Raw genomic sequence first — 57429 nt, 5'->3', positions numbered from 1 at the left:
TCGGCGGTCTCCGAAGCCCGCTCGACGTCGTCCGTCCACTCGGGAATCTTCGCGACGCGCGTGGCGAGCGCCTCCAGACCGCGAGCCCGCTCCCCCGCCCCGGCCGACGCCGTGCGCAGCTCGGGAACGCGCTCCCGCAACCCGGTCGCCTTCTCACCGAGGCGCTGGAACTCCTTTTCCGCCTGGTCCAACGCGGTCCGCGCGGTCTCGTGCGCGGTGCGCGCGTTCTGCGACTGCTCGGCCAGCGTCGCGATGCTGCCGGGCGGGTAGTCCTCGCGCCAGGTCTTGAGTTTCCAGGACAGCGCGCTGTCGTCGGCCAGCGACGTCGCCAGCGCTTCCAGGCGGCGCTGCCGTTCCGCGTGGCGGAGCGCGATGGCCTCGCGCTCGGCGTCGGCGGCTTCCTCGTCGTACATCGCCGGGTTGGGCGGGACGAGGAATTCGATGCCCGCCTCGCCCGGCAGACGGTCGGTCGTGGTGGCCCCGGTGGTGGCGACCGGAATGATCGTGGTGGGCAGCAAGCGCCGCTCCGCCAGCACCTTCTCGGCGAGCCGGACCTGATCCGGTTCGTTGAGCAGGATCCCCGAGACCAGCTGGGGCGCGCGGGCCAGCACGGCCGCCCGCCGCTTCTTGTCCAAAGTGGACAGGTACCGCCAGCCGGACCACGCGTTCATCCCGGCGGCTTCCAGCGCGTCCAACGCGGCCTGGACCTCTTCGGTGGCGGGCAGGAGACCGCCGGAGCCGAGCGCGTTCAGCGCGCGCTCGTCGACGGATTCCTCCATCCGCAACGCGGTCTGTTCCTTCTCCGCGGTCGAACCCGCCTCGCGAAGCCGCTCCAGCAGCACCGGCAGATCCGTCTCCAGCGCGACGTCGTCCGCGCCGAGGAGTTCGGTCAGCCGGGGTTCGACGGCGAGCGCGTCGGTGCGCCGGTTGGCCCGGTCCAGTTCCTCGGCGGCGCGTTCCAGCCGGTCCTTCGTGGACCCGGCGAGCCGGTGCGCGTCGTTGACGGTGGCCTGCGCGGACCGCAGATCCTCGGCCACGCGCTCGAGTTCCTGTTCCCGGCGAACGAGTTCGGCGGAGGTCGTCTCGGCCTCGGTCCGGGCCGCGCGCGCCGCTTCGGCGACGTCGGCACCGGCCTTGAGCACACCGGCGCGGACGGTTTCCGCGATCTCCTCACGGATCTCCGCGATCCTTGCGCCCAGTCCACGGGCTTCCGCGCGGCGCGAAGCGGCGAGGTTGGCCGATTCGTCACGTTCGGATTGGGCTTTTTCCGCTTCGGCGCGGAGGGCACCGACATGCGCTTCGGCCTTCGCGGCCTGCTCGGTCGCGTTCTTGGCCAGCGCCAGCAGTCCCCTGGCGAGCGCGGCCGCGGCGGTGTTGCGCGCCTGCAGCGCGGGTTGCGCCTTCTGCTCGCGATTCCCCACCAGTTCGCGGAAATCGCGCGCCTTGCGGGCGGCGTTGAGGTGGTTGAGCACGGTGGCGCATTCACGCCAGGCCTCGGCCGCGGTCTTGGCCTCGGCCAGTTCGCCGTCGACCCGCTTCTTGCTCTCCTGGGCCTCGTCCAGTCGCAGTTTCCCGACCAGGCGCCGGAGTTCGGTGACGCCGGCGGTGAGACGGCGGTGGTCGCCCTCGGCCAGTTTCTCCGCGGACTTCACCTCGTCGACGTGCTGATCGAGCCCGCTCAGCCGCTCGTTCTCCAGTTTGTCGCGAGCGGCGACCTGACCGGCCAGCGTGCGCATCTCGGCGCGGGCCGCGTCGGCGAGCTTCCGCGACGCGGCGGCGACGCCTTCCTCCTCGGCCAGCGGTGCGAGCAGTTCGAGCGCTCCGGCGACGAAGTCCCGCTCCGACAGCAGATCCCCGCGCTGCGCGAGGTTGTGCGCGTAGGTCGCGACGACCTCGGCGAGGTCCTTCGGCTCGTCCTCCGAAAGCACCGCGCGCAGCAGGAACTCGACGAACGCCTCGTCGGTGCTGAACGCGAAGGCGTCCGCCGCCTCGCCCTCACCGGCGTTCATCGCGCGCTGGTACCGGAAAAGCTCGGTGTCGAGGCCGAGGCCGTCCAGCCGGGACGTCCACTCGTGGTGGCGCCGGGTCCAGAACAGCTCCAGTTCCGGCTCGCCGCCGTGCACCTTGTCGAGCTGGTCGTGGAAGCCGGACATCGTCAGCAGCCTGCCGTCCGAGGTCAGCGGCAGCGAGTCCAGATCGAGCGAAGGCGTCGGTCGGAAGCAGTACCAGGAGTCGACGAGGTTCTCCGAATCCGCCGACACCACGTGCCCGCGCCATTCCGACACCTTGCCGGTGATCACCCTGTGGCCGGTCTCGACCTGTAGCCACTCCAAGGCCACGTGCGAGACGTCCTTGGCCGCGACGAACTTCTCCAGCACCTTGGTGTTCGTCGTGCCGACGACCTGGCGGCGGCCGGGCAGCATGACCGAGAAGATCAGCTTGATCAGGACGGACTTGCCGCCGCCGTTCTCCAGGAACAGCACGCTCGCCGGCGACGGGCGCCGCGGCGGCCCCTCCCCCGCCAGATGGATCCCGGCGCTGAACAGCGCGTCCTGCTTGGGCGCGGTGATGGCCGCGCCGACGCCGCTGAAGTCCAGCACGACGTCCTGGTACCGCGCGCCCGACGGGCCCACCGAGTGCAGGCGAACCCGCGAAAGCTCGTACATCTTCTCCCCTTTAGAGCGTGTCCGACGCGGCCGCGCGCAACGTCCCGCCGCCGTTGGCGACCGAGACGACGTTCAGCGCGAGCAGATCGTCGAAGGCCGCGTCGGCGGCGAGTTCGCGCACCTGCACCTGGTAGCGCGGTGTCGTGCGGTAGGTCCCGCCCTGTTCCCCGCTGACCTGGACGAGAAAACCCTGATCGGCGAGGAAGCGCAGAGCGCGCGCGACCATGCCGCGGGTGGTGTCCGACGCCAGCCTGCCGTCCTTGGTCGCCGCGGCCGCGGGGCGCCGGGCGTAGGCACGCCAGGCCTGTTCGAGTTCGGGCGCGTCGGCCAGCGGGTCGTTGTTCGACTCGGCTTCGGCCGCGCGCTCGTCGAGGATCCGGCACGCCTCGCGCACCATCGCGTCCACCTGCTCGACACTGACGCGGCCGATGTAGGTGTCGTTGGCGAGGTCGTCCGGGCGCGGGTAGCCGAGCGCGGCGGTGGCCAGGTGGATGAGCCCGTGCAGGACCTTTTCGGTCTCACGGCGTTCGCGGATCTTGCTCTGCCGTGCGTAGCTGTCCATCTTGATCTCGAAGACGGACTCGTCGGTCGCCGCCAGCACGGCGCCGGCCTGGAGATTGACCTCCAGCACCATCAACCCGAGCCCGGCCGCGACGGCATGCGTGAGCTGTTTGAACGCCCTGTCCTCGCCGTAGCGCCGGACGAGATCGCCGTAGACGACGTCCCGTGACGGCAACTGCTTCGGGCGCATGCCGAACGAGACGAGCCGGGCCGCGTTTTCGACGTCCCCTGTAGAAAACCCCGTCGTCACGCGACCTCCTCCTCTTCCTGGTCTTCACGATCGACCCTGGCCGACGAAAGCAGCAGATCCGCTCCGCCGAACTCGGGGTCTTCGAGCAAAGTGCCGTCGTCGACGGCCAGCAACACCTGGCGCTCCCCCAGCCGGAGCGCGGCGCCGACCTCGGGACTGTAGGCGTGCACCGCCCGCAACGCGACCAGGGCGGGCAGCCTCGGATCGATCAGGCGGGCCTCTTCGAGCAGTCCGGACAGTCTTCGCGGCACCTCGGGCAGGTCGAGCAGGTCGTCGGCGAGGCGCCACTGCTCGTCGCCGAACTTGTCGGTGACGTCGGCGGGCATCAGCTCGGGTTCGGGGATCTCGCCGACGAGCTGGTCGCGTTCCGGTGCCGGCCGCAGCAGCAGCGACACCAGCGAGGACAGCGACGGCACGGTCGGCGGGGAGATCCCGGCCCCGGCGTGGAAGAACGACTCGGCGGGCGCGACGGCGTCGGCGATCGGCAGGCCCAGTGTCGGCATCAGGAGCTGGCCGAACAGGTCGATCGTCGCGCGCTGCGGCGGCCCGGAGAACTGCTGGCGGTCCTGTTCGGCGCGGAACACCGCCCCGGCGTCGGCGAGCCTCGACTGCAACCGGGTGTGGCGGCGGATGCAGTCGCTCACGATGTCGACGAGTTCGGCGGCGCGGCGTTTGCGGTCGAGGTCCTCGGTCTCGTCACGGGACGCGGTGATGTTCTTGAGGATCGCGTTCTCGGCGCGGAAGCGGGACTCGATATGGGACAACGCCTGGTCGAGCAGGTCCGGGACCTCACGCTCCCAGTCGACCGCGCGCACGTCGCGCCGGGTGGCGTCGAGCTTGGCGCGCAGCGTCTCGCCGTACTGGACGGTGCGGTAGCGGGCCTGTTCGGCGGCGAGCTTCGCGTCGGCGAGGCGACCGCGGTTGATCAGGTTCTCGAGTTTGACCTCGGCCGCGATCTGCGCGGATTCGACATCGGTGTCCAGCGCGCCGACGAGCACGTTGATCGCCTCGTCGGTGGCGCGCAGGTAGACCTCGCCGTCGGGCGCGGCCAGCTCGACGAGCAGTTTGAAGTCGAACTGCCGCCGCTGGTAGCCGCCGCCCGGGCCGATGGAGCCGTAGACCCGGCGGAACCCGCGATCGGTGGTGCCGATGTTGATCAGGTTGTCGAGCACCCAGCGCGCGACCTTGGCGTGCTCGTCCGGCGTCCGGCCCGGCGCCTGGAGCGCGACGAACGGCAGGAGCCGCACGATCACCTGTTCGTGGTCGGCGCCGGTGTCGAAGTCCATCGACACGGTGACCTGGTCGATCGTGTGCAGCGCGATCTCGGCCATCTGGTAGATCGTGGCGTCCGCCCAGTCCAGCTTCGCCTTGCGCGCGTCGAGGTCGTGCAAGGGCGCGGTGCAGGCCAGCGCCTTGAGGCGGCGGGTCAGCCCCTCGTCGGCCAGCCCCATCCCGGTCAGCTCGTCGTCTCGCACAGCAGGCCAGGTTAGTCGCCGCCCCCGGCACCCCGCTCGGGTGACCGGGGTGCCCGTCGCTCCGGGCGGCGGTAGCGTCTGGTTCATGCGTGAAATGAGCCGGGACGAATGGTGGGACTTCGCGAGCAAGGACACCCGCACGGGCATGCTCGGCCTGGTCCGCGCCAACGGGGCGCCGATCGTGACGCCGGTGTGGTTCCTGCTCAACGAGGGGCCCGACGGGGACGAACTGATCTTCACCACCGGCACGGACACCCTCAAGGGGAAGGCGCTGCGGCGCGACCCTCGGCTCTCGCTGGCCGTCGACGACCAGAAGCCGCCGTACTCTTATGTGCAGTTCACCGCCGAGGCGGTCTTGCACCACGACTACGACGAGATGCTCGAATGGGCGACCAGGCTCGGTGGCCGGTACATGGGCCAGGACCAGGCCGAGGCCTACGGCAAGCGCAACGCGGTGCCCGAAGAGTCCTTGGTGCGGGCCAGAATCGTGAAGGTGATCGCGCGGGCGGACATCGCAGGCTGACGCCCCTTCTCTTCTCCGCGTTTAGTCCTCTGGATGCGGTAGTTGCGTCACACAAGTACCGCATCCAGAGGACTAAACGCTTTCAAAGGGTGTCGCCGTCCCGCTGACCGCGACGCCGGGCATCACGTTCCGTGAGTGTCTTCGTCGACTATTGACACGAAGCACCCGCTGGTGTGTGATCTGAACCATAGATAGGAAAGTTTCCTAACTAAAACTCCCACTCCCCCACCGGGTCCGCCCGGTCCGCCGTTGCACCCTCCCGACCCCGACTTCACGCATGGAGGCTCCAGTGGCACCCCGACCACCGTGGCGCGCGCTTCTCACGTGTGCCGCCGCGACGGCGATGACCTTCGCCGTCCTGCCGGCTCTGCCCGCCGGCGCGGCACCGACCGAGCACGAATCCGAACTCGCGACCATCTCCCAGGGCGCCGTCGAAGCGAACCACGCTGGCTATTCCGGCACCGGGTTCGTGAACTTCGACAACGTCGCAGGCAGCTATGTCGAGTACACGGTGAACGCCGCGCAGGCCGGAACCCAGACGCTGACTTTCCGCTATGCCAACGGAACCACGGTCGACAGGCCGGTCTCGCTGAGTGTCAACGGCACCGCTTCCGGGACGCTTTCCTTCCCCGGCACCGGCGCGTGGACCACCTGGAAGACCGTCACGAAGGACGTCGCGCTGGCCGCCGGGGCCAACAAGATCCGCACTACCTCGACGACCGCGAACGGCGGGCCCAACGCGGACAAGCTCACCGCGAGCGGAGTGCTCGACGCGGAAGCGCCGACCCCGCCGAAGAACCTGGCCGCCAAGGACGTCAAGGCCCGCAGCGCCACCTTCACCTGGGAAGCCGCGACCGACAACGTCGGCGTGGTCCGCTACGACGTCATGCGCGGCGGCAACGTCCTCAAGACCGTCGACGGGAACACGCTCACCACGACCGTCGACAACCTGCAGCCGAACACGGCCTACGACATCTCGGTCGGCGCCTTCGACGCGGCCGGGAACCCTTCGCAGCAAAGCAATGTCGTGCAGTTCACGACACCGTCCAGCGGGGACACCACACCGCCGACCGTGCCGGGAAACCTGCGCTCGACGTCGGTGACCGCGAACAGTGTCTCCTTGGCGTGGAACGCTTCCACCGACAACAGCGGCACGATCGCGGGCTACGACGTCTACCAGGGCACGACGAAGGTCGCGACGACACCTTCTCTGGAGGCCACGATCACCGGGCTGACGGCGAACACGTCGTACACGTTCACGGTGAAGGCGCGTGACCTCGACGGCAACGCCTCCGCCGCGAGCAACGCGCTGACCGCCAAGACGAGCGGCAACGCGGGCGGCGGGATTCCCGAGTACGACAAGGACATCACGAAGGCCGACCTCGCCTGGTCCGTCGACTTCCTGCCGGACGGCACGGCGCTGGCGACCGAACGGGACCGGTTCGAGATCCTGCGGATCACGCCGTCGGGCCAGAAGACCACGGTGGGCAAGGTTCCCGGCGCTGTCGGCACCAACGGCGAGGGCGGGCTGCTCGGCATCGCGATCTCGCCGAACTACGCCATCGATCACGCGATCTACCTGTACCACACGGCTTCCGGCGACAACCGGATCGTGAAGATGACCTACGACAACGGGACGCTGTCCTCGACGTCGACGCCGGTGCTCACCGGGATCGCGAAGAACCGTTACCACAACGGCGGACGGATCCGTTTCGGCCCGGACGGCAAGCTCTACGTCACCGCGGGCGACGGGCAGAACAAGGACACCGCGCAGAACAAGGGCTCGCTCAACGGGAAGATCCTGCGGGTCAACCCCGACGGTTCGGCGCCAAGCGACAACCCGTTCTTCTCCACCGGCGGCAACGCCCGGTACGTCTGGAGCTTCGGGCACCGCAACCCGCAGGGCCTCGCCTGGGATTCCCGCGGTCAGCTGTGGGCCTCGGAATTCGGTGACGGCAAGCTGGACGAGCTCAACCTGATCCAGAAGGGCGGCAACTTCGGCTGGCCCCAGTGCGAAGGCACCGACGGCTCCTGCGGAGGCACTGTCGCGCCGAAGAAGACCTGGCCGACCAGTTCCGGCGGGCCGAGCGGGATCGAGATCGTCAACGACTGGGTCTACGTCGCCGCTGTCACCAGCGAGCAGCTCTTCGCCACCCAGATCAACGCGGCGGGCAACGGCGTCGGCTCGGTGCAGTCGCTGTTCTCCGGCCGCTGGGGCAGGCTCCGCTCGGTCACCAAGACCCCGGACGGTGGCTTGTGGGTCACCTCGACCAACGCGGACAAGAACGGCGGCACGCCGAGCGGAATCGACAACGTGGTGGTGCGGTTGAAGTTCCCGGGCAGTGGACAGCCGGGAGCGTTCAAGCTGGCCAGTTCCGCGTTCGCCGACAACGCGTCCATCCCGGCCAAGTACACCTGCGCCGGTGACGGCACCGCGGGGCAGGACACCTCGCCGCCGCTGGCGTGGGGTGCCGGGACCACCGGCGCCAAGGGATACGCCGTCGTTTTCGCCGACGTGGCCAACAACGGCAACAAACTGCACTGGGCGATCTGGGACGTCCCGGCGTCGGCCGCGTCGCTCCCGGAAGGACTGGGCTCGGGCTTCACCGTGCCGAACCAGAACGGCGCCAAGCAGAAGGCCATGGGCAGCGGGGCGAACGCGCAGAAGTACTTCGGCCCCTGCCCCGGCGGCTCCAGCCATCCCTACACGTTCACGCTCTACGCGCTGAACACGGCGACGGTGCCGGGCCTCACCTCGTCCTCGACGATGGCGCAGATCGAGACGGCGATCAAGAACGCCTCGACGGCCAACGTCAAACTGCGCGGCAATTCCAACGCCGCGTCCTGAATCGCGGGCGGGGTGTCCGGAGCGGCGCCGGACACCCCGCCCGTATCCATCAACGCCGGGGATCGCCACCTCGTCCGGGATTTCCCGGCGGGGTGGCGTTTTCGTGGGAAACAACCTCGTTGACGCGGCGTCAGCGGACCGGCAGGATCATGGTCAAGCAGGCTGTCCTGGTCGGGGCCCAGTGGAGACACCTGCGGCGAACTGGGGAGAAGAATGCGTAACCTGAAGCGATTCCTCGTGTCCATGACCGTCCTCGCCGGATTCTCGGCGCTGTTCAGCGCGCCCGCCGCCCAGGCGGACGAGCGCGTCGACCTCGGTCAGCTGTCGCTGCGTCCCGCGAACGTCCGCGGTGCCGGTTTCAGCGCGCAGCAGCAGGCGTACCTGCTCGGCCCGGCTTCCGACGAGAGCCGCTGCCTGGACGCGGATCTGGGCACCATCAACGGCAACGGCACCAAGGTCCAGCTCTGGACCTGCATCATCAACCCGGACAACACCATTCCGGCCAACCAGGCGTGGTACATCGCCCAGAACCCCGAGGGGCGCTACCGCTTTCAGAACGTCCACAACGGACGCTACCTGGACGCCGACCTCGGCTCGATCAACCGCAACGGCACCAAGATCCAGCTCTGGGACTACGTGGCGGGCGGATCGAACCAGTGGTTCACCGTCACCGAGAACCCCGAGGGCTTCCTGCGCCTGCAGAACGTGCGCAGCGGCCGTTACCTCGACTCCGACCTCGGCACCGCGGGCCGTGACGGCGGCGTCGTGCAGTTGTGGGACTACGTCGCGGGCGCCAAGAACCAGTGGTGGTTCTGATCTGTTCACCGAACCCGTGAGTTCCTGATGTCCGGGTCCTTCACCGGCCGCTAGGCTTCGGCCGGTGAAGGACTGGACGTTCTGCCCTCGCTGCGGCGAGCGGACGCGGCTCGCCGGGCACGGCGAGGAGAACCACGTCGAATGCCCCGCCTGCGGCTTCACCAGATACGACAACCCGCTGCCGACCACGGTCGGCCTTATCCTCGACGGCGACCGGATCCTGTTGCTGCGCCGGGAACATGAGCCCGAGAGGGGCAGCTGGGACACTGTCGGAGGCTTCCTCTCCGGCGCCGAGAGCGCCGAACAGAACCTGGTCCGCGAAGGACTCGAAGAGATCGGCTGCGAACTCGTGAACCTCCGGTTCGCCGGGTCGTACCCGTCGGTCTACGGCGACACCGGATGGCGGACCATCGGGCTCGCCTTCACCTGCGAACTCCCGCCGGACGCGGAAATCGTGTTGTCGGAGGAGAACTCCGAGTACGCCTGGTTCCCGCTGACCGACCGCCCGCAGCTCGCCTTCGCCGACTGCGAGGCCGCGGTGTCGGCGCTCACCAGCCGAACAGATTCCGCATGATCCGCGAACACCGCTCGGTCATCGCCGCGGCGTCCTGATCCGGCTGCTCGATCCACCAGCTGATCAGCGAATCGACCACCCCGGTCCACACCTGGGCGATCGCCTCGATGTCACGATCGTCGTCCAGCCCGCGCGAGCGCATCAGCTGGGCCGCGCCGATCAGGGCGAATCCGTCGAGCCGGTAGCGGTAGTCGACCGCGACCCCGGCGATCTCCCCGGTCGAGGGCACCGTCGGGTCGCGGAGCAGCTTCCACGCGTAGCGGTCGTTGTCGAACGTCTCGAAGATGGCCGAGAGCACCGCGAGCGGCATCCGCTCCGGTGGCTCCCCCTCCGCCGCCATCGTCTCGGCGACCCCTTCGGTCAGCCTGTCCCCAGCCCGGTGCAGGCAGGCGAGATACAGCCCGTCCTTCGAGCCGAAGTACTGGTACAGCAAGGGTTTCGTGACACCGACCCGCCGGGCGATCTCCACCATCGACGCCCCGGCGTACCCGTTCTTGCCGAACTCCTCCGTACCGGCGCGCACGATCTGCGTCTCCCGCTCTTCGCGGGGCATGCCCTTCGTGCCGACGGCCCTTGCTTCTGTCACGGCGCTTATCTTACCCTGAGGTAAATGACCCTAGGGTAAGTTACCTGAGGGTCAGATCTCGGCGGTGAGACTGAAAGAGGGTGCGGTGCGGTGGCGGATTTTCTGGCCCATCTGAGTGACCCGGTGCTGATGGCGACACCGGTGTTCCTGCTGTTCGTCGCGATCGAGATCCTCGCGCTGCACGTGCTGGGCCACGACGACAACGTCATCGGCTACAGCGTCAAAGACACCCGGACCAGCATGTCCATGGGCGCGGTGGCGGTCGTGATCAACGGCGTCTTCCGCATCGCGATGCTGTTCGTGTTCGCCGCGCTCTACGAACTGGCGCCGGTGAAGTTCAGCCCGCACGACTGGTGGACCTGGGTCTTGATGCTGCTGGGCCAGGAGATCGTCTTCTACGCCTACCACCGGGCGAGCCACCGCGTCCGGATCATGTGGGCGGGCCACCAGGTGCACCATTCGAGTGAGCACTACAACTTCTCGACGGCGCTGCGGCAGAAGTGGACCCCGTACTTCCAGCTGCCGTTCTGGTCGATCCTGGCCCTCGCCGGCATCCCGCCCTGGATGATCCTCACCGGCCTGTCGATCGACCTCGTCTACCAGTTCTTCGTGCACACCGAGAAGATCCGGAAGCTGCCGCGCTGGTTCGAGTACGTGTTCAACACTCCTTCACACCATCGTGTGCACCACGGCAGCGACAAGGAGTACCTGGACGCGAACTACGGCGGCATCCTGATCATCTGGGACCGGATGTTCGGCAGCTTCGTCCCCGAGGGCAGGCGGCCGACCTACGGGCTGACCAAGAACGTCGAGTCCCACAACCTGCTCAAGGTCGGCTTCCACGAGTACGGCTCGATCCTGCGTGACGTCCGCGCGGCCGGATCGTGGCGGGACAAACTCGGTTACGTGTTCGGGCCGCCGGGCTGGCAGCCCGCGGAGGCCAGGGCGATGAGCGGCCAAATGTATTGACCTAGGACAGCGCCACGGAAAGGACTGCGCCAGATAGAACGACGCCTCGTATGGTTTCGCCCCGTTGTCGACGGTGTACCCGCTGTCCAGGACACCGTCGGCGCCGGGGAACAGCGGTGTGAGGTCCGGGCGCGCGGCGACGAGGTCGTCCCGGTCGGCCAGGCTGCTTCGTACGCGACGACGGAACCGAGCGAAGCTTCGCGAACGGCCGCAGCCGGACCAGCGCGTTCAGCACCGGACGCGCGGCGGCGCGCACACCTTGGTACTCCTCGGAGGTTCCGCCCAGTCGCGCCACAGGGTGTCGGCCAGCGCGGGGTCGCCGGCGAGCCGGACGCCGCCCGCGAGACTCGGCAGCCATTCCGCCTCGAGAGTGTCCGCCGACTTCTGCTCCTGGGCGATGCCGTGCACCAGAACGATCCGAGCCATGCGACCAGTATCGCCGAAGTGCTTGCCGGTGCACCGCCGATGCGACAAGGTGATCTCCGTGGGAGAGCGGAGGTCGTTGGTCGTCGCGTCGCAATGCGATTCGCTGAACCTTCTTTCCTTCCTCCCCGATGTCGGACGCGAGGTCTCGGCGGCGTTGCGGGATCCCGGGATCGGCGGCTGTGTCCCCGCGCTCGCGGACGGCCGCGGCCTGCTCGTCGACCCGACGATGGTCGAACTCGACGACGCACTGGTCGAGGCGTTCGAACGCGCGTCGGAGGACGAGGCGACGCTTTTCCTGTCGCTCGTCGGGCACGGCGAATACGCCGACGACGACTTCTACTTCCTCACCAAGGAAACCAGCCTGCCGGTGGACAGCCGGAAGTCGTTCCTGTTCGCCCAGCGGATCAAGGAACTACTCGGCCGCTACTCCACGCTCGACGGCCTGGTCATCCTGCTCGACACGTGTCACGCGGGCATCGGCGCGCTCCAGGCGGGCAGGCGATGGCTGCGGATCGTCGGCGAAGCGGGCAGGCGGTTCGACCTGCTCACCGCGTCCGACGATCGCGTGGCGGCCAACGGCTGCTTCAGCCGCTCGCTGGTCACCGTGCTGCGCTCGGGGCACACGAGTTTCGGCGAGCACGTCCGCTGCGCGGATCTCAAGCGGGTCATCACCGGCCTGTGCCCGGCGCAGACCGCCGTCCACCTCGGCTTCGACGGCACCCGCGAGGTGATCGGCGCCGATCAGGGACTGTGGCTCGCGCTCAACTCCTCCCCCGCGTGGCGCCGTTCGCCGCTGGCGGGCAATCCCGCGGCTCCCGACATCGAACGGCTGACCGCGGACTACCGGCAGAATCCGAAACTCGGGGAGACCGTCGGGCATCTGCTCACCGGCGCCCGCCTGGTCACGATCACCGGGGAGGCCGGTGCCGGGAAGTCGGCCACGCTGGCCGCGCTCGCCCGGCCGTCCGTGGCCGGATCCTATGTGCCGCCGGACTTCCTGCACGCCGTGCTGTTCGCCGCCCGCAGGCAGACCGCGGAACAGATCGCGAGGGAACTGGCCCGCCAGCTCCAGCACACCGTCCCGTGGTTCGCCGAGTCCCGTGAGATGTTCCTGAGCACCCTCGACGACAACACACGGAGCGGCGCAAGCGCTTTCGATCTGGCGATCCTCGGTCCCCTGAAGACGATCACTCCACAGTGGACCGACAGCCCGGTGCGGATCGCGGTGGACGGCCTGGACGATCTCGACCCCGACGTCGCCTCGCGTCTGGCCGGCCTCCTGCGGAGACTGTCCACCGATCCGGAGTTGCCGTGGGTCAAGACGGTGGTGGCGACGCGGACCCCGGAGGACCTTCCGGCCGCGACCGTGGTGCGCCTGACCCCCTTACCTGTCCCGCATCCGGTGATCCGGCCGTCGGACCGGCCCGAACCGAGACCGGCGCGCGAGGTCCCGGCCCAGCGGGTAAGCGACTCGCCGACTTCGCCGAGACTTACCCCCGCGACACTGATCGTCGATGTCCCCGGTAAGGCCCCTGTCCACCACGAACTCTCCTACGGATTCACGACACTCGGCCGCAGCCGCCGCGCCACCCTGCACCTCGGCGATTCGCGTGTTTCACGGATGCACTGCGAAATCCGCTGGGACGGCATGACCGCGTGGCTGACCGACCTCGATTCCGCCAACGGCACTTTCGTCAACAAACGGCGGGTCCTGAACGCCGAGCTGGCGCACCGCGACGTGGTCCGGCTCGGCGACTCGACGGTCACCTTCATCAGCGTCGGCCAGGAGGAGCAGTGGCCGGAGGCCGATGAGGACACCGGCTCGCTGCCCTCACCCCGGCCCGAGCGGGCGGTCCTGCTGGACCTGCTGTGCCTCGCGGCCGACCGCGGCCCGATCCCGATCTCGGTCCTGACCAAGGCGAGCGCCGCGAGCGGCGGCCCGGGCAGGGCGGTGCACGTTCGCGACGTCCTCGCCGGTCTCGGCACCGAGGTCCGCCGCACGCAGGCCGGTCTGCCGGCCGAGACCGTCCTGTGGACTGGTCCCCCGCCCGACGTGACACCCCGTCTGCATGCCCGGCTGGCGGGCGCGACCGCGGACGTGGAACCGGCCGCGAGGGACGAGGAGCCGACGGTGGAACAGGCGTATGCGGCCACCAACGAAGCCGAGTTCCTGTGGCTCGCGGGTCTGCACGAGGACGCGCTCGCCTCGCTGGAGCGCCGGGCGTCCGGGATCCCGGTGGAGAACCGGGAAAACTGGGCGGCGTGGGCTCGTCGGGCGGAACGGGAACTCGGGGAGACGCACCGGATCACCTTGCGGTGCAAGGCACGGCACGCGACCTGGACGGGCAAGGCGGGTGACCTGGCCGGGGCGCTCGCGCGGTTCGAGGTGCTGCTGCCGGTCGCCGTCGAAGCAGGTCAGATCACCGAAGCGCTCTCGGAGTGGGAATTGCTCCTCGACGACTCGGTCGAGGTCCGGGGCGAACGGCATCCGGAAACGGAGAAGCTCCGGGAACAGCTCGCTCACTGGCGCCCACGAGAGCCTTGAGCCTCGCGTTTAGTCCTCTGGTTGCGATGATTGCGTGTGCATCTATCGCAACTAGAGGACTAAATGCGAGGGGTGGGTCAGGCTTCGTCTTCTTCCAGCATGTCCGGGGTCACGGCGGATTCGGTGTCCGGGATGCCCTGTTCCTTCGCCTTCTTGTCGGCCATCGCAAGCAAGCGGCGTATGCGGCCGGCGACGGCGTCCTTGGTCATCTGCGGGTCGGACAGCTGGCCCAGCTCTTCGAGCGAAGCCTGCCGGTTCGACAGCCGCAGTTTGCCCGCGGCGAGCAGGTGATCAGGGGCGGACTCGCCGAGGATGTCCAGCGCCCGCTCGACCCTGGCCGCCGCCGCGACGGCCGCGCGGGCCGAGCGCCGGAGGTTCGCGTCGTCGAAGTTCGCGAGCCGGTTCGCGGTGGCGCGCACTTCGCGGCGCATCCGCCGCTCTTCCCACGCGAGCACGCTCGTGTGGGCGCCGAGGCGGGTCAGCAGGGCACCGATGGCGTCACCGTCGCGCACGACGACGCGGTCCGCGCCGCGGACCTCGCGCGACTTGGCCTGGATGCCCATCCGCCGGGCGGCGCCGACGAGCGCCAGCGCGGCCTCGGGGCCGGGGCAGGTGACTTCGAGTGACGACGAGCGGCCGGGTTCGGTGAGCGAACCGTGCGCCAGGAAGGCGCCACGCCAGGCGGCCTCCGCGTCGGCGACGCCACCGGACACGACGGCGGCGGGCAGTCCGCGCACCGGACGGCCGCGCTGGTCGATCAGGCCGGTTTGCCGGGCGAGGCCCTCACCGTCCTTGACCACCCGGACGACGTACCGCGTGCCCTTGCGCAACCCGCTGGAAGAGATGACGTGGACGTCGGACTGGTGTCCGTACAGTTCGTGGATCTCCTTGCGCAGCCGCCTCGCCACCGATCCGGTGTCGAGTTCGGCCTCCACCACGACGCGGCCGGCCACGATGTGCAGCCCGCCCGCGAATCGCAGCATCGACGCGACCTCCGCGCGGCGCGGGCCGATCTTGGTGATCTCAAGCCGGCTCAGCTCGTCCTTCACGGCGGCGGTCATCGCCATCGCTGCCCCTCCATACCTTCAGCTCCTCCCCCGGTGAGACCGAGAGCGTCCCGCATACAGCCCGCGAGCGCATCAGGATCATGCCGCCCCGTCACGACCGGGTCAGCCACCGCCCCCAGCAACGCCCGCGCGCCGAGTTTCCCGGCCGCGTCCCGCAACCGGGCTGGTGAGGGCACCGAGTCCCGGTCCGCGATGACCGCGTCCACCCGCAATCGCGGGGCGTGTTCGAACAGTACGTCCAAATGCTTCTCCGGAGAGAATCCCGCCGTCTCCCCCGGTTGGGGGATCAGATTGAGGATGACCACCTTCGTGGCGTCCGTCCGGAGCAGCGCGTCGTGCAGATCCGGCACCAGCAGATGCGGCAGCACACTGGTGAACCACGACCCCGGGCCGAGGAAGACCACGTCCGCGCCGAGCACGGCTTCGATCGCCTCCGGGCAGCCGCGCGGCGGCCGGTCGGCCTGTCCTGCCGGGTGCAGGCTGATCCGGTGCACCTGACCGGGCGTGGTCGCCACCGCCACCTGACCGCGGATCCTCCGGATCGCCTCCGGGTTCTCGACGTCGAGACCCGAAACCTCACCTTGGATTTCCAGCGGTTCGGGTGACATCGGCAGGACGCGGCCGGAGATGCCCATCAGCCTGCTCGCCTCGTCGAGCGCCGCGACCGGATCTCCGAGCACCTCGAACAAGCCGGCCAGCAACAGGTTCCCGACGGCGTGCCCGGCGAGCGCGCCGTCACCGCCGAAGCGATGCTGGAACACCTCCGCCCACAGGGTTCCGCCGTCTTCGGCGGCGAACGCGGCGAAGGCCTGTCTCAGGTCGCCCGGCGGCAGCAGCCCCAGTTCCCGGCGCAGCCTGCCCGACGAGCCCCCGTCGTCCGCGACGGTGACCACGGCGGTGACCTGCGAGGTCACCCGGCGCAACGCGGTGAGGGTGGCGTGCAGGCCGTGCCCGCCACCCAGTGCGACCGCTCGCGGTTCACTCGCGGCCAAGGTCGCGGTGCACCACCTTCACGGCCATACCGTCCTCATTGGACAGACGCTGGGCGAGTTCCTCGGAAATGGCGACACTGCGGTGCTTTCCGCCGGTGCAGCCGACGGCCAGCGTCAGGTAGCGCTTGCCCTCGCGCTTGTAGCCCGCGCCGATCAGGCGCAGCAGCTGGTGGTAGCGGTCGAGGAACTCGTCCGCGCCTTCCTGGCTGAGCACGTAGTTGCGGACTTCGCCTTCGAGACCGGTGTGGTCGCGCAGTTCCGGGATCCAGAACGGGTTCGGCAGGAACCGGACGTCCATCACCAGGTCCGCGTCCATCGGCAGGCCGTACTTGTAGCCGAAGGACAGCACGGTGACGCGAGTCTGCGTGCTGGCCTCGGAACCGAAGGCGTCCTCGATCTTGGCGCGCAGGTCGTGCACCGAAAGCGACGACGTGTCGAGCACGAGGTCGGCCTCTTCGCGCAGCGGCTCCAGCAGCGTGCGCTCGGCGGTGATGCCGTCGGCGAGCCTGCCGTCACCCTGCATCGGGTGCCCGCGGCGGACGGCCTCGAACCGGCGCACCAGCACCGCGTCGGTGGCCTGCAGGAACAACACGCGCGGCTTGTACCCGCGGGCGTCGAGGTCCTTGATGACCGACGCCAGGTCGTCGGTGAACGCGCGCGAGCGCACGTCCATCACCACGGCGACCTTGGTGATCGCGCCCCGCGCCTGCGCGCCGAGCTCGACCATGGTGGCGATCAGCTCGGGCGGCAGGTTGTCCACCACGAACCAGCCCAGGTCCTCCAGGCATTTCGCGGCGGTACTGCGGCCCGCCCCGGACAGCCCTGAGACGACCGCGACCTCCATTCCGGAACCGCGGCCTTCTTCTTGCGCACTCACGATGGTCCTTTCCCCGATCACGTACTACCAGACTCCCCCGCCGTCTGCGCCGCTGCTCCCGATGCGTCCTCAGCGGGAAAACGTGCTTCGGACGGCCCTGCCAGCGCCGCGACGACCGCTTCGGCGGTGCGCCTGCCGAAGCCGGGCACCGCCTCGATCTCCTCGAGTCTTGCTTCGCGGAGTTTCTTCACCGAGCCGAAATGCTTGATCAGCGCGGTACGACGAGCTTGCCCCAGTCCCGGCACACCGTCCAATGCGGACACCTGCATCCGCTTGGACCGCTTCTCCCGGTGGTAACGGATGGCGAAACGGTGTGCCTCGTCGCGCAACCGCTGAAGCAGATACAGCGCGTCCGAGGTGCGCGGCAGGATCACCGGATCGGGATCGCCCGGCAGCCACACTTCTTCCAGCCGCTTCGCGAGGCCGACGACGGCGACATCGGTGACGCCCAATTCGGAGAGGACGTCCGCAGCCGCGGTGGCCTGCGGGCCCGCGCCGTCGACGACGAGCAGGTTCGGCGCGTAGGCGAACTTGCGCGGCTTACCGGTCTCCGGGTCGATGCCCGGACGATCCGGGTCGACCGCTTCGGCGTTTTCCTTCAGATAACGGGAAAAACGGCGTCGGACGACCTCGGCGATCGACGCGACGTCGCCTTCCTCCGCGGCCTCGCGCAGGGCGAAGCGACGGTACTCGGACTTGCGCGGGATGCCGTCCTCGAACACCACGAGCGACGCGACCACGTCACTGCCTTGGATATGGCTGATGTCGACGCATTCGATACGCAGCGGCGCGGTTTCCAGCGCCAGGTAGTCCTGCAGTTCCGCGAGCGCGGCCGACCGCGCGGTGAGGTCACCGGCGCGGCGCAGTTTGTGCTGGGTGAAGGCCTCGCCGGCGTTGCGCGTCACCGTCTCCGCGAGCGCGCGTTTGTCGCCGCGTTGCGGCACCCGCAGGCTCACCCGCGAACCGCGCAGCCCGGAAAGCCACTCGCCGAGCGCTTCCGCGTCGGCGGGCAGTTCGGGGACGAGCACCTCGCGCGGCACCGGCGATCCGAGTTCGGGGTCGTCCGCGCGTTCGGCCTCTTCGCCGTAGAACTGTGTGAGGAAGTGGTCGACGAGGTCCTTGACGTCCATTTCCTCGGCCTTGTCGATCACCCAGCCGCGCTGGCCGCGCACCCGGCCGCCGCGCACGTGGAAGACCTGGACCGCGGCCTCGAGTTCGTCGTGGGCGAAGGCGACGACGTCGGCGTCCGTGCCGTCGCCGAGCACCACCGCCTGCTTCTCCATCGCCCGGCGGAGCGCGCCGAGATCGTCGCGCAGCCGGGCGGCGCGCTCGAACTCGAGCTCTTCGGACGCGGCCGCCATTTCCTGTTCCAGGCGGCGGATCAGCGCGTCGGTGCGGCCGGCGAGGAAGTCGCAGAAGTCCTCGACGATGCCGCGGTGCTCGTCGGCGGAGACCTTGCCGACGCAGGGCGCGGAGCATTTGCCGATGTAGCCGAGCAGACAGGGCCTGCCGATCTGGCCGTGCCGTTTGAAGACCCCGGCCGAGCAGGTGCGCGCCGGGAAGACACGGAGCAGCAGGTCGAGCGTTTCGCGGATGGCCCAGGCGTGCGCGTACGGCCCGAAGTACCGCACGCCCTTCTTGCGCGCGCCGCGATAGACGTGCAGGCGCGGGTACTCCTCGTTCATCGTGACGGCGAGCATCGGATAGCTCTTGTCGTCGCGATAACGGACGTTGAACCGCGGGTCGAACTCCTTGATCCAGTTGTACTCGAGCTGGAGTGCCTCGACCTCGGTGCCGACCACGGTCCACTCGACGCTCGCCGCCGTCGTCACCATCTGGCGCGTGCGCGGGTGCAAGCCCGTGATGTCGGCGAAGTAGGAGTTCAGCCTGCTGCGGAGGCTTTTCGCCTTGCCGACGTAGATGACCCTCTTCGTGGCGTCACGAAATTTGTACACGCCAGGGGCGTCCGGGATGCTCCCCGGCGAGGGACGGTAGGTGGTCGGGTCAGCCACGTCGTCAAGCCTATGGGGCAGCACCGACAGTCTTACGGGCCCCCGCCCTTTAGACCGGCTCCGGTCAACCCTTCGAGTGGCCGTTCCCACGATCCGGTAAGTCTTTCGCCACCCATACCGACCTAAGTCGGGTATTCGGCCGGTCCAGACGTTCGTTGGTTCCTAGCGGGTGAACAGGGTGATTACTTTCCGTCCCAGTTCCACTTCACTCGGTTCTTCGTCAGATGACGCTCGAAAGGACTCCTGCACCGTGAGCCGTCTTCGTACGCTGGGCGCCGCCACCCTCGCCGCCGCAGCCCTCACCATGACCGCGGGCGCGGTCGCCTCCGCGGGCACCCCCACCGGTGTCCAGCCCAACATCGTGGGCGGTGGCACCGCCCCCACCGTGAGCTGGGGCGCCCAGGTCTACGTCAACACCCCGGGCCGTCAGTGGGACGGGTTCAACTGCTCCGGCAGTGTCATCGCCCAGCGCTGGGTGCTGACCGCCAAGCACTGCCTCGACTCCGACGGCAGCGGCATGCGCGTCCGCGTCGGCAGCAACGCCCTGCAGGGCGGCCGCGTGATCGCCGTCGACCGCAAGGTGTCCTCGCCCGCGGGTTCCGACATCTCGCTGCTGCACCTGGCCTCGGACGCCGGTGTCACGCCGATCACCCTGGCCAGCTCGAACCCGTCGGTCGGCAGCACGAACCAGCTCTACGGCTGGGGCCGTGAGACCCCGACCGGCCCGCCCGCCTCGGCGCTGAAGGTGGCCAACGTCCGCGTCAGCGGCAGCTCGTCCGACGCCTACGGCGGCCCGGCCATCCAGAGCGTCGGCATCAACGGTTCGGCGTGGAAGGGCGACTCGGGCGGCCCCCAGGTCTCCAACGGCGTCCAGGTCGGCGTCGCTTCGACCGTGCAGAACCAGAGCGGCTCGAACACCCGCGGCACCAACAACTACGGCAGCGTCGCTTCGGCCCGCTCCTGGATCCGTACGACCGCCGGGGTCTGACCTCACACCCCGGTGGGGCCCCTCCGAGACGCGACCCGTCTCGGAGGGGCCCTTTCGCGTGGACGTGTCGGTGGCGTGTGGGACGCTCGCGGGCATGCGGATCGCGACCTGGAACGTGAACTCGATCGGGCCCCGGCTGCCGAGGGTGCTGGAGTGGCTCGGCTCGGTACAACCGGACGTCCTGTGCCTGCAGGAACTCAAGAGCGGCACGGACGCCTTCCCGTTCGACGCAGTGCGGGAGGCGGGCTACGAGACGGCCGCGTACGGCATCGGACGCTGGAACGGCGTCGCCATCGTGTCCCGCGTCGGGCTTGAGGACGTCACACGCGGGCTGACCGGCGAGCCCACCTTCGAGGACAAGACCGACGCGCGCGCCATCGGCGCCACCTGCGGCGGCGTGCGGCTGTGGTCGGTGTACGTGCCCAACGGGCGTGACCTCGAAAACCCGCACTACAACTACAAACTCGCCTGGCTCTCGGCGCTGGAGGCGACGGTGCGCGAGGAGCAGTCGCGCGGGCTGCCGTTCGCGGTGCTCGGCGACTTCAACATCGCGCCTGCTGACGAGGACGTCTGGGACATCTCGGTGTTCGCCGAATCGACGCACGTGACCGAACCGGAGCGGAAGGCGCTCGCGGCCCTGCGGGACCTCGGGCTGTCCGACGTGTTCCCGCGGCCGTTGAAGTACGACCACCCGTTCACGTACTGGGACTACCGGGCCGGGAACTTCCCGAACAACAAGGGAATGCGGATCGACCTCGTTTACGCCGACAGCCGGATCGCGGGCGGGGTGACGGATTCCTATGTGGACCGTGACGCGCGGAAGGGGAAAGGTCCCTCGGATCACGCGCCGGTCGTGGTGGATTTCGAGCTTTGAGCGGGTCGGTGCGGGGTGCCGTCCGGTCCCGGATGTCATGAAAGGGGCTTTCAGGACGAAAAACGTCCTGAAAGCCCCTTTCATGACACTTGAGTGAGCTGTGAGGCGTCAGCCGTTCCAAGCCGCCTTGTGCAGCCGCCGCAGCGCCCGCACCGCGGCCACCGCGCGGTCCCGGTCCACCGCCTGCACGGCCATGACCGAGTAGTACTCGTCGTCCGGAAGTTCCAGCCGCGCCCACGAAGCGCCATCGGGGAAGCTCACCGAAAGCACTTCGCTCCACGCGAACTTCTTGGTCATCAGCACGTTCCGGACCTCGATGCCGTCGGCGTCGGCCTTCACCCGCGCGGTCGCGAACAGCATCGTGCCCAGCGCGAGCAGGACGCCGATGCCGATCATCGCCGCCTGGTCGGACGGCTGGAAGATCACGCCGGTGTCCGAGCCGCGCAGCAGGACCGCGACGACCACGAACGTCGCCAGCAGGATCACCGCCAGCACCGAGCACATCACCATGGCGCGACGGGGCCGCACCACCACGACCTCGGACTCTGTCATCACATCCGCCTCGACGCTCACACGAAGCCCCGCTCGGTCCACGGCTGGCGCAGGTTCCGCAAGGCGTGCGCGGCGTCCAGTGCGGCGACGGTCGCTTCGTAGCCCTTGTCCTCGACGGAGCCGGGCAGACCGGACCGGTCGAGGGCCTGCTGTTCGGTGTCGCAGGTGAGCACGCCGTTGCCGACCGGGGTGCTCTCGTCGAGCGCCACCCTGGTCAGGCCCGCGGTGACCGCGTCGCAGACGTACTCGAAGTGCGGCGTCCCGCCCCGGACGACCACGCCCAGCGCGACGACCGCGTCGTGGGTGCGGGCCAGTGCCTGCGCGGCGACGGGAAGTTCGACGGCGCCCGCGACGCGGACGACGGTCGGCTCTTCCTCCAGGTCGGCCGCCTTGGCCGCCTCGAGGGCGCGGTCCAGCAGGGCACTCGTGATTTTCGTGTGCCAGCGCGTGGCCACGATCCCGAGCCGGATGTTCTTACAGTCGGACAGGTCGAGTTCGACGTCCGGACGGCCTTCGCCGCTCACCGCGTGCCACCTCCGTTGCCCTGGTCGACCTCGGCGCCGACCTGGTCATAGTGCTCCAGCTGGGACAGGTCGTGCCCCATCCGGTCCCGCTTGGTCTTGAGGTAGCGCAGGTTCTCCGGGTTCGGCGAGATCGGCAGCGACACCCGGCCGCTGACCCGCAGGCCGTAACCCTCGAGCCCGACGCGCTTGGCCGGGTTGTTCGTCAGCAGCCGCATCGAGCGGACGCCGAGGTCGCACAGGATCTGCGCGCCGGTGCCGTAGTCACGCGCGTCGGCGGGGACGCCGAGCTGCAGGTTCGCGTCGACGGTGTCGGCGCCGGCGTCCTGCAGCTGGTAGGCCTGCAGTTTGTGCAGCAGCCCGATGCCGCGGCCCTCGTGACCGCGGATGTAGAGCACGACGCCGCGGCCTTCCTTGGCGACGGCCTCCAAAGCCGCTTCCAGCTGCGGGCCGCAGTCGCAGCGCAACGAGCCGAAGACGTCGCCGGTGAGGCATTCGGAGTGCACGCGGACCAGGATGTCCTCGCCGTCGGCGATCTCGCCGTAGACGAACGCGATGTGCTCGATTCCGTCGAGAAGGCTGTCGTAACCGACCGCGCGGAACGTGCCCGCCGCCAGCGGGATCCGCGCCTCGGCGACCCGCTCGACCTGCTTCTCGGTCCGCCGCCGGTACGCGATCAGGTCGGCGATGGTGATCATCTTGAGGTCGTGGTCCGCGGCGAAGACCTCGAGTTCGTCGCGGCGGGCCATGTCGCCCTCGTCCTTCTGCGACACGATCTCGCAGAGCACGCCGGACGGCGAAAGCCCGGCGAGGCGGGCCAGGTCGACGGAGGCTTCGGTGTGCCCGGGCCGCCGCAGGACGCCGCCCTGCTTGGCCCGCAGCGGGACCACGTGACCGGGACGCCGGAAGTCCGACGCCGTGGACGCCGGGTCGGCGAGCAGGCGGACGGTGTGCGAGCGGTCGGCCGCGGAGATGCCGGTGGTGATGCCCTCGGCGGCGTCGACCGTGACGCTGTACGCGGTACCGCGCTGGTCCTGGTTCGTGTGGTACATCGGCGGCAGGTCGAGCCTGTCCGCCTCGGCCTCGGTCAGCGCCACGCAGACGTACCCCGAGGTGTAGCGCACCATGAAGGCCATCAGTTCCGGCGTGGCCTTCTCCGCGGCGAAGATCAGGTCGCCTTCGTTCTCGCGGTCCTCGTCGTCCACCACGACGACCGGACGGCCCGCCTTGATGTCGGCGATCGCCGCCTCGATGGCATCGGCGTTCACGGCCACCCCGCCTCCACAGGGGGTCAGATCAGCCGACCCCGGAATCGCACTCGTCTCGGTCACGCCCGCTCCTCCGTACCGCCATTGTCCCCCTGCGTGCGCAGGTGCGGCATGGCCAGCTTTTCGACGTACTTGGCGACCACGTCGACCTCGAGATTCACCAGGTCGCCCGGCTGATTCCGGCCGAGGGTGGTCAGTTCGAGCGTGGTCGGGATCAGGGCGACGGAGAACTCCTCGTCGGTCACCGCGGCGACCGTGAGGGAGATGCCGTCGACCGCGATCGATCCCTTCTCGACCACGTACCTGGCCAGTCTGCCCGGCAGGGCGAACGAGGTGAGTCCCTGCTCGTCCCGCTTGAGGAAGACGCCGGTGCCGTCCACATGGCCCTGCATGATGTGCCCGCCGAGCCTGCCGCCCGCCGGCGTCGCGCGTTCCAGGTTGACGACGTCGCCGACGTTCACCTTCGCGAGGCTGGAGCGCTGCAGGGTCTCGTGCACGACATCGACGGTAAACTCACCGCCCGCCACCGCGACCACGGTGAGGCACACGCCACTCACCGCGATGGAGTCGCCGTGACCGGCGTCGCTGGTCACCAGCGGCCCCCGTACGGTCAGCCGCGCGGCGTTCGGGACCTGCTCGACTGCGGTGACCTCGCCGAGCTCCTCGACAATGCCGGTGAACACTCCTGCTGCCCTCCTCCTGCGTCGCACCGTCGCTGAAAACGGTGCTCCCCCCATCCAACACCCACGCGGGCCGATTCCTTCTCCTGACCCGATGGCGGATCAAGAGGCGGGATCAGCCGCGGACGCGGGCCGCCTGCTCGCGCAGCGCCGCGACAGCCTTACCAGGGTCTTCGGCGCCGTAGACGGCGGAACCGGCGACGAAGCAGTCCACACCGGCCTCGGCGGCCTGCTCGATCGTGTCGGCGTTGATCCCGCCGTCGATCTCGACGATGAGCTTGAGGTGACCGGTGTCGACCAGGCTCCGCGCGGTGCGCACCTTGTCGAGGACGCCCTCGATGAACGACTGCCCGCCGAAGCCGGGCTCGACCGACATCACCAGCAGCGTGTCGTAGTGCTTGAGGGTGTCGAGGTGGTCTTCGATGGGGGTGTTCGGCTTGATCGACAGACCGGCCTTCGCCCCGGCGGCGCGGAGGTTCTTCGCCAGCGCGATCGGGTCGTGCGCGGCCTCGACGTGCACGGTGACGTTGTAGGCGCCCGCCTCGGCGTACCCGATGGCCCACTTGTCGGGGTTCTCGATCATCAGGTGGCAGTCGATCGGGACGTCGGTGGCCTTGATCAGCGACTGCACGACGGGCAGGCCGAGGGTCAGGTTCGGGACGAAATGCGCGTCCATGACGTCGACGTGGACCCAGTCCGCGCGGGTGTCCCCCTCCCCCGCGACGGCGCGGATCTCGTCGCCGAGCCGGGCGAAGTCCGCGGAGAGGATGCTGGGTGCGATCAAAGGTCGGTGAGCCACGCGCCCGAGTGTAGGAGGACGCCGCTAACGCCCGCTAACCGGCTGTGACCGCCGTCCCGGTCTTGAGGATGACGTGAAATGGCCCCGCAGTGGGAGGTGCGCGCACGCGGCGCCGAATAGCGTTCCCGTCATGGTCAACCCCTTGAAACCCCTGGTGCGGATCGGCAGCTATCGGAGCGTGCCGTTCGGGCTCCTCGGCATGGCGATCACGGCGATCCCGTTCCCGATCGCGATCATCCCCGCCGTCCTCCTCCCTGGCGACACGACGGCGAAGATGGTCTTCGGCATGCTCGCGATGGGCCTGCTGGTCGGGCTCGCCGGGCTGCCGGGACCGATGCGGCGGGTCGGCATCTGGTTCTCCAACCAGATGCTGGGCACCCGGATCGCCTCACCCCTGCCGAACACGAAGGTCGCCTGGGCGGAGCGCTGGCGCTCGGCGGGCTGGCTGCTCGTGCACACCGTGCTCGGCTGGGTGCTGTTCGGTCTCGGCTGCTTCCTGTTCCTGGGTGTCGTCCTGGCCCTGGTGTGGGCGGGAGGCGGCGGCAGTCCCATCGCGATCTTCGGCGAGCAGGTGACGATCGAGCCCGGCGTCGCAGGCGCGTGGACCCTGCCGATCGGGTTCTTCACGCTCGTGGTGATCGCGTACGTCCTCGCCGGTTTCACCAAGCTCTTCCAGTACAGCGCGGTCGCCCTGCTGGGGCCGTCGGCCGCCGAACGCGTCGCCGCGGCCGAGGTCCGGGCGAACCACTTCGAGCAGCGCAACCGGCTGGCCCGCGAGCTGCACGACTCCATCGGCCACACGCTGACGACGTCGACCATCCAGGCCGCCGCGGCCGCCGAACTGGTCGATTCCGAACCGCAACTGGTGCGCAAGGCCTTGGGCACCATCGAGGAGTCGTCACGGGCGGCGCTCGAAGACCTCGACCACGTGCTCGGTCTGCTGCGGGACGACCGGTCGTCCCGCGAGCCCGAACGACGGCTCATCGAGGCCGCGACGCTGGCCGAGCGGGCGCGATCCGGCGGAGCGGTGATCGACTACGAGCTGACCGGCCCCGCCGCCGAACTGCCCGCGACGCTTTCGCGGGAGGCGTACCGGATCGTCCAAGAAGGACTGACGAACGCGTTGCGCCACGCGCATCCCGGCCCGGTGACCGTGCGGGTCGCGGTCCTCGCCGACGCGCTGCGGATCGAGATCGTGAACCCGCTCATGGAGATGGCCGCCGCGTCGGATCGTGGTGGCAACGGTTTGCCGGGCCTGACCGAACGCGTCGAGGCGCTGCGTGGTGAGCTCATCGCGGGGCCCGCCATCGACGGGGAACCGCTGTGGCGGCTGGTGACCACCATCCCGCTACGGTCGCACTCATGACACTGCGGGTCCTGATCGTCGACGACGAACCGTTGCTGCGCGCCGGATTGCGCTCGCTGCTGGACAATCAGCCCGATCTGACCGTGGTCGGCGAAGCGGGCGACGGCGGCGAGGTGGTCGACCTGGTGCGGCGGACGCATCCGGAGGTGATCCTGATGGACGTCCGCATGCCCGGCGTCGACGGGATCGAGGCGACCCGGCGGGTGCTGGCCGAAGTACCCGAACCGCCGAAGGTCCTCGTGATCACGACGTTCGACAACGACGACTACATCTACGACGCGCTGCTGGCGGGCGCGAGCGGGTTCCTGCTGAAGCGGGCGCGCAAGGAGGAGTTCGCGCACGCCATCCGGACCATCGCCGCCGGGGAGACACTGCTGTTCCCCGACGCGATCCGGCGGCTGGTCACCGCCCGCCCGGCGGCGTCGGGCCTCGCGCCCCGTCCGTCTTCGCTGACGAAACGGGAGACCGAGGTGCTGCGCCTCATCGCCACCGGGATGTCCAATGTGGACATAGCGGCCGATCTGGTCATCAGTCTCGAAACCGTCAAAACCCACGTGGGCAACATCTTCGGCAAACTGGGCGCGGCCAACCGCAGCCAGGCGGTGGTTTTCGCTTACGAGACAGGCGTCGTCGCACCGGGTCACAGCCTGCGCTAGCGGACGGCCGCTGTTCTTCCCGTGTTCACCCGGAAATCCCCGGCCGCACACATGCGCGGTGACTAATGGGACTGCCCTGATCCTCAGTAATCCCAAGGAGATTTTCGATGGCTTCGCTGTTCACAGGACGGCGCAAATGGCTCGCCGGCGGGGCGCTGGGCGTCACGCTGATCGCGCTGGCGCCCGCCGCGCTCGCCGCCGGCGACGACGCCCGCCTCGCGGCCGCACAGGGCGACCGCACCCAGGACGTGCGCGCCGCGATCAAGGGCGGCAGCGCCCGCAACGTCATCCTGTTCATCGGCGACGGCATGGGCCAGTCCGAGATCACCTCGGCGCGCAACTACGAACGCGGCGCGGCCGGGCGGCTCGCGATGGACGAACTGCCGCTCACCGGTGACTACACGACGTACGCGGTCGAGAAGAACAACCCCTCGAAGCCCGACTACGTGACCGACTCGGCCGCCTCCGGCACCGGGTGGGCCACCGGCGTGAAGACCTACAACGGCGCGATTTCCGTGGACCCGTACGGCAACGCCGTTCCGTCGATCCTCGAGATCGCCAAGCGTTCGGGGCTGCGCACCGGCGACGTCACCACGGCCGAGGTCCAGGACGCCACCCCCGCGGTGCTCGGCTCGCACGTGGTCAACCGCGACTGCAAGGGCCCCGACGAGACCAGCAAGAAGTGCGCGGCCAACGCCAAGGAGAACGGCGGCGCCGGGTCCATCGCCGAGCAGCTGGTCCAGACCAAGCCGGACGTGCTGCTCGGTGGCGGCGCGAAGTACTTCGACCAGCAGGTCAAGGCCGGGAAGTTCGCCGGGAAGACCGTGCTGGACCAGGCGAAGTCCTCGGGCTACCAGGTGGTGAACACCGCGGCCGACCTCGCCGCGGCCAAGCCCGGCAAGCCGCTGCTCGGCCTGTTCGCCTCCGGCAACCTGCCGGTCAACTGGACCGGCCCGGCCGCGAAGCAGGGCGGCACCCCGCCGTCCCGCTGCACCCCGAACCCGGCGCTGCCGAAGACGCAGCCGAAGCTGGCCGACCAGACCCGCAAGGCGATCTCGCTGCTCGACGACCGCCGCAAGGACAAGGGTTTCTTCCTCCAGGTCGAGGGCGCGAGCATCGACAAGCAGGACCACGCCGCCGACCCGTGCGGCCAGATCGGTGAGACGATCGACTTCGACCAGGCCGTCGCGGCCGGGCTCGCCTACGCCCGCAGCAACCCCGACACCCTGGTGATCGTCACCGGCGACCACGGCCACACCAGCCAGATCATCGGCAACGGCACGGTCAGCCCCGGTCAGACCGCGACCCTCGTCACCAACGAGGGCGCGAACATGACGATCAACTACGGCACCGGGATGCCGGGCTCGTCGCAGGACCACACCGGCACGCAGATCCGCGTCGCGGGCTACGGACCGCAGGCGGCGAACATCGTCGGCCTGACCAACCAGACCGACCTCTTCGGCACCTTGAAGCGCGCTCTGCGCCTCCGCTGACGAGGTGGGGCAGGCCCCCGTTGAGGGGTGGGGGCCTGCCCCATGGCCGCCCGATCGCGGCCTCCCTAACTTTGCATCATGCGGAAAACCTTGCCAGGTAAGAAGATCGTCGCCATCGGCTCGCTGATCGCGCTGCTGGCCACCACCACCGCCGCACCGGCGCTCGCCGTGACCAAGCCGCACGACGAAGTCGACAAGGCGCTGAAGACGCTGGTGCAGGACGGGGTCCCCGGCGCGCAGGCGACCGTGACGAGCGCGTCCGGGCGGACGTGGTCGGAGCGCGAAGGCGTCGGAAACGTCGAAACCCGGGCACCGTTCCCCCGTGGAGCGAAGTTCCGGGCGGCCAGTGTCACCAAGACGTTCGTCGCCGTCGTGGTGCTGCAGCTGGTGGCCGAAGGAAAGGTCCGGCTGGACACCCCGATCGACCGGTATCTGCCCGGTCTCGTGCGCGGGAACGGCAACGACGGCACCAAGATCACCGTCCGGCAGCTGCTCCAGCACACCAGCGGGCTCTACAACTACGTGCGCGACCTCGACATCGACGAATGGCGTCATCGCGGCGCCGAACCCGAAGAGCTGGTGGCGATCGGCCTCGCGCATCCGCCGGACTTCCAGCCGGGCGCGAAGTGGTCCTACTCCAACACGAACTACGTCATCGCCGGGATGCTCATCGAGAAGCTCACCGGCCGCTCCGTCTCCACCGAGATCCGGAGCCGGATCGCCGGACCGCTCGGCCTACGTGACACCTACCTGCCGCTGCGGGGTGACGAGCGCCTGCCGCTGCCGCACGCCAGGGGATACGCGCCGGGTCTTGTCGACTTCACCGAACTGGACCCGTCCGCGGCCGGGGCCTCCGGTGGGCTCGTCTCGACCGGCGAGGACCTGAACCGCTTCTACGGCGCGGTCGCCGACGGCCGTCTCCTTCCCCGGGCGCAGCAGGCGGAGATGCGGCGGACCGTGCCCGCGAACCTGGGCATCCCCGGCGCCGCGTACGGGCTCGGGATCGCGTCGGTCCCGCTGTCCTGTGGCGGTACTTTCTGGGGCCACGGCGGGAATCTCCGCGGCTTCGCGAACATCTCGGGGGCGGTTCCGCACGGGAAGCGGGTGAACGTCGTCGCCAACACGGACCCGCTGCCGGACGGGGCGTCGGCGCATCTCGCGGCCGCCGTCGACACGGGGTTTTGCGCTCGCTAAGGGAGCAGATCCAGGACGGAAGTCCAGGACGCGTCCGGCGTGAGCCTCGCGGTGGCGACACCGGCGGAGGCGAGCGTGTCGAGATGGCGTCGCCACGCCGGATGGTGCACCCGGGTCTCCTGGATCTGATACCCCAGGACGATCGTGATCCCCGGCGTGCCGAGGACGTCGCCGAGCAGCGTCAGCGCCTGGTTGTCGGCGATGCCGAGCGCAAGTTTCGCCACGGAGTTCGCGGACGCGGGCGCGAACAGGAACACCGAGGGATCCGGATGCGGCCGGGGTTCGCCCGGCAGCCGGGAGGTGCTGCGGACCGGCAGATCGGTGACCTTCTCCAGGTCACCGATCCCGCCGGTCTTCTCCAGCCAGCGGGCGGCGGTGGGGGTCAGCGTGATCGCGAGCTCCCAGCCGCGGTCCGCGGCCGGTTCCGCGAGCTGCGCGGCGAACCGGGTGTCCAGTCCGCCGCACGAGCTCGCGACCAGGCCGAGGACCCTGGTCACCCGGCGGTTTCCGGCTTCCGCAGGACGGCGCAGAACATCGCGTCGGTGCCGTGGCGGTGCGGCCACAGCTGGACGTACGGGCCGTTGCCGAGCTGCGGGACATCCGGGAAGAACGGCCGCGCGTCCACGATCTCGGCGCCGGCGCGGCGCGCGGTCTCCCCCACGACGCCTTCGGTCTCGGCCAGATGCGGCGAGCAGACGACGTAGGTGACGATGCCGCCGGGGCGGACCAGGTCCAGCGCCGCGGTGATCAGCTGGCCCTGCAGTTTCGTCAGGTCCGAGATGTCGCTGGGCTGGCGGCGCCAGCGCGCCTCCGGGCGACGGCGCAGCGAGCCGAGCCCGCTGCACGGCGCGTCGACCAGCACGCGGTCGTAGCCCGGTTCGAGGTCGGTCTCGCGGCCGTCGGCGACGTGGATGGTCACCGGAAGCCCCTGGACGGCGTTCTCGATCAGCTTCGCGCGGTGCGGCGCCTTCTCGACGGCGTCCACGGTCGCGCCGCTGATCGACGCGAGCGCGCCCAGCAGCGCGGCCTTGCCGCCCGGCCCGGCGCACAGGTCCAGCCAGCGCTCGTCGGAACCGGTGAGCGGGACCTTGGTGACGGCGACGGCGCACAGCTGGCTGCCCTCGTCCTGGACCGCGGCCAGCTTTTCCTTGATCGGCTCGACATCGCCGGGGTCACCGGAGCCCGCGGGCATCCGGACGCCGTAGGGCGAGTACGGGGCGACGTCGCCGCCGGTGATGGCGGCCAGCTCGTCGGCGCTGATCTCGCCGGGGCGGGCGACCAGGTGCACGTCGGGGCGCTCGTCGTCGGCCTCCAGGGCCGCCTTCAGCTCGGCTCCCTTGTCCCCCAGCGCTTCCGCGAAGGAACGGGCGACCCAGCGCGGGTGCGCGGTCCGCAGCGCGTAGGCACCGATCGAATCGACGGCCTCGTCCGGGGCCAGCTCGTCGAGCCAGGTCTCTTCGTCCTTTTCGGACACCGAGCGCAGCACGGCGTTGACGAAACCCGCGATCCAGGAACCGACTTCGGCGCGAACGAGGTCCACAGTGGACCCGACGGCGGCGTGCTCGGGAATGCGGGTGCGCAACAGCTGGTACGCGCCGAGTCGCAGGCCGTCCAGCACCACGGCGTCCACCTTGGCCAGCGGGCGGTCGACGAGGCATGCCTCGATGACCGCGTCCAGCATGCCGACCGCGCGGCAGGTCCCGTAGGTCAGTTCGGTGGCCAGCGCCGCGTCCCGGCCGGAGATCCGGCGGTTGCGCAGCAGTTGCGGCAGCACCAAGTTCGCGTACGCGTCGTCTTCACGGACCGCGCGCAGGACGTCGAAGGCGACCTGGCGGGCCGGGTCGATCTGTGGCGGGCGGCTGGGCCCTTCCTTACGCGGGCCCGGACGGCCACGCTCCGGCCTCGACGGCCGGCGTTCCCTACGCTCGTTCACTGCAGGCGCTCTCCTTGTTCGATCCTCGTACCGCGCGCCCAGTCGGTGGCCGCCATCCGCTTCTTCCCCTGCGCTTGCACCTCGCCCAGCCGCACCGGTTTCGACGCCGTGCCGACCAGGACCCGCTTGCGCTCCACGACCATTTCGCCGGGCGGGGGCCCCGGCTCGTCGACGACCGTCACCGGGCCGAGCTTCAGCCGCTCGCCCCGGAACTCCGCCCACGCGCCCGGTTCCGGGCTGACCGCGCGGATCTGCCTGTCCACGGCCGTGCCCGGGTCGGCGAACGAGACGCGCGCGTCCTCGACGGTCACCTTGGGCGCATAGCTCACGCCGTCCCCGGTCTGCTCGACCGCGCGCAGCGTGCCATCGGCGATTCCGTCCATCGTGGACACGAGCAGCTTCGCCCCGGTTTCCGACAGCCTGCCGAGGAGTTCCCCGGCGGTGTCGGTGGCGGCGATCCGCTCGGTGATCACCCCGTAGACAGGGCCCGCGTCGAGTTCCTTGACGATCCGGAACGTCGAGGCGCCGGTGATCTCGTCACCGGCGCGGATCGCGGCCTGGACCGGCGCGGCGCCGCGCCACGCGGGCAGCAGCGAGAAGTGCAGGTTGACCCAGCCGTGCTCCGGGATGTCCAGCGCGGCCTGGGGCAACAGCGCCCCGTACGCGACGACGGGGCACGCGTCGGGGGCGATCTCCGCGAGCCGGGCGAGGAACGCGGGGTCGCTCGCCTTCGGCGGGGTCAGCACCTCGATCCCGTGCTCGTCGGCCAGCGCGCCGATCGGGGACCGGACGACGCGGCGGCCACGGCCCGCCTGGGCGTCCGGGCGGGTCACGACGGCGACGACCTCGTGCCGCTCGGACGCGAGGAGCGCCCGCAGCGACGGGACGGCGGGTTCTGGGGTACCGGCGAAGACGAGGCGCATCAACGCACCTCCACCGGGGGGACGGGTACCTCTGACTGGGCGAACATCGCCGCTCAGTCTAGAAGGGCCTTACTCACCCGGCGCGCTCGCTCTCCCCCTGCCCCACCGCGGATGTCATGAAAGGGGCTTTCAGGACGGATTCTGTCTTGAAAGCCCCTTTCATGACACGGCCTGGACCTGTCACCGAAGGCCGAGTTGAAGGGGCCTTTCCCCACGTCTTAAGCGGCGAAGGGCGCTTTCCCCGCATCGCATGCGGGGAAAGTCCCCTTCAGCCCCGCCCTGTCCGACCTACCCGCGTGGCCAGGGCAGGACGACGGCCGCCGAGCCGCCACCCCGCCGGGTCGGTTCGGCGGCGGCGAGCCACCGCCCGTCCCGCAGCCGTTCGACCCCGGTCGCGGCCCCGATCTCCGCGGGCGCCGTCGAGAAGCCCTGCTGCTTGCCCTTCAGGATCGCGAGCACGTCGGCCTGGTCGAGGAACGACTGCTCGACCTGCGCGGCCGCCGAGTTCCGCTGCGACGCGCGCGGCTCGGCGATCGCGTCGACCAGCTTCAGGCCGCGGTCGATCCGGCCGGTGAGGATCTGCAGCACGGTGGTGATGATCGACGCCCCACCGGGTGAACCGACCGCGAGCAGCGGCTTGCCGTGGTCGAGCACGATGGTCGGCGCCATCGAAGACCGCGGCCGCTTGGCCGGGCCCGGCAGGTTCGGGTCGGGCACGCCCGGCGTCACCGGGGTGAAGGAGAAGTCGGTCAGTTCGTTGTTGAGCAGGAACCCGCGGCCCGGCACGACGATGCCGCTGCCGCCCTCCTGCTCGATGGTCAGCGTGTAGGCGACGACGTTGCCCCACCGGTCGGCGACCGTGAGGTGCGTGGTGTTCTCGCCCTCGTACGGCGTCGGCGCGGAGTTCGTCCCCGCGACACACGGCACCGGCTTGCGCGGGTCGGCCGGCGCGACCGGGCTCGTCCCGGCCTTCGCGGGGTCGATCAGGCAGGCGCGGCTGTCGGCGAACTTCTGGCTGATCAGTTCCTTCGCCGGGACGTCGACGAAGGCCGGGTCGCCGATCCACCGGTTGCGGTCGGCGAAGGCGTAGCGGGTCGACTCGAGGAAGTAGTGCAGGTAGTCGGCCTTCTCCAGCTTGCTCAGCTTCTTGTTCTCGAGGATGTTCAGCGCCTCGCCGACGGTCAGCCCGCCGGACGACGGCGCGGGCATGCCGTAGACGTCGAGGCCCCGGTACTCGGTCTTGGTCGGTTTCCGCTCGACGACGCGGTACTTGGCGAGGTCGGCCGCGGTCAGGTCACCGGGCCGCACGTTCAGCGCCGAGGCCGGGTCGACCGGCGGCTTCCGCACGGTGTTGACGACGTCCGCGCCGATCGGCCCGCGATAGAGCGCGTCGGTGCCCTTCGCGGCGAGTTGCGCGTACGTGCCGGCGAGGTCCGGGTTCTTGAACGTCGTGCCGACCGCGGGCGGCGCTCCGCCAGGCAGGTACAGCGACCGAGTGGACGGGAACGCCGAGAAGCGGGCGGCGTTGTTGGAGATCTGGGTGGTGAAGGTCTGGTCGACGGTGAAACCCTTGCGGGCCAGTTCTTCGGCGGGTTTGACCGCCTTCGCCAGCGACTTCGTCCCCCATTTGCGCAGGGCTTCCTGCCAGGTGGCGGGCGTGCCGGGCACCCCGACGCTCAACCCGCTGGTGACGGCCTCGGCGAACGGGATCGCCTTGCCGTTCTCGACGAAGAGGTTCTCGTTCGCCGACGACGGCGCGGTCTCACGGCCGTCGAGGGTGTGGACCTTGCCGCTGCGCGCGTCGTAGTAGACGAAGAAGCCGCCACCGCCGACACCGGCGGAGAACGGGTCGGTGACCCCCAGCGCGGCGGCGGTCGCGACGGCCGCGTCGACGGCGTTGCCGCCCTCGCGCAGGATCTTCGTGCCGATCGCGGTCGCGTCGACGTCGATACTCGAGACGGCTCCCAGGTAGCCGACGGCGACCGGCGATTTCGGCGGCGTCGGTGGACCCGCCGAGGCGATACCCGGTGCGGCGACACCGACCAGGGCGGCGATCGCGGTGACTGCGGTGATGCGTACCGGAGTGCTTCTGTGCGCGGCCATGGCGCGAGTCTGCCTCGCCTGTCCACCCCGGACAAGACCCGTCCAGACCTGCGAACGTCGGTAGTGCGGCCCTGCCCGGATGAGCAGAATGCGGTCCATGAAGACTCCCGGCAAGCGATGGAGCGCGCTCCTGCCGCTGCTCGTCGCTCTCCCCGTCCTCGCGGTCCCCTGCGTCGCGCAAGCCGAAAGCGCGCGTGGCTGCTTCGACGACTCGGCGGCGATCACCGTCGAGGAGAAGCGGCTGACCGCGACGATGCCCTCGGGCGGCCCCGCGGTAGGCCCGGAACTCGTCCGGCTCGCCGGATTCGACAAGCTCGTCTCCGAGTTCACGACGCGCCTCTGCGCGACGAAGACCGCTTCGCGCGCGGAGAAGCTCGCGGAGACCGCCGGTGACGGGCTCTGGCGGACCGCCGTCGACCGCGCGCAGGGCCGCCGTCCCGATCTCGGCGGCATCGACAAGGCCGACGACCGGCCCCTGTACTGGGCGCGCCTGCAGATGAGCAAGGCGCTGCGCCAGTGGACGCCGCGCTTCCCGCTGGCGGGCCCCGCCCGGGCGGACCTGCTGAAGACGTTCGACGTCGGCGCCCGCGGCCTCGACGACTCCCGCTTCCCCGCCGGTCCGAAGCTGCGCCGGGTGCTGGTGAGCGGATTCGACCCGTTCACCCTCAACGGCGCGGGCGTCCGCATCGCGAACCCGTCGGGCGCGGCCGCGCTGCACCTGGACGGCAAGGTGATCCCGACGCCGACCGGTCCCGCGCTGGTGCAGGCCGTGTCGTTCCCGGTGGTGTGGAGCTACTTCGACGCCGGGATCGTCGAGGCGGCGTACGGCAAGGCCTTCAAGGACCGCTTCCGCCGTCCGGAACTGATCATGACGATCAGCCAGGGCCGTCCCGGCCGGTTCGACATCGAGCGCTGGGCCGGTGCCTGGCGCGGTGGTTCGCCGGACAACCTCGACGAGCCCGTCCGCGGCCCTGTCCCGCCCGCCGCGGGCTGGCCGCAGCCGGACGCCCAGTTCATCGAAACCACGCTGCCGTACGAAAAGATGCTCGCCGCGCCCGCCGGGGCGTACCAGGTCTTGTACAACCAGGCGTTCTGCGTTTGGCCGGACAGCGGCCGGCCGGGAACCGGAACGGCGGTTTGCCGGACGGACGCGCCGAAACCCGGTGAGATCGCGGCTTCCGGCGGCGGCGGAAATTATTTGAGCAATGAATCGATGTATCGCAGCAACCGGTTGCGGACGGGACTCGGCCTGACCGGGATCGCCGGCGGACACCTGCACACGCCCGTGCTCGGCACCCCGACCGATCCGGCGGCCCTGACCGACGCCGATTTCGAGGCGCGGCGGGCGGCGATCTCGTCGCAGATCGTCTCCCTGCTCACGGCCGCCCTCGGCGGCTCCGCCTCGAAGCCCGCTACGCCCGCTCCGGGTGCTTCGCCCCGCGCCGACGTCCTCGCGACCCCCGGCACGACCCTCTAACCCCATGCAATTCGTCCTCTAGTTGCGGTAGTTCAGCGTCGAACTACCGCAACTAGAGGACGAAACGCGGGCGGATGGAGAGCTAGATGAGCTCGAGCGGGTCGAGCTGGATCCGGATGGGTTCCGGGGCCTTGCGCGCGTCCCGTCGCGCGGCGGCGGCGTGGACGGCGGCGGCGAGCGCCTTCCCGTCCGGACGCGCGACGCGGACCAGGGCCCGCTCACGTTCGGCGTTCCCGTCCTCGTCGACTTCGCCGAGCGGCACCGGGCCCAGCACTTCGCCCGTCTCCGGCAGGGGGAGGTCGTCGAGCAGCCCGGCGACCGCGTCCGGGGTGCCTTCGATACTCGCCATCCGCATCGCGGGCGGGAAGCCGAGTTCGCGCCGCTCGGCCAGTTCCAGGCTCGCGTGCCAGCCCGGGTCCCAGCGCACCAGCGCCTGCACGACCGAGAGACCCGCTTCCACGCCGACGAACACGCGACCGCCTTCGGTCCCCGGCCGCACCAAGGCCGCGGCCGCCATCCAGCGGCGCAGGGTCTCCTCCCCCGCGCGCAGATCCTGCCGCCCCAGCAACGCCCAGCCGTCCAGCAGCAGCGCCGCGCCGTAACCGCCTTCCGCGACCGGCTCGGCCCCGGGCGTGCACACGATCAGCGCCGGTTTTCCGGGCACCGAAGCCAAAACCTCGGTCGCGCCCGAGGTCCGCACCGGGAATCCGGAGAACGCGCGGCCCAGTTCCTCCGCGGTGCGCTTGGAGCCGACGACGACCGCCCGCAGGCGGACGGAACCGCAAGCGGCGCAATGGAAGTTCGTCTCGGGGACACCGCACCACCGGCAGGCGGGCGGCCTCGGCGCGCCGTCGATCAGCCCGCCCGGCAAGGAAAGCGGGCCCGCGCAGCGACGGCAGTGCGCGGACGTCCGGCAGTTGCCGCAGGCGAGCCCCGGAACGTACCCGCGGCGCGGAACCTGGACCAGGACGGGGAATCCGCCCGCCAACGACTGCCGCGCCGCCTCGAAAGCGACCGACGGGAGCCGTGCCGCCTTCGCCGCTTCGTCCCGGGCGACGTCGAAGTCCTCGCCGACCGGCGTGACCCGCGGCGCGGCCGCCCTCAGTTCGGGACGAGCCGCCAAGAGCGGCTGCGCCCAGCCCGACTCCACCAGGAACTGCGCCTCCGCGGTACGCGCGAAACCGGCGACGAGCATGGACCCCTTCGCGGCGTGCGCGCGGTCCATCAGCACGTCGCGGACGTGCGGATACGGCGCGTGCTGGTCGAGGTGGACGTCGTCACCGTCGTCCCACACCACGAACAGGCCGGGATCGGCGACCGGCGCGAACATCGCCGCGCGGGTGCCGACGACGACGCGCACCGCGCCGCGCAGCACCGCGAGCCAGCGGCGGTACCGCTCGGCGGGGCCCAGCCCGGCGATCAGCGCGACCACGGAATCGGCTCCCATCAGCTGGGAACAGGCGTCGTGCAGCCGTGTGAGGTCACGGTGGTCGGGGACGACCATCACGACACCGCGTCCGGCCGCGGCGGCCACCGCGGCGGCTTCGGCGAGCCGTCGCGGCCAGTCCTCCCCTGGCAATGCCTGCCAGACGGCGTTGGCCGGACGCCGTTCCGCGACGGCCTCCAGGAACGCCGGACCGCTCTGGTACTTCTCCCAGGCGGTGGTTTCGGGCGCCTCCGGCGTCGGCGCGGGCTCGGCGGGCGGCTCGCCCTCGACTTTCGCATGCCTCGACGGGATAGCCAGCCGCAGGACGTCGCTGAGCGTGCCGCCGTACCGGTCCGCGACCGACCGGCAGAGCGTGTGCAACGCCGGGGGCAGAACGGCCTCGCTGGACGTCACCCTGTCGATGTACGCCAGCTTGCCGGTGAACTCCGTCGTGTCCGCGCGCTCGACGAGATACCCGTCGACGAGCTGGCCCGCGAACCGGACGCGCACCCGGCAGCCGGGCACGGCGGTTTCGTGCAGCTTCTCGGGGATCCGGTAGTCGAAGGTCCGGTCGAGATGCGTGAGCGGGATGTCCACGACGATCCGCGCGACCGGGTTCTCGGGCGCGGGGTTCTGCGCTCCGCGGCGGCTGGCGGCTTTCGCGCGGGACGGTTTGGCCTTCCGCGCCGGCTCGGCCTTCGGAGGCTCCGGAAGGTCCCACAGGGGGGTCGGTTCGGAACTGCTGCTCACCCGGTGATCTCTACCAGACTCGCTCGCCGCGCCCTGTCACCGCGTGCAATGAAAGTCCCCTTCATTGCAAAATTCGCAGTGAAGGGGACTTTCATAGCACTACTGAACCGAAGCGATCAGGCGCCCGCGGCCGACTTCAGGTCCGCGGCCCGCGCCGTGCTCTCCCACGGGAGACCCAGCTCGGGACGGCCGAAGTGGCCGTACGCGGCCGTCGGCGCGTAGATCGGGCGAAGCAGGTCGAGGTCGCGGATGATCGCGGCCGGACGAAGGTCGAAGACCTCCGTGATGGCGCTCTGGATCTTCGACGGGTCGACCGTCTCGGTGCCGAACGTCTCGACGAAGAGGCCCACCGGGGCGGCCTTGCCGATCGCGTACGCGACCTGGACCTCGGCGCGCGTGGCGAGACCGGCGGCGATGACGTTCTTCGCCACCCAGCGCATCGCGTACGCGGCCGAGCGGTCGACCTTGGACGGGTCCTTGCCGGAGAACGCGCCGCCACCGTGACGGGCCATGCCGCCGTAGGTGTCGACGATGATCTTGCGGCCGGTCAGGCCCGCGTCACCCATCGGGCCGCCGATGACGAACCGGCCGGTCGGGTTGACCAGCAGCCGCACGTTGGAGGTGTCGAGACCGAGGTCGGCGAGTTCCGGGGCGACCACGTGCTCGCGGACGTCGACGCCGAGCATCTGCTCCAGGTCGATGCCGTCCGCGTGCTGGGTGGACACGACCACCGTGTCGAGCCGCACCGGCTGGTCGCCGGCGTACTCGATGGTGACCTGGGTCTTGCCGTCCGGGCGCAGGTACGGGAGCACGCCGTCCTTGCGGACCCGGGTCAGCCGCTGCGAGAGCCGGTGCGCCAGCGCGATCGGCAGCGGCATCAGCTCGGGGGTGTCCGAGCAGGCGTAACCGAACATCAGGCCCTGGTCGCCGGCGCCCTGGCGGTTGATCTCGTCCTCGTCGGACTCGACGCGGGACTCGTACGCGGTGTCGACGCCCTGCGCGATGTCGGGCGACTGCGAGCCGATCGCGACGTTGACGCCGCACGAGTTGCCGTCGAAGCCCTTGGCCGAAGAGTCGTAGCCGATCTTCAGGATCACGTCGCGGACGATGGTCGGGATGTCCGCGTAGGCCTCGGTGGTCACCTCTCCGGCGACGTGCACCTGCCCGGTGGTGATGAGCGTTTCGACCGCCACCCGGCTGCGCGGGTCCTTGGCCAGCAAGCCGTCCAAGATCGAATCGCTGATGGCATCACAGATTTTGTCGGGATGACCCTCAGTCACCGATTCCGATGTGAACAGTCTGCTCGTGGACGCGGTCACGGTGGCCGTCACTCCCTCACCTAGACGTCTGGTGCCCACAAAGTTAGGCACCCCCAGCTTGATGCTCAAGCCTACTGACTATCGGTGAAAGGCCTCTCAACGCTTCATCAAGGTCACAACAGCGTCCCACAATGTGGACGCCAGCTCGGCCTTGGCACCGAGCGGGATCGGGATCTCGGTCCCGTCCGCCCCGAGCAGCCAGCCCGAATTGTCCTCGGTCCCGAACGCCTTTCCCTCGCCGACGGCGTTCACCACCAGCAGGTCCGCGCCCTTGCGCTTCAGTTTGACCCGGGCGTGGTCGAGGACGCCGCCCTTGTCGTCGCCGGTTTCCGCGGCGAATCCCACGACCAGCTGGCCGTCGATCCGGTTGCGCACCAGCTCGGCCAGGATGTCCGCGTTCCGGGCCAGCTCGACGACCGGGTCCGGCGAGTCGTCGGACTTCTTGATCTTGTGTTCGGCCCGGTTCGACGGCCGGAAGTCGGCGACGGCGGCGGCCATCACGACGACGTCGGCGGACGCGGCCTCGGCGTGCATCGCCTGGCGCAGTTCCTCGGCGGTGGACACGTGGACGACCTTCGCGCCCGCCGGATCCGGCAGCGCGATGGTGTGCGCGGTGACCAGGGTGACCTCGGCGCCGCGCTGGGCGGCGACGCGGGCCAGCGCGTAGCCCTGTTTGCCCGACGAGCGGTTGCCCAGATAGCGGACCGGGTCGAGCGGCTCGCGGGTGCCGCCAGCGGAAATCGCCACGCGCACGCCTTCGAGGTCGCGCGGGAGGGCGTCCGGCACGGCGAGCAGGAGCCGGGCGAGGTCGACGATCTCGGCCGGGTCGGCGAGCCGTCCCTTGCCGGTGTCCTTGCCGGTGAGCCTGCCCGCGGCGGGTTCGGCGACGACCAGGCCGCGCGAGCGCAGCAGCGCCACGTTGTCGCGGGTGGCCGGGTGCTCCCACATCTCGGTGTGCATCGCCGGGAAGAAGGCGACCGGGCACCGGGCGGTGAGCAGGGTGTTCGTCAGCAGGTCGTCCGCGATGCCGTGCGCGGCCTTGGCGAGCAGGTTCGCCGTGGCGGGCACGACGATCACCAGATCGGCTTCCTTGCCGACGCGGACGTGCTGGACCTCGGGCACTTCGGTGAAGACGCCGGTGTGCACCGGGTTCCCGGACAGTGCCTCGAAGGTGGCCGCGCCGACGAAGTTCAGCGCGGCTTCGGTGGGGACCACGCGGACGTCGTGACCGGATTCGGTCAGTCCGCGCAGGACCTCACAGGCCTTGTAGGCGGCGATCCCGCCGCCCACGCCCAGAACGACCTTGGGTTTACTCACCCTCGGTGTGCTCGAGCAGGCCGCCGTGGATCTCGCGCAGGGCGATGGACAGCGGCTTCTCGCGCGGGCCCGGCTCGACCAGCGGGCCGACGTACTCCAGCAGGCCCTCGCCCAGCTGGGCGTAGTAGTCGTTGATCTGGCGAGCGCGCTTGGCCGAGTAGATCACCAGCGCGTACTTCGAGCTGACCTTCTCGAGGAGGTCGTCGATGGGCGGGTTGGTGATGCCTTCGAGCTCTTCGTGCAGCGTGGCCTGAGTCGTCACTCGTGGTGCTCCGAATCTTCGGGTTTAGATGTCGCCGGTTATCAAGTTTAGCAACTGCTCGGCGGCGTCTCGCACGTCGGCGTTGACGACGCGCTCGTCGAACTCCCCGGCGGCGGCGAGTTCGCGCTCGGCCTCGGCCAGCCTGGCCTTCACCGCGGCCTCGTTCTCGGTGCCGCGGCCGGTCAGCCTGCCGACCAGTTCGTCCCACGACGGCGGCATCAGCATCACCAGCCGCGCCTCCGGCATCGCCTTGCGGACCTGCCGCGCGCCCTGGAGTTCGATCTCCAGCACGGCGTTGCGCCCGGCGGCCAAAGCCCGCTCGACGGGCTCACGCGGGGTGCCGTAGCAGTTGCCGGTGAACTCGGCGTGCTCCAGCAGTTCGCCCGCGGCGACCATGCGGTCGAACTCGGCGCGGTCGATGAAGTGGTAGTGCTCGCCGTCCACCTCACCCGGCCTCGGCTTCCTTGTGGTCACCGAGACGCTGAAATAGATCTCCGGATCCAGCTTGCGCAGCTCCCCCGCCACGCTCGACTTCCCGACCCCCGAAGGCCCTGATACGACCGTGAGCCGGTGCCGGGAAGAAACTCCCGCCACCGGCTCACCGCCGCGGTCAGCGCCCGGGATCACCGGGTGGTCCTGACCGGTGCCGCTCACTCGCCGCTGAATTCGGCCAGCAGCGCCTTGCGCTGCCGGTCGCCGAGGCCGCGAAGACGACGGCTGGGTGCGATCTCCAGTCGTTCCATGGTCTGCTGGGCACGGACCTTGCCGACGCCCGGAAGAGCCTCGAGCAGAGCCGAGACCTTCATCTTGCCGAGGACTTCGTTCTCCTCGGCCTGCTTCAACACGTCGACCAGAGTGGTACCGCCCCGCTTCAGCCGCTCCTTCAGCTCAGCACGGATGCGGCGGGCGGCGGCGGCCTTCTCCAGCGCCGCAGCGCGCTGTTCCTCTGTCAGCTGGGGAAGTGCCACGTTTTCCTCCGGTAGTTCTCAAATCTGGGTGGGTGTGGCGACGGTACCCACCCGTTACCTCGGCCCACAATGCGGGGGTGGCTGGTCATGACGGATTCCCGGGCCTGCTATTGGCCGTTTTCCAGGGAACCGAGGGAATCCCGTGTCCTCCGAACGGCCGCACGCAACGCTTCGGGATCCGGCCCGTGCTTGAGGACGTCGCGGGACGACGCGGGGAGCACACCCGGCAGTCCGGGGCCGAAAAGTGCCCGCAGATCGGCCGGAGTGGCCCCCTGAGCCCCGAAACCGGGTGCCAGCACGGGACCGTTCAACTCGCTCAGATCGAGCTCTCCCGGCGCGATGGTGGCGCCGACGACGACACCGATGTCACCCAACGGCCCGACACCGGCGTTGTGCGCGGCCGCCGTGTCGACGATGTCCTGCGCGACGGTCTTTCCGTTGGGCAGCAAGGCGTTCTGCAGTCCCTGCGCCTCCGGGTTGGAGGTCCGCGCGAGGACGAACAGCCCCTTGCCTTGCGCCTGCGCAACGTCGATCGCGGGGGCCAGCGAGCCGAAGCCGAGGTATGGGGAAACCGTTATGGCGTCGGCCTCGAGTTCCGCCCCGGACGGCAGGAAGGCCGCCGTGTACGCCGCCATCGTGGAACCGATGTCGCCGCGCTTGACGTCCAGCAGGACGAGCGCGCCCGCTTCCCGGCAGCTCTTCATCGTCTTGGCCAGAACAGCGACCCCAGGAGGCCCGTAGGCCTCGAAAAAGGCCGACTGGGGCTTGATCACCGCGACCTCGGGCGCGATCGTCTCAGCGGCCGTGAGGGCGAACTTCTCCAGACCGCCCGCGTCCGCGGGAAGACCCCACGCCTGGAGCAACCCGGGATGGGGGTCGATCCCGGCGCAGAGCGGCCCCTTCTCCGCGACCGCCCGCGCCAGCCTCGCCCCGAACCGCTCGCTCATGCCTTGGCCTTCAGTGCCGCCTGAAGGCTCTGCAGCGAGCGGACGCCGATGTCGCCCTTGATGACGGCCTCTATCCCGTGCACGGCCGCCGCGGCGCCCTGCACCGTGGTGATGCAGGGGATGTCCCGCGACACCGCCGCGGTACGGATTTCGTAGCCGTCGATGCGCGGACCACTGTTCCCGTAAGGAGTGTTGATCACCATCTGCACTTCGCCGCTGAGGATGACGTCCACGACGTTCTGCTCGCCTTCGGCGGAACCTTCGTAGTGCTTGCGCACGACGGTGCAGGCGATTCCGTTGCGCCGCAACACTTCCGCCGTACCCGAGGTGGCGAGGATCTCGAACCCGAGGTCCGCCAGCCGCTTCACCGGGAACACCAGCGAGCGCTTGTCGCGGTTGGCGACGGAGACGAACACCTTGCCCGACGTCGGCAGCGAACCGTAGGCCCCGGCCTGGGACTTGGCGAACGCCTTGCCGAAGGAGACGTCGACGCCCATGACCTCGCCGGTGGACTTCATCTCCGGGCCGAGCAGCGAGTCGACACCGTGGCCCTCGGGGGTGCGGAAGCGGTGGAACGGCAGGACCGCCTCCTTGACCGCGACCGGCGAATCGGCGGGCATGTGGCCCCCGTCACCCTCGGCCGGGAGGACGCCGGACTCGCGCAGGTCCTTGATCGACGAGCCGGTCATGATCAGCGCCGCGGCCTTGGCCAGCGGCACCGCGGTCGCCTTCGACACGAACGGCACCGTCCGCGAGGCGCGCGGGTTGGCCTCCAGGACGTACAGGACGTCGTCCTTGAGCGCGTACTGGACGTTCAGGAGCCCACGGACGCCGACGCCGCGCGCGATGGCCTCGGTCGAGCGGCGCACCGTCTCGATGTCGGTCCGGCCCAGCGTGATCGGCGGCAGCGCGCAGGAGGAGTCGCCGGAGTGGATCCCGGCCTCCTCGATGTGCTCCATGACGCCGCCGAGGAAGAGGTCGTCGCCGTCGAACAGCGCGTCGACGTCGATCTCGATGGCGTCGTCGAGGAAGCGGTCCACCAGCACCGGGTGCTCGGGGGTGACCTCGGTGGCGCGGTGGATGTAGCCGGCGAGCGACTCCTCGTCGTAGACGATCTCCATGCCGCGCCCGCCCAGGACGTAGGACGGCCGCACCAGGACCGGGTAGCCGATCTTGTCGGCGATCCGCTTGGCGCCCTCGAACGAGGTCGCCGTGCCGTACTTCGGCGCGGGCAGCCCGGCGTCGGTGAGGACCTCGCCGAACGCGCCGCGGTCCTCGGCGAGGTGGATCGCGTCCGGGGAGGTGCCGATCACGGGCACGCCGGCGTCGGCGAGGCGCTTCGCGAGCGAAAGCGGCGTCTGGCCGCCCAGCTGCACGATGACCCCGGCGACGGTGCCCGACTCCTGCTCGGCGTTGACCACTTCCAGGACGTCCTCGAACGACAGCGGCTCGAAGTAGAGCCTGTCCGAGGTGTCGTAGTCGGTGGAGACGGTCTCGGGGTTGCAGTTGACCATGACCGCTTCGAAACCGGCCTCGCGCAGGGCGATCGCGGCGTGCACGCACGAGTAGTCGAACTCGATGCCCTGCCCGATGCGGTTGGGCCCGGAACCGAGGATCAGGACCTTCGGCTTCTCGGTCTGCGCGGTGATCTCCGACTGCGCCGCGGGATCGGTCTCGTAGGCCGAGTAGTGGTACGGCGTCTTGGCCGCGAACTCGGCCGCGCAGGTGTCGACGGTCTTGTACACCGGCCGCACGCCGAGACGGCGGCGCAGCGCGCGGACGCCGTCCTCGCCCGCCAGTTCCGGCCGCAGCGAGGCGATCTGGCGGTCGGAAAGGCCGGTGCGCTTGGCGCGGCGCAGCAGCGGCTCGTCGAGCACCTGGGCGTCACGGACCTCGGAACCGACCTCGCCGATGAGGGCGATCTGGTCGATGAACCACGGGTCGATGCCCGAAGCCTCGTGGATCTGCTCGACGGTGCCGCCGAACCGCAGCGCCCGCTCGACCTCGTAGATCCGGCCGTCGTGCGGCGTGCGCAGAGCGTCCAAAATGGACTCCAGCGTCGCGCCTTCGGGATCGGGGCGGGTCCAGAAACCGGTGGCCTTGGTGTCGATGGACCGCAGGGCCTTGCCGAGCGCCTCGGGGAAGCTGCGGCCGAACGACATCGCCTCGCCGACGCTCTTCATCGTCGTGGTCAGCGTGGGGTCCGCGCCGGGGAACTTCTCGAAGGCGAACCGCGGCACCTTCACCACGACGTAGTCCAGCGTCGGCTCGAAGGCCGCCGGGGTCTCGCCGGTGATGTCGTTGCGGATCTCGTCGAGGGTATAGCCGATGGCGAGCTTCGCGGCGATCTTGGCGATCGGGAAGCCGGTCGCCTTCGACGCCAGCGCGCTCGACCGGGAGACCCGCGGGTTCATCTCGATGACGACCATGCGGCCGTCGGCCGGGTTGATCGCGAACTGGATGTTGCAGCCGCCGGTGTCGACGCCGACCGCGCGCAGCACGTCGATGCCGACGTCGCGCATGTGCTGGTACTCGCGGTCGGTCAGGGTCATCGCGGGCGCGACGGTGACCGAGTCGCCGGTGTGCACGCCCATCGCGTCGATGTTCTCGATCGAGCAGACGACCACCACGTTGTCGTGCCGGTCGCGCATGAGCTCGAGTTCGAACTCCTTCCAGCCGAGGACGCTCTCCTCGATGAGCACCTCGGTGACCGGCGACTCGTCGAGGCCGGTGGAAGCGAGCCGCTCCAGCTCCTCGTCGGTGTGCGCCATGCCCGAGCCGAGCCCGCCCATGGTGAACGACGGCCGGATGACGACCGGGAGGCCGACCTCGGCGACGGTCGCGCGGACCTCGTCCATCGTGGTGCAGACGCGGCTGCGCGGGGTCTCGGCGCCGATGTCGGCGACGATGTTCTTGAACTTCTGCCGGTCCTCGCCGCGCTGGATGGCGTCGATGTCGGCGCCGATCAGCTCGACGCCGTACTTCTCCAGGACACCGCGGTCGTGCAGGGCGACAGCGCAGTTCAGCGCCGTCTGCCCGCCCAGCGTCGCGAGGATCGCGTCGGGGCGCTCCTCGGCGATGACCTTCTCGACGAAGTCCGGCGTGACCGGCTCGATGTAGGTCGCGTCGGCGAACTCGGGGTCGGTCATGATGGTCGCCGGGTTCGAGTTCACCAGCGAGACGCGCAGTCCCTCTTCGCGGAGTACGCGGCATGCCTGGGTGCCGGAGTAGTCGAACTCCGCCGCCTGGCCGATCACGATCGGCCCGGAGCCGATCACCAGCACGTGCTGGATGTCTGTCCTCTTCGGCATTACTTGGCCTTCTCCATCAAAGCGACGAACTCATCGAACAGGGGGGCCGCGTCGTGCGGGCCGGCGGCGGCCTCGGGGTGGTACTGCACCGAGAACGCGGGGACGTCGAACGCGCGGACACCTTCGACGGTGTCGTCGTTCGGGCAGTAGTGCGAGATCTGCGCGGCGCCGAACGGCGTCTCGAACCGCTGGCCCGGCTCGCCTTCGAGGGCGAAACCGTGGTTCTGCGCGGTGATCGCGACCCGTTTCGTCGCCACGTCGATCACCGGGATGTTGATCCCGCGGTGGCCGTAGCGCATCTTGTAGGTGCCCAGCCCCAGCGCGCGGCCGAGGATCTGGTTGCCGAAGCAGATGCCGAACAGCGGGATTTCCCGCTGCAGCACCGCTTTCGTCAGCTCGGTCGCGTGCGCGGTGGTCGCCGGGTCGCCCGGGCCGTTGGACAGGAACACGCCGTCCGCCTCGACCGCGAGCAGTTCGTCCACAGTGGACGACGAGGGCAGCACGTGCACCTCGATGCCGCGCGCGGCCATCATGCGCGGGGTGTTGGACTTGATGCCCAGGTCCAGCGCGGCCACGCGGAACTTCCGCTCGCCCTGCGCCTCGACCACGTACGCCTGCTTGGTGCTGACCTCGCCGGCGAGGTCGGCGCCCTTCATCTGCGGGCTGCCCTGCACCTCGGCGAGCATCTGCTCGTCGCTGCCCAGCGCGTCACCCGAGAAGACGCCGGACCGCATGGCGCCCTGCTCGCGCAGGTGCCTGGTCAGCGTGCGGGTGTCCACTTCGGAGATCCCGACGACGCCCTGGCGCTCCAGTTCCTCGTCCAGCGTGCGCTTCGAGCGCCAGTTGGACGGGGTGCGCGCGGGGTCGCGGACGACGTAGCCGGAAACCCAGATGCGCGAGGACTCGTCGTCCTCGTCGTTCCAGCCGGTGTTGCCGATCTGCGGCGCGGTCTGGACCACGATCTGCCGGTGGTAGGAGGGGTCGGTCAGCGTCTCCTGGTAGCCGGTCATGCCGGTGCAGAACACCGCCTCGCCCAAGCTCCGCCCACGGGCGCCGTACGCGGAGCCGCGGAACACGCGGCCGTCCTCCAGGACCAGCGCGGCGGGGGTCCTGGAACCGTTCGTGGTGCTCATCAGGCACCTCCCTTGATGTCGTTGCGAGTGTCTTGCAAAGCTTCGATCCACTGTGGATAGTCGTCGACGTCGTCGCCGCGGAATCCGGTGTCCAGTTCGACGTCACCGGCGAGCCAGGTGACGACGAGCAGCGAGTCGATGCCCATCACCTTCCCGGCCATCCCCTTGTCCTTGCGGACGCCGGTGACGGAGGCACGCGGGATCCAGAAGTCCGGGGCGCCGCCGCGTTCGATGGCGATGCCATCGGCGTGCAGGCGCCAGACCGCGCCGGTGCGCAGGCCCGCGCCGCGGGTGACGACCCGCTCTTGCCAGTGCCCCGCCGTCGTCGTGCTGATGTAGACGCCGGTCGACTCGATCAGCGCGTCGCCGGGCTCCGCCGGGATCTCGGCGAACGGCGGCACCTGGACGCTCTGCGCGCGGGACTTCCGCCGCCAGCCGCGCCACATCAGGAGGACGCAGACGAGGAAGAAGGCGAAGACCGCCAGGGTCAGCAGGATCCGGTCGCTCATGGGGTGATCTTCCCTTCCCGCGCGGTGATCCGCCCGCGCAGCAACGTCGCCGTCACCACGCCGGGGAGCCGCATTCCTTCGTACGGGGTGTTCGCCGCGATGCTCGCGAACTCGGCGCCCCGCACGGTCCATTCGGTGTCCGGGTCCACCAGTGTCAGGTTGGCCGGTTCGCCGACCTCGATCGGACGGCCGTGGTCGGACAGGTTCCCGATCTCGGCGGGCCGCTCGCTCATCACGCGCGCGACGCCCCGCCAGTCCAGCAGGCCGGTGCGGACCATGGTCTCGACCACGATCGACAGCGCGGTCTGGAGACCGAGCATGCCGGGGCGCGCGGAGTTCCACTCGCAGTCCTTGTCCTGGACCGCGTGCGGCGCGTGGTCGGTGGCGACGCAGTCGATGACGCCCTCGGCCAGCGCGGCGCGCAACTTCTCGGCGTCGGACCCGGTGCGCAGCGGCGGGTTGACCTTGTTGACCGGGTCGTAGGTGGCGAGCCGCTCGTCGGTCAGCAGGAGGTGGTGCGGGGTGACCTCGGCGGAGACCTTGGTACCGCGCTCCTTGGCCCACTTCAGGATGTCGGCCGTGCCCGAGGTCGAGACGTGGCAAACGTGCAGCCGCGCGTTCGCGTGCCGCGCGAGCAGGCAGTCGCGGGCGACGATCGACTCCTCCGCCGAAGCGGGCCAGCCGGTGTAGCCCAGGCGCGCGGAGTTCTCGCCTTCGTGCGCTTGCGCGCCGACGGTCAGCCGGGGCTCCTCGGCGTGCTGCGCGATGACGACGCCGAGCGCCGTCGAGTACTCCAGCGCGCGGCGCATCAGCAGCGGGTCCGCGACGCAGAGGCCGTCGTCGGAGAAGACCTTCACCCGGGCCTCGGACTTCGCCATGGTGCCCAGTTCGGCGAGCTTCTCGCCCTTGAGGCCCACAGTGACCGCGCCGACCGGGTGCACGTCGACCAGCCCGGCCTCCTGGCCGCGCCGCCACACGTGGTCGACGATCACCGCGTTGTCGGCCACCGGGTCGGTGTTGGCCATGGCGAACACGGCGGTGTAGCCGCCGAGCGCGGCCGCGGCCGAACCGGTCGCGATGGTCTCGGTGTCCTCGCGGCCGGGTTCACGCAGGTGGGTGTGCAGGTCGACGAAACCGGGGAGCAGCACCTGGCCGCCCGCGTCGATCACTTCGGCGTCTGAGGTGTCTTCGGGGACGTCGAGCGCACCGATGTCGGTGATCACGCCGCCCTCGACGAGTACGTCGACCGGGTCGCCCTCGCCGTAGGGTCGGGCGCCCTTGATCAGGACGGTGGTCACGCGGCGGCTCCTTCGCTGGCGAGCAGGTGGTAGAGGACCGCCATGCGTACGTGGACGCCGTTGCGGACCTGTTCGGTGATGGCCGAGGCCGGGGAGTCGGCGACCGCCGAGGCGATCTCCATTCCGCGCAGCATCGGGCCGGGGTGCAGGACGACGGCGTGCTCGGGCAGCAGCTTCATCCGCCGTTCGTTGAGGCCGTACGCGATCGAGTACTCGCGCGCCGAGGGGAAGAAGCCCCCGTGCATGCGCTCGGCCTGCACTCGCAGCATCATGACCGCGTCGACCGCGGGCAGTTCGGCGTCGAGTTCGTGCGACACCGTGACCGGGAGGCTTTCCACCCCGGCGGGCAGCAGCGTCGGCGGCGCGACGAGCACCACTTCGGCGCCCAGCGAGGACAGCAGGTGGATGTTCGACCGCGCGACCCGGCTGTGCAGGACGTCGCCGACGATCGCGATCCGGCGGCCCTCCAGCGAGCCGAGCCGCTCCCGCAAGGTCGCCGCGTCGAGCAGCGCCTGCGTCGGATGCTCGTGGGTGCCGTCCCCCGCGTTGACGACCGCCGTCCCCGCTTCGGCGAGCCAGCCCGAAAGCCGCTGTGCCGCACCGGATGCGGGGTGCCGGATGATCACGCAGTCGGCGCCCGCCGCGGCCAGCGTCAGCGCGGTGTCCCGCAGCGATTCGCCCTTGTTGACCGAGGAACTGGACGCGGAGACGTTGATCACGTCGGCGCTCATCCACTTCCCCGCGATCTCGAACGAGACGCGGGTGCGGGTCGAGTTCTCGTAGAACAACGTGATGACGGTGCGGCCGCGCAACGTCGGCAGTTTCCGGACCTCGCGGCCCAGCAGGGTGTGCTTGAGCTCTTCGGCGGTGTCCAGCACGGCTGTCGCGAGCGCCGGGTCGAGCCCGTCGGTGGCGAGCAGGTGCTTCACGATCGGTCTCCTTCTGGTGAAGCGCTCTCATTCAACGACCGGAGCAGAACCGAGTCCCGTCCGTCCACTTCGGACAGCAGGACCTCGATCCCCTCGGCACGCGAGGTGGGCACGTTCTTGCCCACGTAGTCGGCGCGGATCGGCAGTTCGCGATGGCCGCGGTCGACCAGCACGGCCAGCTGGACCGCGCGCGGGCGGCCGTGGTCGCGCAGGGCGTCGAGGGCGGCGCGGATGGTGCGGCCGGAGAACAGCACGTCGTCGACCAGGATCACCACCGCGTCGTCGATACCGGTCGGCGGCAGCTGCGAATGTTCGAGCGCGCGGGGCGGGCGGCGGCGGAGATCATCACGGTAGAGCGTGATGTCCAGCGCGCCGGTCGGCGGACGGATGCCGGAGAACTCGGCGATCTTGTCCGCGAGCCGCAGAGCGAGCGGGGTACCCCGGGTGGGGATGCCCAGCAACACGGGCGGAGTCGAGTCACCGGCACCGAGAGCGGTCTTCTCGATGACCTGGTGGGCCATTCGGGCGATCGTGCGCGCGACATCCCCGGACGAGAGCAGCTCGCGCTCTCCCGCCGGTTCCGCCGCGCCACGGGGACGTGACGACAAGGCGGACCTCCTTCCCCGCCTCTCTGGACGGGTCCTTAAAGGACGTCGACTTCCTGCGTGGCGAGGAAATCGGATCGACACTAGCAGGAGCGGGACCTCAGTCTTATGGGTGGCGCGCCCCAGGTGACGAACGCCTCTCGAAAGCACCCGCTTGACCTGGTGACAACTATGCGTAACCATTACTCTGAGTATTCGACTCTAGAGTCCCCTGGACCGGTCACTTCGACCGGTTGGGGGTGAGGAAACGGAGAACCACCAGATGGGCGATTACGCCAAGGCGCTCGGGGCCAAGCTCCGGGGGATCCGCCAGCAGCAGGGCCTGTCCCTGCACGGGGTCGAGCAGAAGTCCGGAGGCCGCTGGAAGGCCGTCGTCGTCGGCTCGTACGAGCGCGGCGACCGCGCCGTCACCGTGCAGAAGCTCGCCGAGCTGGCCGATTTCTACGGCGTGCCGGTGGTGGAACTGCTGCCGGAGGGCCGGGTGCCGTCGGGTGCCGAGCCAGCCACGAAGATCGTCATAAACCTGGAGCGCCTACAGCAGCTCCCGGCGGAGAAGGTCGGACCGCTCGCCCGCTACGCGGCCACCATCCAGAGCCAGCGCGGCGACTACAACGGCAAGGTGCTCTCCATCCGCACCGAGGACCTGCGTTCACTGGCGATCATCTACGACATGACCCCCGGTGAACTCACCGAGCAGCTGATCGACTGGGGTGTGCTGCCGCCCGAGGCTCGACCGTCCAAAGAGGACTAGAGATGGCGACGTTTTCGGTCCGGGGGGACCGGAAACGCCAACCCGCACCATCGAGCATGAAAACGGGCCGTGCCCTCGGCAGAGGACACGGCCCGTTGTGGTACGTCTTCTAGAGAACCGCTCGGAGACGGTCGGCGATCGTGCCGATGCGGCCGAGCACACCGTTCACGAAACGCGGCGAGTCGTCGGTCGACAGCTCCTTCGCCAGCCCGACGGCCTCGTCGATGGCGACCGGGTCCGGCACGTCCGTGGCCCACAGCAGCTCGTAGACGCCGACCCGCAGCACCGCCAGGTCCACCGGCGGCATCCGGTCCAGCGTCCAGCCCTGAGCGTGCTCCGAGAGCAGCTCGTCGATCTGGGTCTTCCGCCCGGTGACGCCCTCGACCAGCGAGATCGTGTAGTCCGCGATCGGGTCGACCTCGACCGAACCGACCCTGTCCGCCAGCAGCGTCACGGCGTCGGCACCGCGCTGGGCGGCCTCGTACATCATCTCGACGGCACGCTTGCGCGCCTGCCGTCGGCTGATCGGCCCACCGCGGTTCGGCGACTTGGCTGACTTGTCTGAACCGGCCATCAGTTGGAGACGCGACCCAGGTAGCGGCCGTCACGGGTGTCGACCTTGATCTTCTCGCCGGTGGTGAGGAACAGCGGCACCTGGATCTCGGCGCCGGTCTCCAGGGTGGCCGGCTTGGTGCCACCGGTGGAACGGTCGCCCTGCAGGCCGGGGTCGGTGTGCTGGACGATCAGCTCGACCGAGGTCGGCAGCTCGATGTACAGCGGCGTGCCCTCGTGCACCGCGACCTGGACCTCGAAGTTCTCGAGCAGGTAGTTCGCGTTGTCGGCGACGGTCTCGGCCAGCACGGTGATCTGGTCGTAGGTCTCCGAGTCCATGAACACGAAGTCCGCGCCGTCCTTGTACAGGTACGTCATGTTGCGGCGGTCGACGGTGGCCGTCTCGACCTTCGTTCCCGCGTTGAAGGTCTTGTCGACGACCTTGCCGGTCAGCACGTGCTTGAGCGTGGTGCGGACGAACGCGCCGCCCTTGCCCGGCTTGACGTGCTGGAACGCGGTGACGGTCCAGAGCTGGCCGTCGAGGTTGAGGACGAGCCCGTTCTTCAGGTCGTTGGTGGTGGCCACGAGTGTGCAGTCTCCTGTGTCGATCTTCCGGGCCGCCGTCAGACGACCACGAGTTCCTTGGTGCTCAGCGTGAGGAGTTCGGGCGTACCTTCCCGCACGACCAGCGTGTCCTCGATGCGCACGCCTCCGCGTCCGGGCAGATACACACCAGGTTCGACGGTGACGGCCATACCGGCGGACAGTGTACCGACGCCGGTGGTGGCGAGGCTGGGCGCCTCGTGCACCTGCAGTCCGACCCCGTGGCCGAGACCGTGGCCGAACTCCTCGCCGCGCCCCGCGCCGACGATCACGCCACGGGCCGCCTTGTCCACTTCGGACACTTCGGCGCCGGGAAGAACGGCGTCACAGCCCGCCGCCTGCGCGCGCTGGACCAGCTCGTAGATCTCTTCCTGCCACGCCGCGGGCTTGCCGAGCACGAAGGTGCGGGTCATGTCGGAGTGGTAGCCGTCGACCGTGGCGCCGAAGTCGATCTTGACGAAGTCGCCGGTCGCGAGCACGGCCGGGGTCGGCCGGTGGTGCGGGATCGCGGAGTTGACGCCCGCCGCGACGATCGTGTCGAACGAAGGCCCAGTCGACCCGTGGCCGAGCATGCGGTTCTCCAGATCACGGGCGACGTCGAGCTCGGTGCGGCCCGGCCGGAGCCCACCGGCGGACACCAGGTCCTCCAGCGCCCTGTCGGCCGCGGCGCACGCCTGGCGCAGCGCCTCGATCTCCTGCTCGTCCTTGACCAGCCGCAGCTGCTCGACGAGACCGGGCGTCCGGACCAGCTGGACGCGGTCGAAGCGCACCTTGAGGTCCTCGTGCTGCTCGACACTGACGTGCTGGCTCTCGAACCCGGTCTTGCCGAAGTCCTTTTCGGCCGCCAGATCGGCGAGCTTGGCCGCGCTCGCGCGGTCCAGCACCCGTTCGAGGTCGGGCACCTCGGTCGCCGACTGGACCGTGTAGCGGCCGTCGGTGCAGAAGATCGTCTTGTCGTCACCGCCCTCGTGGACGAGGAGAGCGGCGTTGGACCCGGTGAAGCCGGTCAGGTACCTGATGTTGAGCAGGTCCGTGACCAGCAGCGCGTCCACCCCGGAGTCGGCCAGCAGGGAACGCAGCGCCGCGCGGCGGCGAGAGAAGTATTCACGCACTGTCGTATTATGTCGCGCGCTGACGGAAACGTCTCGCAGGCCGCTGACGCGCTTCCGAGAGGACGGCCCGCCAAGATCGCAACCAGAGGACTAAACGCGATCCGCGCGGGTGGGGGCGACTGTCGCTACTCGCGAGTTAAACTCGCCCCATGGCACCGTGGCTGACTCGTGGACTCGTGATGGCGCTGCTGCACGGCGTGGCCGTCACCGTGCTGGCCAAGTACGAGGTCTTCAACCCCACCGACAAGACCCTCGTCACCTCCCTCGCCCTCGCGATCCTGGTCGGCGCGGCGGCGGGCTGGAGCGCCGTAGACGCCTGGCAGGGCAAACCGGACCGCGGCCGGAACTGGTTCATCGCGGCGCTGATCGCGGGCCCGGTCTCGGGTGTGCTGTACGTGATCGGGCGCGCGGTGTTCGTCGACCAGACCGGCGCCTCGGAACTCGGCGGCGCGCTCACCGGCGGCGCCGCCTTCTCGGCCTTGTTGGTGCTCCTCCCGGCCGGGCTCGGCCTGTTCGTCGGCGGCCGCATCACCAAGACCGGGGACGACGAAGAAGAAGATCAGCCCGCGAGCGGGAAACCGGCCGGGAAGCCGTCCCAGGCCTGATCGCTGATCTCCTCGACGGTCGAGTCGTTCAGCGCGGCGGCCCCGGCGTCGGGCACGGCGAACAGCTTGCCGTCGAGCACCACGCCGATCCCGCGGCCGGGCGCGCGCACCATCTTCGCCCCGGCGCTCAGGCGCGCGGCCTGCGGGAACTTCTCGACGACCTTGAGCCGCTGGTCCAGCACCTCACCCGCGAGCACCGCCGCCACCGAGCGCCGGTCGACCCGCACCAGTTTGCCGTCGGCGACCAGGTCGATGGTCCGCTGCGGCGAAGGCATCGCGACACCTTCGAACGCGGTCCGCGTCCGGGCGTCGCCGTCGCAGGCCCGCGAGCCGCGGACGTCCAGGCCGAAATGCTTGAGGTCGGTCGGCGCCCCCGCGCCGCCGACGATCGTGGCCCGGACGACGTCGAACGGGACCCTGTCGCAGACGTCGCCCGAGGAGAGCGGCGCGTGCCCGTCGGGCCGCCGGACCAGGCCGGGACCCTCCTTCCACGCGCCGGGGATGACCACCGGCCGGTACGGCTGCGCGCTGAAATCCCTGGTCCAGAAGGTGAGCGTGGTGCCTGTGTCGGTCTCGTGCGCGATCACGAAGGCGTCGAGCGAGCCGACCCACATCAGATCGGTGCTGAACCCGTCGACCAGCGAGCGGGTGCGCGGCGAGATCGTGCTGGGCTTGGGCACGAAGCCCTGCTCCCCCAGCGTCTCCACGCCCTGGCTGAAGGCCGCGTCCTTGGCGCGCAGCAGGAACTGGCCGGCGCCGTTCCACCCGGCGGCCTTGGCCGTGGTGTCGGTGAAGAGCACGTAGAACCAGCCGTCGAGGTACACCGCCGAGGGCTGGCCGGCGCCGTAGACGTTGTTGGCGCGGTGCACGTCGTGCGAGGGGCCGATGATCGGCTGCCCGCCCGCCGCCCGGGTCCACTTGAGCCCGTCGGGGCTGGTGGCGAGCCCGATCGAGTTGCCGAGGGCGTGATCGCCCGCCGCGCCGGTGTAGTACATGTAGTAGGTCGAGCCGACCTTGATCACCGAGGGATCGCAGGTGTGCATCCCGTCGAAACCGCCGGGCGCGCCGGAGAACACCGCCGCGGGGCCGCCGCCGGACGGGCCGGTGAAGGGACCGTCGAGCGAGGGCGACTGCGCGTAGAGGACGTCGTCACCGGGAGGCTGGGCGCTGCCGTACTGGCTGCACCACCACATCCGGAGCTTGCCGCCGTCCCGCATCACGGTCGGGCCGTAGTTGTAGACCGCGTCCTGATCGCCGGCCGCGACCACTCCGCCGCCGGCGCGAGGGTCGCCCGTGGCGAGCTCGACGTCCATCAGCCGGGGCTTCTCACCGGGCGTCAGCTGGACTCCGCCGATCCCGCCGCCCTTGCCGTCGGCCTGGGACTGCGTATGACCGTCGCTGCACGCCATGAGGACCGCGCCGACCGCGAGGAGGGCCACCACGACACGGGCGGGTCGCCGACCCCCACGAAAAAGGCGCATGATGGCCGAGTGTAGCGAGACTTAACCCAGCTGGGTGACGTCACTCCCCGGTAGGGCGACCAATTCCACCTCGAAGCCATCGGTGTTTTCGAGGTAGGCGGCGTAGTGGTGATCACCCCCCGCATACGGAAACTTGTCCGCGAACATCGGCGACCAGCCATGTTCGACGGCCTTCGAAGCCAGTTCGTTCACCCGATCGCGGGAATCAACGTGCAGCGCGAGGTGGTTCAGACCCGCCGCGGTGCGCTCGTGCTTTTCGCCGCTGAGCGCGGGAGAACGCTCGACGACGAGGTACGTCGAGCCGTGTTTCCAGCTGACGCCGGCGGGCCAGCGCTGGAATTCCCGCCAGCCGAGTTCGCCGAGCAGCCAGCCCCAGCTCTCCTCGGCGCGCGCGAGATCCGGCACCCACAGTTCGATGTGGTGGGCCCGCCCGTGCTCCGACGGCAACGCGACGAGCACGCGATGCGGCCCGCTGCCGTAGTGGTCGCCGCTGCCGACGTCCAGGAAACCCAAGCGCCGCACCAGGTTCAGACTGGCCACATTGGACTCACCGACCAGCGCCCACACCGACGACAGCCCGAGCACGACGAGCCCGTGCTCCAGCAGGGCTCGCGCGGCCTCGGTCGCCAAACCCTGCCCGCCGTGCGCACGCGCCAGGTAGTAGCCGATCTCCGGAACCCCGCCGGGCAGTTCTTCCGACGGCCGCAGATGCGCGAGGCCGATCACTTCGCCGTCGCGTTCGATCGCCCAGTGCCCCATCCCGGCCGGGCCGCGGTACGCCAGCCGCCGTCCGACCATCTCGCGGACGAGGTCCGGGTCGGTGAGCGGGACCGCGAAATGCGCGCTCAACGCCGGGTCGGCGAAGAGCTTGACGATCTCCTCGGTGTCGGACTCGGTCAGCGCGCGCAGTCGCAGCCGCGAGGTCGTGATCTCGGGCGGGTTGTTCATGCCGCGTTCGCGGCCATCCAGCGCAGGGCGAGCGGATAGCCGTCGACCCCGAGCCCGGCGATGACGGCCGTGGCGATATCCGAAAGCACGCTGTGGTGCCGGAACTGCTCGCGCTTGTGCACGTTGGAGATGTGCAGTTCGATCAGCGGCGCCTCGATCTGGGCGGCGGCGTCGCGGACCGCGATCGAGTAGTGCGTCCACGCGGCCGCGTTGAGCACCACCGGCCAGCCCGCGTCGGCGGCTTCGTGCAGCCAGCCGACCATCTCGCCCTCGTGGTCGGTCTGGCGGACCTCGACGTCGATCCCGAGTTCCTTGCCGGTCCCGACGCAGGTCTCGGCCAGATCGGCGTGCGTCGCGGAACCGTAGATACCGGGTTCGCGCAGGCCGAGCCTGCCGAGGTTGGGACCGTTGAGGACGAGCACCTTCACAGCAGCACGCTCCCGCCGGCCTTGGGAGCCTCGCCCGCCACCACCGAGTACGCCGCCGCGAGCAGCGACGGGTCGGGGCCTTCCAGCCTGCCCGGCTTGGCGAGCCCGTCCAGGACGACGAAGCGCAGCACGCCCGACCGGGTCTTCTTGTCGCCCTTCAT

The 57429-nt window shown here is 69.9% G+C and carries 53 protein-coding genes (2 of these 53 cut by a window edge); 15 read left to right on the top strand and 38 right to left on the bottom strand.

The window, feature by feature from the left end:
- The 3 genes in view from ACZ5IK_RS13745 to ACZ5IK_RS13735 are tightly spaced (at most 56 nt apart) and all read right to left on the bottom strand, a layout consistent with a single transcriptional unit that may run on beyond the window.
- Positions 1-2666 carry the 5' portion of a hypothetical protein gene (locus ACZ5IK_RS13745; protein WP_465487973.1) on the bottom strand. Its footprint begins 1810 nt before the window's first position, so the window shows 2666 of its 4476 coding nt (coding positions 1-2666); its start codon is at positions 2664-2666; its stop codon lies off the left edge, out of view.
- 10 nt (positions 2667-2676) lie between these two features.
- Positions 2677-3417 carry a hypothetical protein gene (locus ACZ5IK_RS13740; RefSeq protein WP_101613082.1) on the bottom strand — a complete coding sequence of 247 codons (741 nt, stop codon included), beginning with the start codon at positions 3415-3417 and terminating at the stop codon, positions 2677-2679.
- A 56-nt stretch (positions 3418-3473) separates the two neighbouring features.
- Complete coding sequence (locus ACZ5IK_RS13735; RefSeq protein ID WP_465488028.1) at positions 3474-4928, bottom strand: hypothetical protein; 1455 nt, start codon at positions 4926-4928, stop codon at positions 3474-3476.
- Between the two features lie 109 nt (positions 4929-5037).
- Between ACZ5IK_RS13735 and ACZ5IK_RS13730 the strand changes: the two genes are divergently transcribed.
- The 4 genes from ACZ5IK_RS13730 (at position 5038) to ACZ5IK_RS13715 (ending at position 9713) form a co-directional block, all read left to right on the top strand.
- Complete coding sequence (locus tag ACZ5IK_RS13730; protein WP_465487972.1) at positions 5038-5475, top strand: PPOX class F420-dependent oxidoreductase; 438 nt, start codon at positions 5038-5040, stop codon at positions 5473-5475.
- Positions 5476-5818: 343 nt separating this feature from the next.
- A complete protein-coding gene (locus tag ACZ5IK_RS13725; protein ID WP_465488027.1) occupies positions 5819-8323 on the top strand; it encodes a PQQ-dependent sugar dehydrogenase in 2505 nt (834 codons plus the stop codon).
- Positions 8324-8536: 213 nt separating this feature from the next.
- The gene (locus tag ACZ5IK_RS13720; RefSeq protein WP_465487971.1) at positions 8537-9139 is read left to right on the top strand and encodes an RICIN domain-containing protein; all 603 of its coding nucleotides are present in this window, start codon (positions 8537-8539) and stop codon (positions 9137-9139) included.
- Positions 9140-9203: 64 nt separating this feature from the next.
- On the top strand, positions 9204-9713 hold the full coding sequence (locus ACZ5IK_RS13715) for an NUDIX domain-containing protein (protein ID WP_465487970.1): 510 nt from the start codon (positions 9204-9206) through the stop codon (positions 9711-9713).
- Here the strand turns inward: ACZ5IK_RS13715 and ACZ5IK_RS13710 are convergent.
- Positions 9688-10299 (bottom strand): TetR/AcrR family transcriptional regulator, encoded by a 612-nt coding sequence (locus tag ACZ5IK_RS13710; RefSeq protein ID WP_465487969.1) that lies wholly within the window; start codon positions 10297-10299, stop codon positions 9688-9690. The two genes, ACZ5IK_RS13715 and ACZ5IK_RS13710, sit on opposite strands and share 26 nt — an antisense overlap.
- A 90-nt stretch (positions 10300-10389) precedes the next feature.
- Between ACZ5IK_RS13710 and ACZ5IK_RS13705 the strand changes: the two genes are divergently transcribed.
- Entirely contained in the window at positions 10390-11268 is an 879-nt protein-coding gene (locus ACZ5IK_RS13705) for a sterol desaturase family protein (RefSeq protein ID WP_465487968.1), read from the top strand.
- 228 nt (positions 11269-11496) lie between these two features.
- Here the strand turns inward: ACZ5IK_RS13705 and ACZ5IK_RS13700 are convergent, their stop codons facing one another.
- Entirely contained in the window at positions 11497-11694 is a 198-nt protein-coding gene (locus ACZ5IK_RS13700) for a hypothetical protein (protein ID WP_465487967.1), read from the bottom strand.
- A gap of 58 nt (positions 11695-11752) precedes the next feature.
- On the opposite strand from ACZ5IK_RS13700, the gene ACZ5IK_RS13695 reads away from it, so the two are divergent.
- Positions 11753-14239 carry an FHA domain-containing protein gene (locus tag ACZ5IK_RS13695; RefSeq protein WP_465487966.1) on the top strand — a complete coding sequence of 829 codons (2487 nt, stop codon included), beginning with the start codon at positions 11753-11755 and terminating at the stop codon, positions 14237-14239.
- Positions 14240-14316: 77 nt separating this feature from the next.
- Here the strand turns inward: ACZ5IK_RS13695 and whiA are convergent, their stop codons facing one another.
- From whiA to uvrC, 4 genes are read right to left on the bottom strand one after another with little or no spacing between them, the layout of a single operon-like run.
- The gene (whiA, locus tag ACZ5IK_RS13690) at positions 14317-15306 is read right to left on the bottom strand and encodes a DNA-binding protein WhiA (protein ID WP_061980674.1); all 990 of its coding nucleotides are present in this window, start codon (positions 15304-15306) and stop codon (positions 14317-14319) included.
- Entirely contained in the window at positions 15297-16298 is a 1002-nt protein-coding gene (locus ACZ5IK_RS13685) for a gluconeogenesis factor YvcK family protein (RefSeq protein WP_465487965.1), read from the bottom strand. Before ACZ5IK_RS13685 ends, whiA begins: the two co-directional genes overlap by 10 nt.
- Positions 16285-17142, bottom strand: coding sequence for an RNase adapter RapZ (gene rapZ / locus ACZ5IK_RS13680; RefSeq protein WP_101606758.1), 858 nt, complete (start codon positions 17140-17142; stop codon positions 16285-16287). The genes ACZ5IK_RS13685 and rapZ overlap by 14 nt, the downstream gene beginning before the upstream one ends.
- 50 nt (positions 17143-17192) lie before the next feature.
- Positions 17193-19187, bottom strand: a complete 1995-nt coding sequence (uvrC, locus tag ACZ5IK_RS13675) for an excinuclease ABC subunit UvrC (RefSeq protein WP_465487964.1) — start codon at positions 19185-19187, stop codon at positions 17193-17195.
- A gap of 250 nt (positions 19188-19437) precedes the next feature.
- Here uvrC and ACZ5IK_RS13670 point away from each other — a divergent pair, with 250 nt between their 5' ends.
- Positions 19438-20175, top strand: a complete 738-nt coding sequence (locus ACZ5IK_RS13670) for a S1 family peptidase (RefSeq protein WP_101606756.1) — start codon at positions 19438-19440, stop codon at positions 20173-20175.
- A 94-nt stretch (positions 20176-20269) separates the two neighbouring features.
- Complete coding sequence (locus ACZ5IK_RS13665) at positions 20270-21049, top strand: exodeoxyribonuclease III (RefSeq protein ID WP_465487963.1); 780 nt, start codon at positions 20270-20272, stop codon at positions 21047-21049.
- Between the two features lie 108 nt (positions 21050-21157).
- Here ACZ5IK_RS13665 and ACZ5IK_RS13660 read toward each other — a convergent pair whose 3' ends face one another.
- From ACZ5IK_RS13660 to rpe, 5 genes are all read right to left on the bottom strand, one after another.
- Positions 21158-21601 (bottom strand): PH domain-containing protein, encoded by a 444-nt coding sequence (locus ACZ5IK_RS13660; protein ID WP_101613078.1) that lies wholly within the window; start codon positions 21599-21601, stop codon positions 21158-21160.
- A 17-nt stretch (positions 21602-21618) separates the two neighbouring features.
- Positions 21619-22125 carry a 6,7-dimethyl-8-ribityllumazine synthase gene (gene ribH / locus ACZ5IK_RS13655; protein ID WP_101606755.1) on the bottom strand — a complete coding sequence of 169 codons (507 nt, stop codon included), beginning with the start codon at positions 22123-22125 and terminating at the stop codon, positions 21619-21621.
- Complete coding sequence (locus ACZ5IK_RS13650) at positions 22122-23396, bottom strand: bifunctional 3,4-dihydroxy-2-butanone-4-phosphate synthase/GTP cyclohydrolase II (protein WP_174720533.1); 1275 nt, start codon at positions 23394-23396, stop codon at positions 22122-22124. Before ACZ5IK_RS13650 ends, ribH begins: the two co-directional genes overlap by 4 nt.
- 53 nt (positions 23397-23449) lie before the next feature.
- The gene (locus ACZ5IK_RS13645) at positions 23450-24073 is read right to left on the bottom strand and encodes a riboflavin synthase (protein WP_101606753.1); all 624 of its coding nucleotides are present in this window, start codon (positions 24071-24073) and stop codon (positions 23450-23452) included.
- 112 nt (positions 24074-24185) lie between these two features.
- The gene (gene rpe, locus ACZ5IK_RS13640; protein WP_465488026.1) at positions 24186-24854 is read right to left on the bottom strand and encodes a ribulose-phosphate 3-epimerase; all 669 of its coding nucleotides are present in this window, start codon (positions 24852-24854) and stop codon (positions 24186-24188) included.
- Between the two features lie 145 nt (positions 24855-24999).
- On the opposite strand from rpe, the gene ACZ5IK_RS13635 reads away from it, so the two are divergent.
- From ACZ5IK_RS13635 to ACZ5IK_RS13620, 4 genes are all read left to right on the top strand, one after another.
- Positions 25000-26235: a sensor histidine kinase gene (locus tag ACZ5IK_RS13635; protein ID WP_465487962.1), complete on the top strand. Its 1236-nt coding sequence runs from the start codon at positions 25000-25002 to the stop codon at positions 26233-26235.
- A complete protein-coding gene (locus ACZ5IK_RS13630) occupies positions 26232-26891 on the top strand; it encodes a response regulator transcription factor (RefSeq protein WP_465487961.1) in 660 nt (219 codons plus the stop codon). Before ACZ5IK_RS13635 ends, ACZ5IK_RS13630 begins: the two co-directional genes overlap by 4 nt.
- Before the next feature lie 107 nt (positions 26892-26998).
- Entirely contained in the window at positions 26999-28384 is a 1386-nt protein-coding gene (gene phoA / locus ACZ5IK_RS13625) for an alkaline phosphatase (protein ID WP_465487960.1), read from the top strand.
- Positions 28385-28462: 78 nt separating this feature from the next.
- Positions 28463-29578, top strand: coding sequence for a serine hydrolase domain-containing protein (locus ACZ5IK_RS13620; RefSeq protein WP_465487959.1), 1116 nt, complete (start codon positions 28463-28465; stop codon positions 29576-29578).
- Here ACZ5IK_RS13620 and ACZ5IK_RS13615 read toward each other — a convergent pair.
- The 4 genes from ACZ5IK_RS13615 to ggt form a co-directional block, all read right to left on the bottom strand.
- Positions 29575-30075 (bottom strand): flavoprotein, encoded by a 501-nt coding sequence (locus ACZ5IK_RS13615; protein ID WP_465487958.1) that lies wholly within the window; start codon positions 30073-30075, stop codon positions 29575-29577. The genes ACZ5IK_RS13620 and ACZ5IK_RS13615 overlap by 4 nt on opposite strands.
- On the bottom strand, positions 30072-31511 hold the full coding sequence (locus ACZ5IK_RS13610) for an RsmB/NOP family class I SAM-dependent RNA methyltransferase (RefSeq protein ID WP_465487957.1): 1440 nt from the start codon (positions 31509-31511) through the stop codon (positions 30072-30074). The genes ACZ5IK_RS13615 and ACZ5IK_RS13610 overlap by 4 nt, the downstream gene beginning before the upstream one ends.
- Positions 31508-32434, bottom strand: a complete 927-nt coding sequence (gene fmt / locus ACZ5IK_RS13605) for a methionyl-tRNA formyltransferase (RefSeq protein WP_465487956.1) — start codon at positions 32432-32434, stop codon at positions 31508-31510. Before fmt ends, ACZ5IK_RS13610 begins: the two co-directional genes overlap by 4 nt.
- 288 nt (positions 32435-32722) lie before the next feature.
- Positions 32723-34537, bottom strand: coding sequence for a gamma-glutamyltransferase (gene ggt / locus ACZ5IK_RS13600; RefSeq protein ID WP_465487955.1), 1815 nt, complete (start codon positions 34535-34537; stop codon positions 32723-32725).
- A 97-nt stretch (positions 34538-34634) separates the two neighbouring features.
- On the opposite strand from ggt, the gene ACZ5IK_RS13595 reads away from it, so the two are divergent.
- On the top strand, positions 34635-36014 hold the full coding sequence (locus ACZ5IK_RS13595) for a pyroglutamyl-peptidase I (protein ID WP_465487954.1): 1380 nt from the start codon (positions 34635-34637) through the stop codon (positions 36012-36014).
- A gap of 82 nt (positions 36015-36096) precedes the next feature.
- On the opposite strand, the gene ACZ5IK_RS13590 is transcribed toward ACZ5IK_RS13595, so the two are convergent.
- The 13 genes from ACZ5IK_RS13590 to pyrR form a co-directional block, all read right to left on the bottom strand.
- Positions 36097-38190 carry a primosomal protein N' gene (locus tag ACZ5IK_RS13590; RefSeq protein ID WP_465487953.1) on the bottom strand — a complete coding sequence of 698 codons (2094 nt, stop codon included), beginning with the start codon at positions 38188-38190 and terminating at the stop codon, positions 36097-36099.
- A 116-nt stretch (positions 38191-38306) separates the two neighbouring features.
- Complete coding sequence (metK, locus tag ACZ5IK_RS13585; protein WP_465488025.1) at positions 38307-39509, bottom strand: methionine adenosyltransferase; 1203 nt, start codon at positions 39507-39509, stop codon at positions 38307-38309.
- 96 nt (positions 39510-39605) lie between these two features.
- Positions 39606-40826 carry a bifunctional phosphopantothenoylcysteine decarboxylase/phosphopantothenate--cysteine ligase CoaBC gene (coaBC, locus tag ACZ5IK_RS13580; RefSeq protein ID WP_465487952.1) on the bottom strand — a complete coding sequence of 407 codons (1221 nt, stop codon included), beginning with the start codon at positions 40824-40826 and terminating at the stop codon, positions 39606-39608.
- Positions 40819-41088, bottom strand: a complete 270-nt coding sequence (gene rpoZ / locus ACZ5IK_RS13575; RefSeq protein WP_005152353.1) for a DNA-directed RNA polymerase subunit omega — start codon at positions 41086-41088, stop codon at positions 40819-40821. Before rpoZ ends, coaBC begins: the two co-directional genes overlap by 8 nt.
- Before the next feature lie 24 nt (positions 41089-41112).
- A complete protein-coding gene (gmk, locus tag ACZ5IK_RS13570) occupies positions 41113-41742 on the bottom strand; it encodes a guanylate kinase (RefSeq protein ID WP_465487951.1) in 630 nt (209 codons plus the stop codon).
- Positions 41739-42056 carry an integration host factor, actinobacterial type gene (gene mihF, locus ACZ5IK_RS13565; protein WP_003096398.1) on the bottom strand — a complete coding sequence of 106 codons (318 nt, stop codon included), beginning with the start codon at positions 42054-42056 and terminating at the stop codon, positions 41739-41741. Before mihF ends, gmk begins: the two co-directional genes overlap by 4 nt.
- A gap of 107 nt (positions 42057-42163) precedes the next feature.
- On the bottom strand, positions 42164-43003 hold the full coding sequence (gene pyrF, locus ACZ5IK_RS13560; protein WP_465487950.1) for an orotidine-5'-phosphate decarboxylase: 840 nt from the start codon (positions 43001-43003) through the stop codon (positions 42164-42166).
- Positions 43000-46314: a carbamoyl-phosphate synthase large subunit gene (gene carB / locus ACZ5IK_RS13555; protein ID WP_465487949.1), complete on the bottom strand. Its 3315-nt coding sequence runs from the start codon at positions 46312-46314 to the stop codon at positions 43000-43002. The genes pyrF and carB overlap by 4 nt, the downstream gene beginning before the upstream one ends.
- A complete protein-coding gene (carA, locus tag ACZ5IK_RS13550) occupies positions 46314-47447 on the bottom strand; it encodes a glutamine-hydrolyzing carbamoyl-phosphate synthase small subunit (protein ID WP_101606738.1) in 1134 nt (377 codons plus the stop codon). Before carA ends, carB begins: the two co-directional genes overlap by 1 nt.
- Positions 47447-47956 carry a PH-like domain-containing protein gene (locus ACZ5IK_RS13545; RefSeq protein ID WP_465487948.1) on the bottom strand — a complete coding sequence of 170 codons (510 nt, stop codon included), beginning with the start codon at positions 47954-47956 and terminating at the stop codon, positions 47447-47449. The genes carA and ACZ5IK_RS13545 overlap by 1 nt, the downstream gene beginning before the upstream one ends.
- Entirely contained in the window at positions 47953-49254 is a 1302-nt protein-coding gene (locus ACZ5IK_RS13540) for a dihydroorotase (RefSeq protein ID WP_465487947.1), read from the bottom strand. Before ACZ5IK_RS13540 ends, ACZ5IK_RS13545 begins: the two co-directional genes overlap by 4 nt.
- The gene (locus tag ACZ5IK_RS13535) at positions 49251-50183 is read right to left on the bottom strand and encodes an aspartate carbamoyltransferase catalytic subunit (protein ID WP_410662614.1); all 933 of its coding nucleotides are present in this window, start codon (positions 50181-50183) and stop codon (positions 49251-49253) included. The genes ACZ5IK_RS13540 and ACZ5IK_RS13535 overlap by 4 nt, the downstream gene beginning before the upstream one ends.
- Positions 50180-50791 (bottom strand): bifunctional pyr operon transcriptional regulator/uracil phosphoribosyltransferase PyrR, encoded by a 612-nt coding sequence (gene pyrR / locus ACZ5IK_RS13530; protein ID WP_465487946.1) that lies wholly within the window; start codon positions 50789-50791, stop codon positions 50180-50182. Before pyrR ends, ACZ5IK_RS13535 begins: the two co-directional genes overlap by 4 nt.
- A 259-nt stretch (positions 50792-51050) precedes the next feature.
- Here pyrR and bldD point away from each other — a divergent pair, with 259 nt between their 5' ends.
- Entirely contained in the window at positions 51051-51539 is a 489-nt protein-coding gene (gene bldD, locus ACZ5IK_RS13525; RefSeq protein ID WP_003096372.1) for a transcriptional regulator BldD, read from the top strand.
- A gap of 109 nt (positions 51540-51648) precedes the next feature.
- On the opposite strand, the gene nusB is transcribed toward bldD, so the two are convergent.
- The 3 genes from nusB to ACZ5IK_RS13510 are packed head-to-tail and all read right to left on the bottom strand — an operon-like array spanning position 51649 to position 53806.
- On the bottom strand, positions 51649-52113 hold the full coding sequence (nusB, locus tag ACZ5IK_RS13520; RefSeq protein WP_101606734.1) for a transcription antitermination factor NusB: 465 nt from the start codon (positions 52111-52113) through the stop codon (positions 51649-51651).
- Complete coding sequence (efp, locus tag ACZ5IK_RS13515) at positions 52113-52676, bottom strand: elongation factor P (RefSeq protein ID WP_101606733.1); 564 nt, start codon at positions 52674-52676, stop codon at positions 52113-52115. Before efp ends, nusB begins: the two co-directional genes overlap by 1 nt.
- A 38-nt stretch (positions 52677-52714) precedes the next feature.
- Complete coding sequence (locus ACZ5IK_RS13510) at positions 52715-53806, bottom strand: M24 family metallopeptidase (protein WP_101606732.1); 1092 nt, start codon at positions 53804-53806, stop codon at positions 52715-52717.
- 149 nt (positions 53807-53955) lie between these two features.
- On the opposite strand from ACZ5IK_RS13510, the gene ACZ5IK_RS13505 reads away from it, so the two are divergent.
- On the top strand, positions 53956-54411 hold the full coding sequence (locus ACZ5IK_RS13505; protein ID WP_465487945.1) for a B-4DMT family transporter: 456 nt from the start codon (positions 53956-53958) through the stop codon (positions 54409-54411).
- Here the strand turns inward: ACZ5IK_RS13505 and ACZ5IK_RS13500 are convergent.
- The 4 genes in view from ACZ5IK_RS13500 to aroB are tightly spaced (at most 60 nt apart) and all read right to left on the bottom strand, a layout consistent with a single transcriptional unit that may run on beyond the window.
- Entirely contained in the window at positions 54366-55853 is a 1488-nt protein-coding gene (locus tag ACZ5IK_RS13500; protein ID WP_465488024.1) for a glycoside hydrolase family protein, read from the bottom strand. The two genes, ACZ5IK_RS13505 and ACZ5IK_RS13500, sit on opposite strands and share 46 nt — an antisense overlap.
- Before the next feature lie 60 nt (positions 55854-55913).
- A complete protein-coding gene (locus ACZ5IK_RS13495; RefSeq protein ID WP_465487944.1) occupies positions 55914-56840 on the bottom strand; it encodes a GNAT family N-acetyltransferase in 927 nt (308 codons plus the stop codon).
- Positions 56837-57268, bottom strand: a complete 432-nt coding sequence (aroQ, locus tag ACZ5IK_RS13490) for a type II 3-dehydroquinate dehydratase (RefSeq protein WP_465487943.1) — start codon at positions 57266-57268, stop codon at positions 56837-56839. The genes ACZ5IK_RS13495 and aroQ overlap by 4 nt, the downstream gene beginning before the upstream one ends.
- Positions 57265-57429: the 3' end of a 3-dehydroquinate synthase gene (aroB, locus tag ACZ5IK_RS13485; RefSeq protein ID WP_465487942.1), read on the bottom strand. Its footprint extends 945 nt past the window's final position; 165 of the gene's 1110 nt are visible here — the last part of the coding sequence; the start codon falls outside the window, past its right edge; its stop codon occupies positions 57265-57267. The genes aroQ and aroB overlap by 4 nt, the downstream gene beginning before the upstream one ends.

Source organism: Amycolatopsis sp. NPDC031561 (assembly GCF_055580625.1).
The sequence above is the reverse complement of the archived record's forward strand: the minus strand, read 5'-3'. Positions and strand labels throughout refer to the sequence as shown.

Bases quoted from the DNA above. Each gene is read 5' to 3' on its own strand.
- ACZ5IK_RS13740 (WP_101613082.1), bottom strand. From the start codon at position 3,417: ATGCGCCCGAAGCAGTTGCCGTCACGGGACGTCGTCTACGGCGATCTC.
- ACZ5IK_RS13720 (WP_465487971.1), top strand. From the start codon at position 8,537: ATGCGTAACCTGAAGCGATTCCTCGTGTCCATGACCGTCCTCGCCGGA.
- ACZ5IK_RS13735 (WP_465488028.1), bottom strand. From the start codon at position 4,928: ATGGGGCTGGCCGACGAGGGGCTGACCCGCCGCCTCAAGGCGCTGGCC.
- ACZ5IK_RS13665 (WP_465487963.1), top strand. From the start codon at position 20,270: ATGCGGATCGCGACCTGGAACGTGAACTCGATCGGGCCCCGGCTGCCG.
- rapZ (WP_101606758.1), bottom strand. From the start codon at position 17,142: ATGGAGGTCGCGGTCGTCTCAGGGCTGTCCGGGGCGGGCCGCAGTACC.
- whiA (WP_061980674.1), bottom strand. From the start codon at position 15,306: ATGGCGATGACCGCCGCCGTGAAGGACGAGCTGAGCCGGCTTGAGATC.
- carA (WP_101606738.1), bottom strand. From the start codon at position 47,447: ATGAGCACCACGAACGGTTCCAGGACCCCCGCCGCGCTGGTCCTGGAG.
- ACZ5IK_RS13620 (WP_465487959.1), top strand. From the start codon at position 28,463: ATGCGGAAAACCTTGCCAGGTAAGAAGATCGTCGCCATCGGCTCGCTG.
- ACZ5IK_RS13700 (WP_465487967.1), bottom strand. From the start codon at position 11,694: ATGGCTCGGATCGTTCTGGTGCACGGCATCGCCCAGGAGCAGAAGTCG.
- ACZ5IK_RS13505 (WP_465487945.1), top strand. From the start codon at position 53,956: ATGGCACCGTGGCTGACTCGTGGACTCGTGATGGCGCTGCTGCACGGC.
- carB (WP_465487949.1), bottom strand. From the start codon at position 46,314: ATGCCGAAGAGGACAGACATCCAGCACGTGCTGGTGATCGGCTCCGGG.
- ACZ5IK_RS13660 (WP_101613078.1), bottom strand. From the start codon at position 21,601: ATGACAGAGTCCGAGGTCGTGGTGGTGCGGCCCCGTCGCGCCATGGTG.
- phoA (WP_465487960.1), top strand. From the start codon at position 26,999: ATGGCTTCGCTGTTCACAGGACGGCGCAAATGGCTCGCCGGCGGGGCG.
- ACZ5IK_RS13635 (WP_465487962.1), top strand. From the start codon at position 25,000: ATGGTCAACCCCTTGAAACCCCTGGTGCGGATCGGCAGCTATCGGAGC.
- ACZ5IK_RS13630 (WP_465487961.1), top strand. From the start codon at position 26,232: ATGACACTGCGGGTCCTGATCGTCGACGACGAACCGTTGCTGCGCGCC.
- ACZ5IK_RS13730 (WP_465487972.1), top strand. From the start codon at position 5,038: ATGCGTGAAATGAGCCGGGACGAATGGTGGGACTTCGCGAGCAAGGAC.
- ACZ5IK_RS13595 (WP_465487954.1), top strand. From the start codon at position 34,635: ATGAAGACTCCCGGCAAGCGATGGAGCGCGCTCCTGCCGCTGCTCGTC.
- ACZ5IK_RS13495 (WP_465487944.1), bottom strand. From the start codon at position 56,840: ATGAACAACCCGCCCGAGATCACGACCTCGCGGCTGCGACTGCGCGCG.
- ggt (WP_465487955.1), bottom strand. From the start codon at position 34,537: ATGGCCGCGCACAGAAGCACTCCGGTACGCATCACCGCAGTCACCGCG.
- ACZ5IK_RS13545 (WP_465487948.1), bottom strand. From the start codon at position 47,956: ATGAGCGACCGGATCCTGCTGACCCTGGCGGTCTTCGCCTTCTTCCTC.
- nusB (WP_101606734.1), bottom strand. From the start codon at position 52,113: ATGGCCGGTTCAGACAAGTCAGCCAAGTCGCCGAACCGCGGTGGGCCG.
- fmt (WP_465487956.1), bottom strand. From the start codon at position 32,434: ATGCGCCTCGTCTTCGCCGGTACCCCAGAACCCGCCGTCCCGTCGCTG.
- ACZ5IK_RS13725 (WP_465488027.1), top strand. From the start codon at position 5,819: ATGACCTTCGCCGTCCTGCCGGCTCTGCCCGCCGGCGCGGCACCGACC.
- bldD (WP_003096372.1), top strand. From the start codon at position 51,051: ATGGGCGATTACGCCAAGGCGCTCGGGGCCAAGCTCCGGGGGATCCGC.
- pyrF (WP_465487950.1), bottom strand. From the start codon at position 43,003: ATGAGCGAGCGGTTCGGGGCGAGGCTGGCGCGGGCGGTCGCGGAGAAG.